Annotated in this window: 55 protein-coding genes and 1 tRNA gene (2 of these 56 cut by a window edge); 28 read left to right on the top strand and 28 right to left on the bottom strand. The window is 61.7% G+C overall.

All coding sequences use genetic code 11. The annotated features are described in order from the left end of the window. The 4 genes from RL_RS22345 to ftsE form a co-directional block, all read right to left on the bottom strand. On the bottom strand, positions 1-499 hold the 5' portion of the coding sequence (locus RL_RS22345) for a lysophospholipid acyltransferase family protein (protein ID WP_041936483.1). 299 nt of this gene lie to the left of the window's left edge; only the first 499 of its 798 coding nucleotides appear in the window; the start codon lies at positions 497-499; its stop codon lies off the left edge, out of view. 158 nt (positions 500-657) lie between these two features. Further along, positions 658-1,374 carry a YdcF family protein gene (locus RL_RS22340; RefSeq protein ID WP_028743996.1) on the bottom strand — a complete coding sequence of 239 codons (717 nt, stop codon included), beginning with the start codon at positions 1,372-1,374 and terminating at the stop codon, positions 658-660. Between the two features lie 67 nt (positions 1,375-1,441). Continuing rightward, on the bottom strand, positions 1,442-2,455 hold the full coding sequence (locus RL_RS22335) for a cell division protein FtsX (protein WP_011653715.1): 1,014 nt from the start codon (positions 2,453-2,455) through the stop codon (positions 1,442-1,444). Then, positions 2,448-3,107 (bottom strand): cell division ATP-binding protein FtsE, encoded by a 660-nt coding sequence (gene ftsE, locus RL_RS22330; RefSeq protein WP_003543317.1) that lies wholly within the window; start codon positions 3,105-3,107, stop codon positions 2,448-2,450. The genes RL_RS22335 and ftsE overlap by 8 nt, the downstream gene beginning before the upstream one ends. Before the next feature lie 206 nt (positions 3,108-3,313). Between ftsE and RL_RS22325 the strand changes: the two genes are divergently transcribed. From RL_RS22325 to RL_RS22315, 3 genes are all read left to right on the top strand, one after another. Further along, positions 3,314-3,973 (top strand): membrane protein, encoded by a 660-nt coding sequence (locus RL_RS22325; protein ID WP_011653714.1) that lies wholly within the window; start codon positions 3,314-3,316, stop codon positions 3,971-3,973. 127 nt (positions 3,974-4,100) lie between these two features. After that, positions 4,101-4,643, top strand: a complete 543-nt coding sequence (gene hpt / locus RL_RS22320; RefSeq protein WP_003567049.1) for a hypoxanthine phosphoribosyltransferase — start codon at positions 4,101-4,103, stop codon at positions 4,641-4,643. 218 nt (positions 4,644-4,861) lie between these two features. Next, a complete protein-coding gene (locus RL_RS22315; protein WP_003543311.1) occupies positions 4,862-5,221 on the top strand; it encodes a response regulator in 360 nt (119 codons plus the stop codon). 145 nt (positions 5,222-5,366) lie between these two features. Here the strand turns inward: RL_RS22315 and RL_RS22310 are convergent, their stop codons facing one another. The 4 genes from RL_RS22310 to argH all read right to left on the bottom strand — a co-directional run bounded on the left by RL_RS22310 (position 5,367) and on the right by argH (position 11,238). Beyond that, entirely contained in the window at positions 5,367-8,018 is a 2,652-nt protein-coding gene (locus RL_RS22310; RefSeq protein WP_011653713.1) for a TIGR02302 family protein, read from the bottom strand. 165 nt (positions 8,019-8,183) lie between these two features. Further along, positions 8,184-9,452 carry a diaminopimelate decarboxylase gene (lysA, locus tag RL_RS22305; protein WP_011653712.1) on the bottom strand — a complete coding sequence of 423 codons (1,269 nt, stop codon included), beginning with the start codon at positions 9,450-9,452 and terminating at the stop codon, positions 8,184-8,186. A gap of 11 nt (positions 9,453-9,463) precedes the next feature. Beyond that, the gene (locus tag RL_RS22300; RefSeq protein ID WP_011653711.1) at positions 9,464-9,676 is read right to left on the bottom strand and encodes an LPS translocon maturation chaperone LptM; all 213 of its coding nucleotides are present in this window, start codon (positions 9,674-9,676) and stop codon (positions 9,464-9,466) included. A 158-nt stretch (positions 9,677-9,834) separates the two neighbouring features. Then, the gene (gene argH / locus RL_RS22295) at positions 9,835-11,238 is read right to left on the bottom strand and encodes an argininosuccinate lyase (RefSeq protein ID WP_041936482.1); all 1,404 of its coding nucleotides are present in this window, start codon (positions 11,236-11,238) and stop codon (positions 9,835-9,837) included. Between the two features lie 40 nt (positions 11,239-11,278). On the opposite strand from argH, the gene RL_RS22290 reads away from it, so the two are divergent. Further along, entirely contained in the window at positions 11,279-11,941 is a 663-nt protein-coding gene (locus tag RL_RS22290; protein WP_011653709.1) for a thiol:disulfide interchange protein TlpA, read from the top strand. A 116-nt stretch (positions 11,942-12,057) separates the two neighbouring features. On the opposite strand, the gene RL_RS22285 is transcribed toward RL_RS22290, so the two are convergent. From RL_RS22285 to RL_RS22255, 7 genes are all read right to left on the bottom strand, one after another. Beyond that, positions 12,058-12,939, bottom strand: a complete 882-nt coding sequence (locus tag RL_RS22285; RefSeq protein ID WP_003543296.1) for a 3-hydroxybutyryl-CoA dehydrogenase — start codon at positions 12,937-12,939, stop codon at positions 12,058-12,060. 148 nt (positions 12,940-13,087) lie between these two features. Further along, positions 13,088-14,017, bottom strand: a complete 930-nt coding sequence (locus tag RL_RS22280) for an electron transfer flavoprotein subunit alpha/FixB family protein (RefSeq protein ID WP_011653708.1) — start codon at positions 14,015-14,017, stop codon at positions 13,088-13,090. A gap of 25 nt (positions 14,018-14,042) precedes the next feature. Further along, positions 14,043-14,792: an electron transfer flavoprotein subunit beta/FixA family protein gene (locus RL_RS22275; protein ID WP_011653707.1), complete on the bottom strand. Its 750-nt coding sequence runs from the start codon at positions 14,790-14,792 to the stop codon at positions 14,043-14,045. A gap of 187 nt (positions 14,793-14,979) precedes the next feature. Beyond that, complete coding sequence (locus RL_RS22270) at positions 14,980-15,765, bottom strand: rhomboid family intramembrane serine protease (protein ID WP_011653706.1); 786 nt, start codon at positions 15,763-15,765, stop codon at positions 14,980-14,982. 33 nt (positions 15,766-15,798) lie between these two features. Further along, complete coding sequence (locus RL_RS22265; RefSeq protein ID WP_011653705.1) at positions 15,799-16,377, bottom strand: cob(I)yrinic acid a,c-diamide adenosyltransferase; 579 nt, start codon at positions 16,375-16,377, stop codon at positions 15,799-15,801. Positions 16,378-16,397: 20 nt separating this feature from the next. Beyond that, positions 16,398-16,601, bottom strand: a complete 204-nt coding sequence (locus tag RL_RS22260) for a twin transmembrane helix small protein (protein ID WP_003543288.1) — start codon at positions 16,599-16,601, stop codon at positions 16,398-16,400. A gap of 18 nt (positions 16,602-16,619) precedes the next feature. After that, entirely contained in the window at positions 16,620-17,453 is an 834-nt protein-coding gene (locus RL_RS22255; RefSeq protein WP_011653704.1) for an SDR family oxidoreductase, read from the bottom strand. A 76-nt stretch (positions 17,454-17,529) separates the two neighbouring features. Between RL_RS22255 and RL_RS22250 the strand changes: the two genes are divergently transcribed. Next, a complete protein-coding gene (locus tag RL_RS22250; protein WP_003543284.1) occupies positions 17,530-18,453 on the top strand; it encodes a YihY/virulence factor BrkB family protein in 924 nt (307 codons plus the stop codon). Here RL_RS22250 and gluQRS read toward each other — a convergent pair. After that, positions 18,418-19,299: a tRNA glutamyl-Q(34) synthetase GluQRS gene (gluQRS, locus tag RL_RS22245; protein ID WP_028744079.1), complete on the bottom strand. Its 882-nt coding sequence runs from the start codon at positions 19,297-19,299 to the stop codon at positions 18,418-18,420. The two genes, RL_RS22250 and gluQRS, sit on opposite strands and share 36 nt — an antisense overlap. On the opposite strand from gluQRS, the gene RL_RS22240 reads away from it, so the two are divergent. Then, positions 19,298-19,990: a DNA-3-methyladenine glycosylase family protein gene (locus RL_RS22240; RefSeq protein ID WP_028744080.1), complete on the top strand. Its 693-nt coding sequence runs from the start codon at positions 19,298-19,300 to the stop codon at positions 19,988-19,990. The two genes, gluQRS and RL_RS22240, sit on opposite strands and share 2 nt — an antisense overlap. 111 nt (positions 19,991-20,101) lie before the next feature. After that, on the top strand, positions 20,102-20,659 hold the full coding sequence (locus RL_RS22235) for an HNH endonuclease (protein ID WP_011653702.1): 558 nt from the start codon (positions 20,102-20,104) through the stop codon (positions 20,657-20,659). Between the two features lie 77 nt (positions 20,660-20,736). Here the strand turns inward: RL_RS22235 and RL_RS22230 are convergent, their stop codons facing one another. Both RL_RS22230 and RL_RS22225 read right to left on the bottom strand, forming a co-directional pair. Continuing rightward, positions 20,737-21,255: a disulfide bond formation protein B gene (locus tag RL_RS22230; RefSeq protein ID WP_011653701.1), complete on the bottom strand. Its 519-nt coding sequence runs from the start codon at positions 21,253-21,255 to the stop codon at positions 20,737-20,739. Between the two features lie 23 nt (positions 21,256-21,278). After that, complete coding sequence (locus RL_RS22225) at positions 21,279-21,869, bottom strand: YqaA family protein (protein WP_003543275.1); 591 nt, start codon at positions 21,867-21,869, stop codon at positions 21,279-21,281. A gap of 197 nt (positions 21,870-22,066) precedes the next feature. Between RL_RS22225 and RL_RS22220 the strand changes: the two genes are divergently transcribed. Beyond that, a complete protein-coding gene (locus RL_RS22220) occupies positions 22,067-22,357 on the top strand; it encodes a hypothetical protein (RefSeq protein ID WP_032993603.1) in 291 nt (96 codons plus the stop codon). Between the two features lie 149 nt (positions 22,358-22,506). On the opposite strand, the gene RL_RS22215 is transcribed toward RL_RS22220, so the two are convergent. Beyond that, positions 22,507-24,255, bottom strand: a complete 1,749-nt coding sequence (locus RL_RS22215) for a cation:proton antiporter (RefSeq protein ID WP_011653699.1) — start codon at positions 24,253-24,255, stop codon at positions 22,507-22,509. Positions 24,256-24,469: 214 nt separating this feature from the next. Between RL_RS22215 and RL_RS22210 the strand changes: the two genes are divergently transcribed. Then, on the top strand, positions 24,470-24,754 hold the full coding sequence (locus tag RL_RS22210; protein WP_003543270.1) for a hypothetical protein: 285 nt from the start codon (positions 24,470-24,472) through the stop codon (positions 24,752-24,754). 169 nt (positions 24,755-24,923) lie between these two features. After that, positions 24,924-25,211: a hypothetical protein gene (locus RL_RS22205; RefSeq protein ID WP_003543268.1), complete on the top strand. Its 288-nt coding sequence runs from the start codon at positions 24,924-24,926 to the stop codon at positions 25,209-25,211. Between the two features lie 194 nt (positions 25,212-25,405). Here RL_RS22205 and RL_RS22200 read toward each other — a convergent pair. Both RL_RS22200 and RL_RS22195 read right to left on the bottom strand, forming a co-directional pair. After that, positions 25,406-25,490 (bottom strand) — tRNA-Leu (locus RL_RS22200). A gap of 124 nt (positions 25,491-25,614) precedes the next feature. Then, positions 25,615-26,910 carry an MFS transporter gene (locus RL_RS22195; protein WP_011653697.1) on the bottom strand — a complete coding sequence of 432 codons (1,296 nt, stop codon included), beginning with the start codon at positions 26,908-26,910 and terminating at the stop codon, positions 25,615-25,617. A gap of 129 nt (positions 26,911-27,039) precedes the next feature. Here RL_RS22195 and RL_RS22190 point away from each other — a divergent pair, with 129 nt between their 5' ends. Further along, positions 27,040-27,618, top strand: a complete 579-nt coding sequence (locus tag RL_RS22190) for a TetR/AcrR family transcriptional regulator (protein WP_011653696.1) — start codon at positions 27,040-27,042, stop codon at positions 27,616-27,618. A gap of 90 nt (positions 27,619-27,708) precedes the next feature. On the opposite strand, the gene RL_RS22185 is transcribed toward RL_RS22190, so the two are convergent. Next, positions 27,709-28,689: an aldo/keto reductase gene (locus tag RL_RS22185; protein WP_011653695.1), complete on the bottom strand. Its 981-nt coding sequence runs from the start codon at positions 28,687-28,689 to the stop codon at positions 27,709-27,711. A gap of 224 nt (positions 28,690-28,913) precedes the next feature. On the opposite strand from RL_RS22185, the gene RL_RS22180 reads away from it, so the two are divergent. Next, on the top strand, positions 28,914-30,545 hold the full coding sequence (locus tag RL_RS22180; RefSeq protein ID WP_011653694.1) for an AMP-binding protein: 1,632 nt from the start codon (positions 28,914-28,916) through the stop codon (positions 30,543-30,545). A gap of 43 nt (positions 30,546-30,588) precedes the next feature. Here RL_RS22180 and RL_RS22175 read toward each other — a convergent pair whose 3' ends face one another. The 3 genes from RL_RS22175 to secA form a co-directional block, all read right to left on the bottom strand. Continuing rightward, positions 30,589-31,866 (bottom strand): GNAT family N-acetyltransferase, encoded by a 1,278-nt coding sequence (locus tag RL_RS22175; protein WP_028744084.1) that lies wholly within the window; start codon positions 31,864-31,866, stop codon positions 30,589-30,591. Then, the gene (locus RL_RS22170) at positions 31,867-33,282 is read right to left on the bottom strand and encodes a lipopolysaccharide biosynthesis protein (protein WP_032993606.1); all 1,416 of its coding nucleotides are present in this window, start codon (positions 33,280-33,282) and stop codon (positions 31,867-31,869) included. A 181-nt stretch (positions 33,283-33,463) separates the two neighbouring features. Beyond that, complete coding sequence (secA, locus tag RL_RS22165; protein WP_011653691.1) at positions 33,464-36,181, bottom strand: preprotein translocase subunit SecA; 2,718 nt, start codon at positions 36,179-36,181, stop codon at positions 33,464-33,466. A 246-nt stretch (positions 36,182-36,427) separates the two neighbouring features. On the opposite strand from secA, the gene RL_RS22160 reads away from it, so the two are divergent. The 6 genes from RL_RS22160 to RL_RS22135 all read left to right on the top strand — a co-directional run bounded on the left by RL_RS22160 (position 36,428) and on the right by RL_RS22135 (position 40,657). Next, positions 36,428-37,309: a peptidylprolyl isomerase gene (locus tag RL_RS22160; protein ID WP_011653690.1), complete on the top strand. Its 882-nt coding sequence runs from the start codon at positions 36,428-36,430 to the stop codon at positions 37,307-37,309. Between the two features lie 223 nt (positions 37,310-37,532). Continuing rightward, positions 37,533-38,774 carry a bifunctional glutamate N-acetyltransferase/amino-acid acetyltransferase ArgJ gene (gene argJ, locus RL_RS22155; protein ID WP_011653689.1) on the top strand — a complete coding sequence of 414 codons (1,242 nt, stop codon included), beginning with the start codon at positions 37,533-37,535 and terminating at the stop codon, positions 38,772-38,774. Continuing rightward, positions 38,755-39,561 carry a GNAT family N-acetyltransferase gene (locus RL_RS22150; RefSeq protein ID WP_011653688.1) on the top strand — a complete coding sequence of 269 codons (807 nt, stop codon included), beginning with the start codon at positions 38,755-38,757 and terminating at the stop codon, positions 39,559-39,561. Before argJ ends, RL_RS22150 begins: the two co-directional genes overlap by 20 nt. After that, positions 39,558-39,971, top strand: a complete 414-nt coding sequence (mutT, locus tag RL_RS22145; protein WP_011653687.1) for an 8-oxo-dGTP diphosphatase MutT — start codon at positions 39,558-39,560, stop codon at positions 39,969-39,971. Before RL_RS22150 ends, mutT begins: the two co-directional genes overlap by 4 nt. Positions 39,972-40,097: 126 nt before the next feature. After that, entirely contained in the window at positions 40,098-40,415 is a 318-nt protein-coding gene (locus RL_RS22140; protein ID WP_003543245.1) for a hypothetical protein, read from the top strand. A 74-nt stretch (positions 40,416-40,489) separates the two neighbouring features. After that, entirely contained in the window at positions 40,490-40,657 is a 168-nt protein-coding gene (locus RL_RS22135; RefSeq protein WP_011653686.1) for a Flp family type IVb pilin, read from the top strand. A 15-nt stretch (positions 40,658-40,672) separates the two neighbouring features. Here the strand turns inward: RL_RS22135 and RL_RS22130 are convergent, their stop codons facing one another. Then, positions 40,673-41,557 (bottom strand): methyltransferase domain-containing protein, encoded by an 885-nt coding sequence (locus tag RL_RS22130; RefSeq protein WP_011653685.1) that lies wholly within the window; start codon positions 41,555-41,557, stop codon positions 40,673-40,675. Positions 41,558-41,634: 77 nt separating this feature from the next. On the opposite strand from RL_RS22130, the gene RL_RS22125 reads away from it, so the two are divergent. Genes RL_RS22125 through RL_RS22110 form a run of 4 tightly spaced genes read left to right on the top strand, consistent with a single transcriptional unit; the run spans position 41,635 to position 43,993 of the window. Further along, entirely contained in the window at positions 41,635-42,411 is a 777-nt protein-coding gene (locus RL_RS22125; protein WP_041936481.1) for a ComF family protein, read from the top strand. Between the two features lie 31 nt (positions 42,412-42,442). Beyond that, a complete protein-coding gene (grxC, locus tag RL_RS22120) occupies positions 42,443-42,700 on the top strand; it encodes a glutaredoxin 3 (protein ID WP_011653683.1) in 258 nt (85 codons plus the stop codon). 10 nt (positions 42,701-42,710) lie between these two features. Then, positions 42,711-43,568, top strand: coding sequence for a carbon-nitrogen hydrolase family protein (locus RL_RS22115; protein WP_011653682.1), 858 nt, complete (start codon positions 42,711-42,713; stop codon positions 43,566-43,568). Continuing rightward, positions 43,565-43,993, top strand: coding sequence for a DUF1178 family protein (locus RL_RS22110; RefSeq protein WP_011653681.1), 429 nt, complete (start codon positions 43,565-43,567; stop codon positions 43,991-43,993). Before RL_RS22115 ends, RL_RS22110 begins: the two co-directional genes overlap by 4 nt. 82 nt (positions 43,994-44,075) lie before the next feature. On the opposite strand, the gene ubiG is transcribed toward RL_RS22110, so the two are convergent. Then, positions 44,076-44,822, bottom strand: a complete 747-nt coding sequence (gene ubiG / locus RL_RS22105) for a bifunctional 2-polyprenyl-6-hydroxyphenol methylase/3-demethylubiquinol 3-O-methyltransferase UbiG (protein ID WP_011653680.1) — start codon at positions 44,820-44,822, stop codon at positions 44,076-44,078. Positions 44,823-45,120: 298 nt separating this feature from the next. Here ubiG and RL_RS22100 point away from each other — a divergent pair, with 298 nt between their 5' ends. From RL_RS22100 to clpB, 6 genes are all read left to right on the top strand, one after another. After that, entirely contained in the window at positions 45,121-46,395 is a 1,275-nt protein-coding gene (locus RL_RS22100; protein WP_011653679.1) for an aspartate kinase, read from the top strand. A gap of 88 nt (positions 46,396-46,483) precedes the next feature. Next, the gene (gene ptsP / locus RL_RS22095) at positions 46,484-48,751 is read left to right on the top strand and encodes a phosphoenolpyruvate--protein phosphotransferase (RefSeq protein WP_011653678.1); all 2,268 of its coding nucleotides are present in this window, start codon (positions 46,484-46,486) and stop codon (positions 48,749-48,751) included. Positions 48,752-48,780: 29 nt separating this feature from the next. After that, positions 48,781-49,860 carry a peptide chain release factor 1 gene (gene prfA, locus RL_RS22090; RefSeq protein WP_011653677.1) on the top strand — a complete coding sequence of 360 codons (1,080 nt, stop codon included), beginning with the start codon at positions 48,781-48,783 and terminating at the stop codon, positions 49,858-49,860. Continuing rightward, complete coding sequence (gene prmC, locus RL_RS22085) at positions 49,857-50,717, top strand: peptide chain release factor N(5)-glutamine methyltransferase (protein ID WP_011653676.1); 861 nt, start codon at positions 49,857-49,859, stop codon at positions 50,715-50,717. Before prfA ends, prmC begins: the two co-directional genes overlap by 4 nt. Positions 50,718-51,059: 342 nt before the next feature. Continuing rightward, on the top strand, positions 51,060-51,827 hold the full coding sequence (locus RL_RS22080; RefSeq protein WP_011653675.1) for a DUF4167 domain-containing protein: 768 nt from the start codon (positions 51,060-51,062) through the stop codon (positions 51,825-51,827). A 252-nt stretch (positions 51,828-52,079) separates the two neighbouring features. Then, positions 52,080-54,680, top strand: coding sequence for an ATP-dependent chaperone ClpB (clpB, locus tag RL_RS22075; RefSeq protein ID WP_011653674.1), 2,601 nt, complete (start codon positions 52,080-52,082; stop codon positions 54,678-54,680). 116 nt (positions 54,681-54,796) lie between these two features. Here clpB and RL_RS22070 read toward each other — a convergent pair whose 3' ends face one another. Continuing rightward, positions 54,797-56,404, bottom strand: partial view of a M23 family metallopeptidase gene (locus tag RL_RS22070; protein WP_011653673.1) — the 3' portion only. The gene runs 333 nt beyond the window's last position; 1,608 of the gene's 1,941 nt are visible here — the last part of the coding sequence; its start codon lies off the right edge, out of view; the stop codon is at positions 54,797-54,799.

The following is a 56,404-nucleotide window of genomic DNA, read 5'->3' as shown; positions in this document are numbered from 1 at the left end:
TGCCGTATTTATAGAGCGGCTCTGCGCCTGGCGGGCGGCGGGTGCCCTCGGGATAGATGATGAGCTGGCGGCCGGTCGACAGTTCTTCCTTCGTGCGCTTCAGCACTTCCACCATCACCTTGCCGCGGGCGCCGCGATCGACCGGGATCATGCGCTGTTTCTTCGCATACCAACCGAAGAGCGGAATCCACATCAGTTCGCGCTTCAGGATATAAACCGGGTCCTTCAGCCAAGGCAGCAGTGCGTAGGTATCCCAGAAGGACTGATGCTTCGGCGCCAGGATGTAACTGCCGTCAGGCAGGTTCTCCAGGCCCTCGATCTCGAAGGTGGTGCCGACGATCACCCGCATCAGCCAGTGGTTGGAGCGCGCCCAGTTCTTCGGGATCGCATAGGCGATCTTGCGCGGCACGAGGAAATAATAAGGCGAGAGCACGATCATCCGGATGATGAGGTTGGCGTAGAAGATCGTGTTGAAGAGAACGGAACGCAGGGCGATCATGAAACTTTCCCGAGGCATGCTCACGCGTCCGGCCTACACGATATTGCCCGCCATAAAAAGCGTTTGGTAGCGCATGACACCGAAAATCGGAATCGATTCTCGGAAAGGATTATGTGCAGATTCAAAAACGATAGAGCGTCCTATCGGACGCTCGGCGTCTAGTTTTGGCCAGACGCACTTGCCGAGCGCAGCCCGGTGTGGCGGCCGAAGCCGGTGATGTTGCGGGCGCCGGTCAAGAGCACTTTCACATATTCGGCCAGCATGACGCGCATCGCATTCGGGTCGGTGAACCAGTTGCGGCTCTTCAAATCCGAGTTGACCACGGGATAAGCGATGAACTCGATGTCGGGATCGACATAGGAGAGCTCGGCGAGGCTTCGCGGCATGTGATAATTGTTGGTGACGATCAGAACGCTGCGGTATCCCTTGGCGTGGATCCAGTTCGAAGCTTCCTCGGCATTGCCGATGGTGTCGATCGCATCATAGCCGATATCGACACAGCAGGAGAAGAGATCGGCCGAGCCCTGCGTCATCTTGCGGATCTGCGCCGGCGTCGTCGTCGGGTGGGCGCCGGAAATGAGCAAGCGCTTGCCGGCACCCTTCTGCAGCAGCTCCACGGCCTGGTCGATGCGCTGGTAACCACCCGTCAGCACCACGATGGCATCCGCCTTCGGCTCGGTCGGGGGCTTCAGCGTCGTCACGGAATCGGCAAAACGCAGAAACCCGCCGAACACCAGGGCGATTGCCAGCAAGCAGGCAAAGCCGCCCCAGCGCAGCAGGCGGCGGATCGGCCCGCGCCGCGGCGGCAAACCTGCCGGGCGATCAAGCTCCGGGTCCTGATGAATCGGGTTGGGTGTCGTGTGTCCCATCGTCATGAATCGTGATTATACGCTGATTGCGGCGCGGAACAGACGCTTTCATGGCACAACGGCACGGTCACGATCAACTTCCGATGCCGTCGGTGCGTGTCGGGTCCGAGCGTAGAGTGTCGATTTCGTAGATCGTCCGCATGACGGTCAGCCGCGCGGTGAAGGTGGTGAGCAGCGCGATGACGATCATCGTTGCGAAGATGCCGGCATAACCGAGCACGCCGACGGAGAAGGTGCCGAAGAGCGCGGTCGCCTGGTCCGTTTCCGGAGTGGCGAGGGTGCGGCTTTGCCAGAAACCGGCGGTAGCGAAGAAGAGAGCGGCAAGTGCGCTGCCGATCGCCGAGCCCTTGAGGCTGATCTTCAGGAAATGTTTCTGGAATTCGGTGGCGACGAAGGAGCTTTCGGCGCCGACGAAATGCAGCACTTCGACAACGTGACGGTTGCCCGACAATGCGCCGCGCGTGGCGAAGACGACGGTGAGCACCATCGCCGTGAAAACCAGGAGCAGGATGCCGGTGCCGATCATCACAGTCGTGTGCGCCATGGACACCAACCGGTCGACCCAGGTGCGGTGATCGTCAAGGGTGGCCTGCGGAATGCTTTCCTTCAGCAGCGCCCGCATCGAATCGAAATCCGGTGGATTGCTCTCGTCGATGGTGATGATGACGAGGCGGGGAACGGGCAGATCCTTGAGATCGAGACCAGGGCCGAGCCAGGGTTCGAGCAGGCGAGCGGTCGCCGCCTCATCGACGATCTGGCCACTCTTGGTGCCGACGAAGGTCAGCGCGAGATCGCGCGCCTGGGTCAGCGCCTTTTCCATGTCGAGATTGTCGTCCGGCTTGATCTGGATGGTAATCTCGCGCGAGATCTGGCTCTCCCAGCTGGCCGCCGTCGAGCGCACCATGCTGACGCCGCCGAGCGTCAGGCAGGCGAGAAAGGCCATGATCGATATCACCACCATCAAGGCGCTGCCCTGGATGTTGGAAGGCGGCAGGATCGGCGCGGTCGGACGCACGCGCAATTCCGGCCGCTTCTGCTGGGTCTTGGCAGACGCCTTCTCGGGGTTTCTGGACGGGGGCTCAGTCATAAATATCGAGATGCCCCTCTGAGAGGATCATGCGGCGGGCTTCCACCTGCTCCATCAGCGCCAGGTCATGCGTGGCGATCACGACTGCCGTGCCGAGGCGGTTCAGCTCGAGGAAAAGGTTGAGCAGGCGCTTGGCCATCGGCGGGTCGACATTGCCTGTGGGTTCGTCTGCCAGCAGCACTTCCGGCCGATCCATCAGCGCCCGGGCGATTGCGGCGCGCTGCTTCTCGCCGCCGGAGAGTACGGGCGGCAGCACGTTGATGCGTTCGCCGAGGCCGACCCATTTCAAAAGTTCCAGGACGTCGGTCTTGTAGGAGCTCTCATCCTTGCCACGCACCCGTAAGGGCAAAGCGACATTCTCATAGGTGGTGAGATGGTCGAGGAGACGGAAATCCTGGAAGACGATGCCGACGCGGCGGCGCAGAAGCGGCAGTTCGGGGCGGGGGATTTCGGAAATGTCGCGCCCGAACATGCGGATCAAGCCGCGCGTCGGCTGCAGCGACATGAAAAGCATCCGCAGCAGCGACGTCTTGCCGGCGCCCGATGGACCCGTCAGGAACTGAAAGGATTTTTTCGGAATGTCGAAGGTCAGGTCCCGGAGGATTTCCGGGCCCATGCCATAGCGCAAACCGACATTCTCGAAGTGGATCAACGGGCAGCTCAGTCTGTTGTGGGTTTCACCGCACGACTTGTTAACCAACACCGTTAACAGCCGGTAAATTTTGCTGGAAAGACGCCCGTTTGATGGCGATCTTTGCGAAGCATTAACCATTAAAATTTACGACTGAGCAGGATTCGTTTCAATGCCAAGATTTCCTCTGGCAGCGAAACCATGTGGACATCTGCGAGGCAGCCACCATGGAAGCATCCTCCTTCAGTCGCCGGACGCCGGGCCAGACCTATGATTTCCTGCCGCCGGAACCCGCCAATCGTCGGTACCGCTCGGCGCGTCCTGCCGATATCTCCGACGCCGAATTCGTCACCCTCGGCAAAGTTCGGCCCAGGGAATTCAATGCAAGTACCTATAACGACAACCGCAAGCGTATGGCTGCGGCAAACGCCGCACAGCCGCCGCTCATGCCGGCAATGGCTGCTTCCGTTCTACGGACCGTGGAATCCTGGCTGCAGCGCGCGTCGATGCGGAGCTTCGCAGCGCTGGTGCTGGCGCTGGTCGTGCTCGTCTTCGGGCTTGCGGGTGGTTTTTCCGGCCTTTCCGGCGAGCGAGCCAGTTCCGGCGCATCGCTGCATTTCACCCATGTCACGGTGACGCCGCGTGATGCGAACGGCATGCGCGTGCTCGTCATCAACGGCATCATCGAAAACGAGAGCGGCACGACGCAGACGGTGCACCCGATCCGTGCCGATCTCGTGACCGATGAGCGGCTGACCGCAAGCATCGTCATCAACCCACCGGCCGACGTGATCTATGGCGGCCAGAGCCGGGGCTTCTCGGCTCGTGTCCAGCATGCCGGCGGAAAAATACCGGAGGTCCGGCTTTCCTTCCTGCCACAGACGTAACAGGACATGGATTGCCGATTTTCGCGTCGCAGGTCGCGCCAATCGCGTTAATTTCATAGCCGGCGAGGCTGTTTCAGGCTCGCATATGTGCTAACGGCTTACCCTTCTTTTCATGGAGCAAGCCCTTATGCCTGTCGTGCGCGGAAAAAACATCGAGCCGCTCTTCACCGCCGAGCAGATCGCCGAGCGCAATCATTCGATGGCGCGGGAGATCGCCAACGGCCCGACCAAGGACCTGCTGGTCATCGCCGTGCTCAAGGGGTCGTTCATCTTCGCCGCCGATCTGATCCGCGCCCTGCATGACAGCGGGCTTGCCCCGGAGGTCGAGTTCATCACGCTGTCGAGTTACGGTATCGGCACGGTTTCTCAGGGCGTGCGCATCGTCAAGGATATCGACAGCGACGTGCATGGGCGCGACGTCCTGCTGATCGACGATATCCTCGAATCCGGCCGGACGCTGCTCTTTGCGAAGGAGCTGCTCTTCGAACGTGGCGCGCGCAACGTCACGATCGCCGTGCTGCTCGACAAGCGCGTCAAGCGCAAGGAAAAGCTGGAGGCCGACTATGTCGGCTTCGAATGCCCCGATTATTTTGTCGTCGGCTATGGCATGGATGTCGCCTACGCCTTTCGCGAACTGCCCTTCGTCGGCGTGGTTACCGGGGACGCCTGAGCTACTGCATAATTCCTTAAATCGGAATCGATTTAAGGATAAAATTATGCAGCAACTAAAAGTGTTACAGCGTCCTTTTCGCGTCTTAAAGACGCGCGGCGCTGTAATGCCTTCAAGACGGGTTGTTAACCATCTCGTCCATCGCTTCACCATCTTTACCGATCGAAAAGGAAAGTCTGGTGATTTCCGTCGCGGGGCTGATACGGAGCGATGCACATATGGCAAGAATTCTGATTACGGAAGACGAGGACTCCCTGCGGTCCTTCGTGGCCCGGGCCCTGCGCCTTGATGGCCACGAGACCGATGAGGCGGCCGATGGGGCCGAGGGCTTGGAGAAGCTCAAAGACGGGGTCTACGATCTGCTGCTTTCAGATATCCGCATGCCCGTGATGGACGGCATTGAACTCGCCCATCAGGCAAAAGACGCTTTTCCAGGTTTGAAAATCCTGCTGATGACCGGCTATGCCGAACAGCGCGAACGGGCCGACGATCTTGCCGAAAAGATCATCGATGTCGTTGCCAAGCCGTTCGCGCTTCCCGATATCCGCAAGGCTGTTGCCCGGGCGCTCGTCGCCTAGGGCGTAATGCCGAAAGGTGTGAGCGGTCGTCGGACGAGATGGTGCTCACCTTCCTCGATTGATATCCGGATTTAGATTTTAGGCCGATCCGGCCTAAAATCATTCTGTTAGAGCGACTGCAATCCATTATGCGGTGGAGTAGGACCTACTGGATGTCCAGCAGCCGCTCGAGATAGCGCCGTTCCATTTCCTGCGGTGGATTGTTGCCGAGTTTTTCGCGGATCGCGTCAAGGATTTCTCGCGCCCGCTGAACGTCGATTTCGTCAGGCACCTTCACGTTATCGCCGAACTCAGGTCCCTGGGTCCGGCGCGGCCGGCCGAGCGGATCGCGGCCGTTCTGGTCGCCCTGACCAACCTGGCCGTTCGGACCTTGACCTTGCTGGCCCTGCTGCGCCTGCATCATCTGGTTCATCATGTCGCGGGCGCCCTGGCGAAGGGCTTCGAGCGCGCGGCCCTGGCCCTCGACGGCCGGCTGGCCGCGGCCCTGGCCGAGTTCACGGCCGGCGCCTTCCATCTCGCGCTGCGCCTGGCCGAAGCCCGGGCCGGGCTTCATGCCCATCTCGCCGAGGCTCTTCTGCAATTCGCCGAGCTGCTTGCCGAGCGCATCCTGCTGGGCGCGTAGCTGTTTCAGCGCCTCGCGCAGCTGCTCGGCCGTCATCTGGTCGGAGGGCTGCTGGCCTTCCCTGCCTTGCTGGCCCTGCTGCTGGTCCTGCGGCTCGCCGTTCTCTCCGGGGTTCATCTCGTCGAGCAGCGGATCGTTCTCGCCCATCTCAGTCTCGCCACGCTGCATGCGGTCCCTGAGCTGCTGGTCGAGCCGGAAGGTCTGTTCCATCAGCTTCTGCTGGTCGCGCAGGATCTCGCCGAGCTTGTCGATCTGTTTGCGGGCTTCGCTGTTTTCCTGCCCCTGCTGGCCGCGCTGCGGGCGGCCCGCCTGCAGGTTGTTCATCATCCGCTGCAATTCCGACAGCATCTGCTGGGCCGCGTCACGATTGCCGGAGCGGGCAAGATTCTCGATCTGGTCCATCATCCGTTCCAGATCCTGCTGACGCAGGATATTCTGCGCATTCTGGTTCGGCTGCATCGGCGCGTTCTGCATGCGCTCTGCAAGCTCGGTCATATAGTCCTGCATCGCCTTGCGCAGCTCGTCCATCAGCTTCTTGATCTCCGCGTCGGGAGCGTTGCGGTCCAGCGCGTCGGCAAGCTTCTGCTGGGCTTCGCGCAGCTTGCGCTCAGCCAGCGAAAGATCGCCGTCCTCCATGCCGAGGGCGATTTCCCAGAGATATTGGGCCGTATCCTTCAGCGCATCCTCGCCCTTTGCGAGCTTCATGCGCGTCAAGGCGGATTCGAGCAGCAGATAGTTGGTGAGCTTGGGGATCGTCTCCTCGGGGCGGATGGTCAGCGCCTCGTTCAGGGCGATCGCCTGCGGCATCTTGCGCGTATCGAGCGCGAAAACCTGTCGCTCCTCGGCGACGGCCGCGGCAAGCGGCTCGTTGAAGGGCCGCGACGGCAGCACCATCTCATGCGGCGGGCTGCGGCCGGTCTGGCCGGCGGCATCCTTGGCGACGAGGGTGATGCGCACGCGCTTGCCGGCAAGCGGATGTTCGGTCAGGTTCCGGCTGGTCACGCCCTTGGCGTCGCGGGCGTTGCGGCGTGGGACATCCAGCCGGTACTCCGGCAGCGGATAGAGCGGCGTTGCGGTCGGATCGGTTTCGACGGGAACGATCTCCGCATGCGCCTCCTGGACGCCGTAATCGTCCTTGACGGTGAAACCGATTTCGAGTGCGCCGTTGACGCTGGGCTTCGGCAGGCCGTCGAAGGCAATCTCCGGCGCCTTGTCGGGGAGCACGTCGAAGTTCCAGCGGCGGCCATTGACCTCAAGTGCTCCGTTCTCCTGGAGCTTCATCATATGCGTCTGCGCGACGAGAGCCTGGCTGGCCGGTGCCGCCGTCGGCTGCTCGCTGGCCGAAGCCGCCGTCTGCTGCGGTTTGGTATCGGCCTGCACGGCGATATCCTGCGCCTCGCCGTTCGCCTTGCGGAACACGACCTTTTCGGCCGTCTTTCCGCCGCTGACCCGGACAGTGAGGCCCGAAAACTGCGGAATGCCGATCGGTGCCTGCTCGCTGCCGTCAGCCGTCAGGTAAATCGGGGCGCGGCCGGTATAGGAAGGCGGCGTCACCCAGGCGTCGATGCGCACCGCCGGATCGCTGACCACCTGCTCGGGTGCTGCCTGCAACGCGTCGCGGATCGAGCCGCCGTTGATCGACAGCGAATAACCGAAGGCAGTGACAAGCAGCAGCGCCGGGACGGCGCGCAGCGCGAAACGGTCATGCGCGGCAATATCAGGCCGCGGCAGTCCGGCATAGAGCGCTGCGATCTTTTCGGCCATGCGCGTCTGGTGCTCGCGCCAGAGCGCCCGGCCGAAGGGCGTATCGAAGGCCGGCTCGTCTTCCTGGACGGTGACCGGCTGATGCGGCAGGCCGTTGCGCTCTTCCAGCATGCGGTCGGCTTCTGCGACTTTCGGCCAGCGCAGGGTGCGGAAGGGGAGAAGCGAAACGAGAAAAGCGGCAGCAAAGGCTATGAGCAGCAGGATGCGCAGCCAGTCCGGCACGCTACGGAAGAGGCCGAACCAGGAGGCGGAGAGATAAAAGGCGATGACGGACAGTACCGGCATCAAAGGCGGCAGCAGTTGCTCGAAAAAGAGCACGATGCGCGCCAGCAGGCGTTTCGTCGTCACCAGCCGGGCAAGCGAGGGACGGAACGCAAATGCACCTTTCTTCTGCCGAGAGGGGCTTGTCATCGGTCCGGTCTCCGCGATCTGGCGTTCAGGAACAGAGGGCGCTTCCGGCGATTGCAGGGCAATACGCTCATGAACGAAAGGATAACACTCTTTGTGGCGAAGGCGAGGGCGAGCGGCCGATAATACCGGCTTTTCACGTTTATTCGCCAAAAAGTGATGGCTTGTTCAGTCGAGCCAGGCCGGAACGGAGTCGAGGCTGATCAGTTCGGCATAGGTTCTGCGCGGGCGAATCGTATGGAAATCGCTGCCCCTCACCAGAACTTCGGGCACCAGCAGGCGGCTGTTATAAGTGCCGGCCTGGACTGCGCCGTAGGCGCCGGCAGTGCTGACGGCCATCAGGTCGCCGGGCTTCGGCATCGCCATCTCGCGGTCGAGCGCCAGATAATCGCCGGTCTCGCAGACGGGACCGACCACGTCGGCGCGGATGCGGGGCGCGTTGGCCGCAGAAATCGTTACCGGTCGGATCTCGTGATAGGCCTCGTAGAGCGTCGGGCGGATGAGATCGTTCATCGCGCCGTCGACGATGACGAAGGTCTTTTCGCCGCCATCCTTCACATAGAGGACTTCTGTCACCAGAATACCGGCATTGCCGACGATCAGGCGGCCGGGTTCGGTGATGATCTTGCAGTCCAGGCCGCGCAGCTGGTTCTTGACGATTGCCGCATAGGCGTCCGGCAGCGGCGGCGGATTGTTATCATCCTTGTAGGGGATGCCGAGGCCGCCGCCGATATCGACGTGGTGGATGGTGTGGCCGTCGGCGCGGAGCGTCGCGACAAGGTCGTGCAGCAGCTTGAAGGCGTCGTCGAAGGGCTGCAGCTCGGTGATCTGGCTGCCGATATGCATGTCGATGCCGGTGACCTCGATGCCCGGCAGCCTAGCGGCATGGGCATAGATGGCGCGAGCGCGCTCCCAGGAGATGCCGAACTTGTTTTCCTTCTTGCCGGTCGAGATCTTGGAATGCGTCTTTGCATCGACATCAGGGTTGATGCGGAAGGAGACCGGCGCTTTCTTGCCCGCGCTGACGGCGCGCTGGTTGAGGATCTCGAGTTCAGGCTCGGATTCGACGTTGAAGCAGTAGATGCCGGCTTCGAGGGCGAAATCCATCTCGGACGGCGTCTTGCCGACACCTGAGAACATGATGCGGTTTGCCGGAATATCGGCGGCAAGCGCGCGGCGCAGCTCGCCCTCGGAGACGACGTCGATGCCGGCGCCGAGGCGGCCCAGCGTCTTCAGCACCGCCTGGTTCGAATTCGCCTTCATCGCATAGCAGACCATGGAGTCCATGTCGGCGAAGGCTTCCGAAAAGACGCGGTAATGGCGTTCCAGCGTGGCGGTGGAATAGACGTAGAAGGGGGTGCCGACCGCCTTGGCGATCTCGGGAACGGGGACGTTCTCCGCATGAAGGACGCCGTCGCGGTACTCGAAATGGTTCACGGGCTTATGCCTTAAAGAAGGGGATCGAGAAGGAAGGGCTTGTCGACGGTTCCCGGCTGTTTCGTCGGCTTGGAAACGTCGCCTTCCTTGGTTGCCGAAGCGCTCGGCGGATCGAGGTCGCCCTTGCGCCCGCATCCGACAACGGCAAGGCCGATGACGGCGAGAACCGCCGTCAGGCGGACGAGGTGCGGCAAGCTCTTCATGGATTTCCTCTTCTGCGGCATGTGATGGGCATCATTCGTACCGAACGATGGACATCATTCATATCGAATGATTGATATCTTCATATCGAAGTTTATTCGCCTTGTGCACCCTGATTGTTGGGCGGTCTTTCCGCGCCCGCAGGAAGGGCGCGGCGGCTTTTCGCCACGCCTGATATCTCTTAGTTGCGGGCGCGCCAGAAGGCGATCTGCCTGCGCACTTCGGACGGCGCGGTGCCGCCGAAGCTCTTGCGGCTGGCGACCGAGGCCTCGACGGTCAGCACGTCGTAGACCTTGTCGGTGATGTCGGCATGGATCGCCTGCAGATCGGAGAGCGGCAGTTCGGCAAGGTCGCAGCCCTTGCTTTCGGCGAGTGCTACGGCGCGGCCGGTGACGTGATGGGCGTCGCGGAAGGGGAGCCCCGCTTCGCGCACCAGCCAGTCGGCAAGATCGGTCGCCGTCGAATAGCCGGAGCCGGCCGCCGCCTTCATGCGCGCGGTGTTGACGGTCATGTCGCGCACCATGCCGGTCATGGCGGCGATTGCCAGTTCCAGGCTCTCGGCAGCGTCGAAGACCTGTTCCTTGTCTTCCTGCATGTCCTTGGAATAGGCGAGCGGCAGGCCCTTCATGATCGTCAGCAGCGCCACCAGCGAGCCGTTGATGCGGCCGGTCTTGGCGCGCACCAGTTCGGCGGCATCCGGGTTCTTCTTCTGCGGCATGATCGACGAGCCGGTCGAGAAGGCGTCGGAGAGGCGCACGAAACCGAATTGCGGGGTCGACCAGATGACGATCTCTTCTGCCAGACGCGACAGATGCATGCCCGCAATCGCTGCGATCGACAGGAATTCGATGGCGAAGTCGCGGTCGGAGACCGTATCGATGGAGTTGCGGGTCGGCTCGCGGAAACCGAGCGCCTTGGCCGTCATGTGGCGGTCGATTGGATAGCCGGTGCCGGCAAGTGCGGCGGCACCGATCGGGCTTTCATCCAGATGCTCGATGGCGTGGCGCACCCGCGAGCGATCGCGGCCGAACATTTCGACATAGGCCATGCAGTGATGGCCGAAGGTAACGGGCTGGGCGGTCTGCAGATGGGTGAAGCCCGGCATGACGCTTTCGGCATGTTCTTCGGCGCGGTCGAGGAAGGCCGCGATCAGGCCGGTCAGCATCTGCTCGGTCTTCTGCAGCTCTTCCTTCACCCAGAGACGGAAGTCGAGCGCCACCTGATCATTGCGCGAGCGGGCGGTGTGCAGGCGGCCGGCGGCCGGTCCGATCAGCGTCGCCAAGCGTGCCTCGACATTCATATGGATGTCTTCGAGCTGACGCGAGAATTCGAAATTGCCGCTTTCGATTTCTGACAGGATCGTGTTTAGCCCGTGAACGATCTTGTCCTTATCTTCGGCGGAAATGATCTCCTGATGGGCGAGCATCGTCGCATGGGCAATCGAACCGCGGATATCCTGCGCGAATAGCTTCTTGTCGAAACCGATCGAGGCATTTATCTCCTCCATGATCGCGTCCGGGCCGGAGGCGAAGCGACCGCCCCACATCTGGTTGGAGGATTTGGTGTCCGTGGTGTCGTCGGCCATGAAGGTGTCCGCCTTGAGGATGCATGTCCAGGAGAATGAAATGACGACAAGAAAACCCCTCGGGCTGCCATCCCTGAAATGGATCGCGATGGCCGCCGTTGCGGGTGTCGTTGCCGGTGCGGCAGCGGTATACGTGAAGGAGACGGGGATTGGCAATGGCGGCCGCGAAACGGCATCAGTCGAATGCAAGCTTGCGAGGGATCGCGTCGCCAGCCTCACGCCGCTGATGAAGGGACAGGTGGCCGCGATGGTCGCCGCCTACGAGCCGCGCAAACTGACCGCGGTCTCCTTCAACGGGCCGGACGGCAAGCCGCTGACGCTCGATCATTTCGCAGGCAAGACCGTGCTTCTCAATCTCTGGGCGACATGGTGCGTTCCCTGCCGCGAGGAGATGCCGGCGTTGAACGCGCTCGAGAAGGAGATGGGCAGCGACAGGTTCCAGGTCGTGCCGGTCAATATCGACAGTGGCGACGACGAGAAGCCGAAGACCTTCCTTGCGGAGATCGGCGTCGATGCGCTGCAGCTCTATCGCGACAATACGATTTCGGTGTTCAACAGCCTGAAGAAAGAGGGCCTCGCCATGGGGCTGCCGGTGACGCTGTTGATCGATGACAAGGGATGCCTGATTTCAGCGATGAACGGGCCGGCTGCCTGGGACAGCGAGGATGCCAAGGCGCTGATCACGGGTGCGATCGGGTCTTAGAGGATGTCGCGCAAAAGTGTGCAGCGGTTTTGCGCTAACGACATGCGTAAAAACAAAGACCTAAAGCGCGACAAGCGAATCTGAGAGATCGCGACGCGCTTTAGAGCCGCGAGCGTTTAACGCGTTGGGACCGGTACTTCACCGCGATAGTCATAGAAGCCGCGGCCGGACTTGCGTCCGAGCCAGCCGGCTTCGACATATTTCACCAAAAGCGGGCAGGGACGATATTTCGAGTCCGCCAGGCCGTCATGCAGCACCTGCATGATCGAGAGGCAGGTGTCGAGGCCGATGAAATCGGCAAGCTGCAGCGGTCCCATCGGATGGTTGGCGCCGAGCTTCATTGCCGTATCGATGGCGTCGACCGTGCCGACGCCTTCATAGAGCGTGTAGATCGCTTCGTTGATCATCGGCAGCAGGATGCGGTTGACGATGAAGGCCGGGAAATCCTCGGCGACGGTGATGGTCTTTTCCAGCGTGCCGACGAATTCCTTTGCGGCGGAAAAGGTCTTCTCGTCAGTCGCGATGCCGCGCACCAGTTCGACCAGCTTCATCACCGGCACCGGGTTCATGAAATGTATGCCCATGAAGCGCTCGGGGCGGTCGGTGGCGGCAGCAAGCCGGGTGATGGAAAGGGAAGAGGTGTTGGTGGCAAGCAGTGCTTCCGGCTTCAGGACCGGACAGACCTGCGTGTAGATCTTGCGCTTGACCGTTTCATCCTCGGTGGCGGCCTCGATGACGAGATCGGAGGGGGCGAGATCATTGACATCGGACGAGCCTGTGATGAGCGACAAGGTCGACTTGCGCTCCTCTTCGGTCATCTTGCCGTTCGTCACCAGGCGGGCCAGGTTGCCGTTGATGGTGGCAAGGCCGGATTCGATGCGGTCCTGCGAGAGATCGTAGATGTGAACCCTGTAACCTGCGGCGGCCGAAACATGCGCGATGCCGCAGCCCATCTGACCGGCACCGATAATACCAATATTCTTCAACACCGCATTCATCTCCAAACCCCCGCACGGCATTCGCCCCCGCGCCGCCGCATTTTTCTAGCAATGCTGCCGGACGAAGGATCGCCCGGCAGCAGTAGTAGCCCGATAAAAGATAATTTTCCAGTCATTCGCAAGTGCGAAAGAAAAGCATTTGGCGCGGTCAGAGCGCCTTTTGCAATTCCGGCAGGGCGTCGAAGAGATCGGCGACCAGTCCGTAGTCGGCGACCTGGAAGATTGGCGCCTCTTCGTCCTTGTTGATGGCGACGATGACCTTCGAATCCTTCATGCCCGCCAGATGCTGGATGGCGCCTGAAATGCCGCAGGCAATGTAGAGCTGCGGCGCCACCACCTTGCCGGTCTGGCCGACCTGCCAGTCGTTCGGCGCATAACCGGCATCGACGGCGGCTCTGGATGCACCGACGGCAGCGCCGAGCTTGTCGGCAAGCGGCAGGATGACCTCCTTGAACTTCTCCGCCGAGCCGAGCGCCCGGCCGCCGGAGATGATGATCTTCGCCGATGTCAGCTCCGGCCGGTCGGAGGCCGACAGCGCATCGCCGACGAAGGTCGAAAGCCCCGGATCGGAAACCGCCGGGATTGCCTCGATGGTGGCCGAACCGCCGTCCGGTGCGGAGGCGAAGGAAGCGGTGCGCACGGTGATGACCTTCTTGGCATCGGTTGCCTGTACCGTCTGGATGGCGTTGCCGGCATAGATCGGCCGCTTGAAGGTGTCAGCAGAGATCACCTCGATGATCTCCGAGACCTGGGCGACATCGAGAAGGGCAGCGACCCGCGGCAGCACATTCTTGCCGACCGAGGTGGCAGCCGAGATGATCGTGTCGTAGCTGCCGGCCAGCGAGACGATCAGGTCGGCCAGTGGTTCGGCCAGATTGTTGGCGAGTTCGTCGCTCTCGGCGAGCAGCACCTTGGAGACGCCGGCAAGCTTGGCGGCGGCATCGGCGGCCGGCTTGGCAGCCTTGCCGGCAACCAGCACATGCACGTCACCGCCAATCTTGGACGCTGCCGTCAGCGCCTTGGCGGTCTGATCGGACAGGCTTGCATTGTCGTGGTCAGCCAGAAGAAGAATGGTCATGATGATGGCTCCTGTTCCAACCTGATTACAGCACGCCGGCTTCGTTTTTGAGCTTGTCGATGAGTTCGGCGACCGACTTGACCTTGACGCCGGCCTTGCGGCCCGACGGCTCCTCGGTCTTCAACACCTTGAGGCGTGGCGTGGTATCGACGCTGAAGTCGCTTGGCGTCTTTTTGTCGAGCGGCTTCTTCTTCGCCTTCATGATATTAGGCAGCGAGGCATAACGCGGTTCGTTCAAGCGCAGATCGGTGGTGACGACCGCCGGCAGCTTGATCTCGATCGTCTGCAGACCGCCATCGACTTCGCGGGTGACCTGAGCCTTGCCGTCACCGATCTCGATCTTCGAAGCGAAGGTTGCCTGGGCAATTCCCATCAATGCCGCCAGCATCTGGCCGGTCTGGTTCGAATCGTCGTCGATCGCCTGCTTGCCGACGATGATCAGCCCCGGCTGTTCGGCATCGGCGACAGCCTTGAGGATCTTGGCGACGGTGAGCGGCTCGATCTGATCGTCGGTCTCGACCAGGATCGCCCGGTCGGCACCCATGGCAAGTGCGGTGCGCAGCGTCTCTTCGGCCTTGGCAGGGCCGATCGAGACGACCACCACTTCCTCGGCCTTGCCGGCCTCCTTCAGCCGCAGCGCCTCTTCCACCGAGATCTCGTCGAACGGGTTCATCGACATCTTCACATTGGCAAGCTCGACACCCGTGCCATCCGGCTTCACCCGGATCTTCACGTTGTAGTCGACAACCCGTTTGACTGGGACGAGTATCTTCATGTGGTCCTTCCTTCAGGAGAAACTGGCTTCGGAGACTTTTTTTAGAAAATGCGCGTTCGGACGCCGCTCCGATTGTCGAATGGCGACATGGATACGCGTTTTTCCTCCAAATTCAACGCTTCCATGACGCCGGCAGGCGATTTGCTTCGGCAATATATGGACGTTTACGTTCACGTCAATATTGTCGTTAGCGGCGGCCCCAGGGAAAACGCTGCGCCGTCCGCCCGTCCGTGCCGGCTGCGATGGCCTGGCCGGCGCCCGGGTCGTTTCTCACGGCGCGGGGCGTGACGATCTCGCGGTCGAAGAGCGGCACACCAGGCCGACGCAGCAGCAGGATCAGGAAAGCCCCGGCAAGGATGCCGCCGACATGCGCGCCCCAGGAAACGTCGCCGTCAGGTGCGATCGCCAGCATGAAGAACTGCTGCCCGATCCACAAAAGCAACGGCACGAAGGCCGGCAGGGGCAACGGCACACGGAAAAACACCAGCACCCAGACCCGGACGCGCGGATGCAGCATGACATAGGCGGCAACGACGCCGGAGACCGCCCCCGATGCGCCGACCAGCGGCGCTTCCGAGGTCATGGTCAGCAGGCCGTGGCAGAGCGCGCCAGCGGCCGCGCAAACGAGGTAGAAGATCAAGAAGCGCAGATGCCCCATCGCATCCTCGACATTGTCGCCGAAGACCCAGAGGAAGATCATGTTGCCGGCCAAATGCCAAAAGCCGGTATGGACGAAGGCATAGGTCAGGTAGGTCAGCGGCTCCGGCACGATTTCGAGCCCCTGCGCCAGCACCGCATGGCCGAAGGCGATTGCCGGGATATAGCCTAGCCCGACGGTGGTCGCCTGGGCTGCCTGTTCGCTCTCCAGGCTGGTCAAAAGCCAGACCGCGATATTCAGTGTCATCAGTGCGAGCGTCACCCACTGAACCTTGATATGTTTCAGCGTATTGGCGTCGTGAAGTGGTATGAACATAAAGGCCCCCCGGCGATCGTGATCGTGGCAAACCTATCTGTTTTTTCCCGGAACCCAAAGTACATCCGCATGGCCCCGGTCATTTGCATGACGTGCGGCGACGAAGAGGAAATCGGAGAGCCGGTTGACATATTTCATCGCCGGCTCGCCGACGATTTCGCCGTCGGTGCGAGCAAGCGCCACCATCAAACGTTCGGCGCGCCGCGCAATCGTGCGGGCAAGATGCAGATGTGCGGCGGCCGGACTGCCGCCTGGCAGGATGAAGGATTTCAGCGGCTCCAGGCCGGCGTTCAACTGGTCGATATCGCGCTCGACGCGGTCGACCTGCGTCTCGGCGATCCGCAGCGGCTCGTAGGCCGGCGGCTCACCAGTGTCAGGGGTGGCGAGATCGGCGCCGAGATCGAAGAGGTCGTTCTGGATCGACATCAGCATGGCGTCGAGTTCAGGCAAGTCGGCCGTGTGCAGACGCGCCAGGCCGATCGCGGAATTGGCCTCGTCGATCGTGCCGTAGGCCTCGACGCGCAGGTCGTCTTTGAGCCGGCGCGGGCCGGACACCAGCCCGGTCGTGCCGTCATCGCCAGTTTTCGTGTAGATCTTGTTGAGCTTGACCACTGTTCCCCCTCGAATCCCGGTCAGGTCGGACGGCCGCCGCCGGTCACCCAGAGCGTCACCATGATCAGGATGACGGCGATCGCCTGCAACAGCACACGAAGCTGCATCAGCTTGTTGGAACGGTTGGGATCGCCGCCCTTCATCATGTTGAAGAGGCCGCGGATCAGGACGAGGGCGACGAGGCCCATGACGATGATCGCGAGGATATAGGTGACCGTGGACATGGCGTTCAGCTTTCTCAGTCAGTCCATCCAGCGCATCAGGCGGTAGAAGAGGTCTGCCGGAAGCAGCCGCTTCAGGAACATGCCCTGCTTAGCTGGAGTCGTTACAGGATAATGTGGCCTCGGATTTTTCGAGTTCAATGCGTGTTTCAACACGGAATAGACCGCTTCCGGGCCGAGTTTATGGCGGTTGACCGGCCCCGATCCGTCAAGTCTCGCCAATTGCCTGATATAATCGACCGCGTGCGGCGAATTTTCGAGGTCGATATGCTCCTTGATCTTTGCGAGCGCATTGGCGGTAAAGCGCGTGGCGATCGGTCCCGGCTCGATCAGGCTCACATGGATGCCGCTGCCCTGCAGCTCCATGCGCAGGGTGATGCTCAGGCCTTCGAGTGCGAATTTGGACGCGGTGTAGGCGCCGCGATAGCGATAGGGGACGACGCCGAGGATCGACGAGCATTGCACGATCCGCCCTTCGCCACGTTTGCGCATCGGCGGAATGACCTGCCGCGTTAGCTCATGCCAGCCGAAGAAATTCGCCTCGAACTGCGCGCGCAGCGTTGCCGTCGACAGATCCTCGACGGCGCCTGGCTGGCCGTAGGCGCCGTTATTGAAGAGTGCGTCGATGCGACCGCCGCTGCGTTCCAGAACCGCGCCGACCAGGTCGGAAATCGTCTCGGTCCTGGCATAGTCCATCAGGAAGGCTTCGATGCCGTCTGCTTCCAGCCCCTTGAGATCGTCCGGCTTGCGCACCGTCGCGAAGACACGCCAGCCATCTGCTTTCAGCGCCCGCGCGCAATGAGCGCCGATACCGGACGAACATCCGGTCACGACGATGGTGCGCTCTCCCGCCATGGAATGATTCCTGTACAAAATGGGACTCGTTTCCCATATTCGGCCAGAGGATACAATCTGGAAAGCCGGAGACGGAATGCCGAAGGTGCTGCGCACGATCTATGACGTGGTCTATGACGCGATCTGTCACATGGTCGAGGACGATGGCTTCGCCATGGCAAGCCATGTGGCGCTGTCGAGCCTGCTTGCGGTTTTCCCCTTCCTGATCTTCGGCACCGCGCTTGCAAGCTTCCTCGGCGCCGATCAATTTTCCTCGACTGCCATCCACCTGATCTTCGACACCTGGCCCGAGGCGATCGCCAAACCGCTCGCCGACCAGGTGCTGCAGGTGCTGACCATTCCCCGCGGCGGGCTGCTGACGATCTCGGTGCTGGCGGCGGCCTATTTCGCCTCGAACGGTGTCGAGGCGCTGCGCATTTCGCTCAATCGCGCCTATCGGGTGCAGGAAACGCGGGCCTGGTATTTCACCCGTCTCGCCAGCCTGGGCTATGTGCTGATCGCGGTCATCATCTTCACGGCGATCAGCATTCTGCTGGTCGCCCTGCCGCTGGCGCTCGATTATTCGAGGAAATGGTTTCCGCTGTTTGCCGATACGCTCGACATCGTCTTCAGCTGGCGCATCTACGGCACGCTGGTGGTTCTGACCGTCGGTCTGCTGGTCATGCATCTCTGGCTGCCGGCCGGCAAGCGGCGGGTCTTCGACGTCATTCCCGGGGTGCTGCTGACGCTGCTTCTCTGGCTCGCCGGTGCGCTGATCTTTGCCTATTATCTGGCGACCTTCGCCAATTATACGGCAACCTACGCCGGTCTCGCCTCCGTCATGATCGTGCTGATCTTCCTCTACATGGTCGGCGTCATCTTCATCATCGGGGCGGAGATCAATGCAGCGCTGATCAAGTTCCGTGTCTTCCGCATGTTCTCCCACACGCTGTCGATCGTCGGCAGAGAGCGTGTCGAAAGGCAATCAGAGCCCGACAAGGCGGCGAATATCCGCCCCTGACATGCCCTGGGCGCGCAATTCGCCAAGTCCGCTGTCGCCCTGGCTTTTCGAGAGCTTGCGGCCATCGGCGCCGAGAATGAGGCGGTGATGGTGATAGACCGGCTGCGGCAGACCGAGCAGCACCTGCAACAGCCGGTGCACCGATGTCGCGTGGAAGAGGTCGAGCCCGCGCACGACATGGGTGACGCCCTGCAGCGCATCGTCGACGACCACGGAAAGATGGTAGCTCGACGGCGCATCCGAGCGCGACAGGATGACGTCGCCCCAGACGTCGGGCTCGGCGGCGATCTCACCTGTCCTGCCATCGCCGGTTTCCGTCCAGAACAGCAGTTCGCCGATCAGGTCGAGCGCTTTGCGCATATCGAGCCGCCAGGCATGTTTCTTCCCCGAGGTCAGCATGTCCCGCCATTCGTCTGCCGGACGCTCGCGGTCATTTGCGGGATAATGCGGGGTGCCGTCGGGATCGCGCGGCCAGGGCTCACCCGCCGCCTCGTAGGCGACGACGCGCGCCTTCACCTCGCCGCGCGTCAGAAAGGCCGGATAGACCAGTCCGCGCTCGATCAGTGCGTGCAACGCCGCCTGATATTCGGGAAAATGTTCCGACTGACGCCGCACCGGGCTTTCCCAGCCGATATCAAGCCATTCGAGATCCCTGAGGATGCCGGCCTCGAACTCGGGCGTGCAGCGCGTCTGGTCGATATCCTCGATGCGCAGCAGCAGGCGCGCTTGTTCGGCCTGTGCCATGTCGCTGTTCAGAAGGGCCGAGAGGGCATGCCCGAGATGCAACGGTCCGTTGGGGCTCGGCGCAAAACGAAAGGCAGGTTTTTGACGCTCACTCGTGGTCATGCTTTCTTCTGCCATGGATTCGGCTTTTGAACCACTGCGAGGCAAAGTGCAGATCATCCGCAACGAAGACGATGTCAGGCAGGGGCTCGAAGCGCTGCTTCGCCTCGATCCGCGTCTTGCGCCGATCGTCGCGGAGGCCGGGGTCATTCCGCTCAGGCTGCGCGAACCCGGTTTTGCCGGTCTTGCCCATATCATCGTATCGCAGATGGTGTCGCGCGCCAGCGCCGAGGCGATCTGGCGGCGCATGCTGCCGGCGGACGGTTCGCTGACGGCCGAAGGTTACGCACTGCTTCACGCCGAGGCGTGGCGCGAATTCGGTCTGTCGCGCGCCAAGGCCGAGACGCTGTCGCGGATTGCCGAAGCGGTCACCTCCGGCCGTCTCGATCTCTCCGGGCTCTGCCTGAAGCCGCCGGGCGAGGCGCTTGGCGAACTCACCGCGCTGAAGGGTGTCGGGCCGTGGACGGCAGAGGTCTATCTGATGTTTTGCGGCGGCCATGCCGATGTTTTCCCGGCCGGCGATGTCGCGCTGCAGAATGCCGTCGGGACCGCATTCGGTCTTGCCGCACGGCCGCAGGCGAAGACGCTTGCTGAGCTTTCGGCAGTCTGGTCGCCGTGGCGCTCGGTAGCGGCACGGCTTTTCTGGGCCTACTACGCCACCAAGATGCGCCGTGACATGGTGCCGATCGGCTGATCGGCAACACTCTTCAAATTGCCTTTATCCTCTGAATTTATTGGACTTCACAATCCTGTAACAACCGGCCTAATATACAGGTGCAGATGCCGAATCGATCAGGAGAGTCCCTTGACGATTGCAGTCTCCCCACAGGCCCTGCCGGCGCTCGTCCTGAACGCTGACTACCGGCCACTGAGTTATTACCCCTTGTCGTTGTGGTCCTGGCAGGACGCGATCAAGGCGGTATTTCTCGACCGTGTGAACATCATTGCAGAATATGAACATTCGGTTTCCTCGCCGAGCTTTTCGATGCGGCTTCCGAGTGTCGTGTGCCTGAAGACTTACGTTCAGCCGTCCCGCAATCCCGCTTTCACCCGGTTCAATGTCTTCCTGCGCGACCGGTTCGAATGCCAGTATTGCGGCGCCCATGACGACCTGACCTTCGACCACGTCACCCCCCGCGCCCATGGCGGCGAGACGACCTGGGAGAATGTCGTGGCAGCCTGCTCGCCCTGCAATCTGCGCAAGGGCAGCAAGCTTCCGAAGCAGGCAGGCATGTTCCCGGCGCAGAAGCCCTACCAGCCGACGGTGCAGGATCTGCACAATAACGGCCGGCTGTTCCCGCCGAACTATCTGCATGAAAGCTGGCTCGATTATCTCTATTGGGATACCGAACTGCAGCCCTGATCGAACGGCCTGCTGCAGCGTTGCGCGTCCTTTCAGAGGCGCAAAGGACGCTGCAGCCCTTCGAATGCTGCATAATTTTATGAGGCGGCCTTGCGAACGCCGACAAAGGCGAAGGCTGCGAGCAGGATTCCGGCAATCACGTTCCAGCCCGCAAAAGACAGGCCGAGCACGCGCAGCGCCGCATCGGTGCAGGACGGGCCCTTGATGGTGTTGAGCTCACCGAGCAGATCGCCGGCATTGGTCGTCATGCTGCTTGCCGTCGTCGAGCAGGTGGCCGGGCCGGGCCAGAAATGCCATTCGACGCCAGCGTGATAGACCCCCATGCCCGCCGTCACCAGCATCAGCATGCCGGCGGCGAGAATGAGCGCGCGGGTGATCCAGTTCGGCAGGCCGACGAGCTCGGAGATTGCGGCCAGGATCGCGATCGGGATGGCGTAATAATAGGGCTGCCGCTGCAACAGGCAGAGCGCACAGGGAATATAGCCGCCGATATACTGGAAGCCGAGCGCCGTGCCGACAGCCGCCGCCATGCCGGTGGCGAGCAATATGGAATAGACAAAGCCGGGGCGGGCGAGCGGCGAGGCAGGGGCAGTCATGGCGGAACTCCGCGAAGTTTGGTCTAGTGAGCGAAAGAGCGGTAGCCGACATATAGCACGATCACCGTAGCGGCACCGATGCCAACGATTTGGCCGAGGCGCTTCTCGATGAAGTCACGGATCGGCTCGCCGTAGCGGCGCAGCAGCCAAGCGAGGAAGAGGAAACGCGCGCCGCGTGCAATAATCGCCGAAACAATGAAAAGGCCCAGATTGACGTGAATGACACCAGACAGAATCGTCACGATCTTGATCGGCGGCAGATGCGCAAGACCTGATGTGACAAGCAGCAGCAGGATCCATTCGTAGGTGACATAGGCCTTCATCTGCTCAAAGGCTTCGAGCTTGCCGTAGAATTCCAGAACCGGACGCGCCACCGTCTCATAGGCGTAAAAGCCGAGCGCCCAGCCGGCGATGCCGCCGAGTACGGAAGCGACGGTCGCGACCAGCGCGTAGCGATAGGAGCGTTCCGGCCTGGCAAGCGCCATCGGCAGGAACAGCACATCGGCGGGGACGAGAAAGACGGAGCTTTCGACGAAGGCGATGACGGCGAGCCAGATTTCGGCCGATTTGCGTGCGGCCAGAGACATGGTCCAGTCGTAAAGTCTGCGGAGCATTCCGTTTCCTTCCTGTTGCAGTGCAAAAGAGCTTTAGGGGCCGTGCGCGGCGCTGTAAATGCTCGCCTGTGTCCTTCGTGCCGCCGCTGTCAAAAAATTTTCGTGATGATGGGTGTCAGCGCCTCTCCCAAGATTTCACGGGATTGCGAATCGGCCATTCTGCGGCAAGCTGATTTAGGGTCGACGTGCAGGGTGGCATGAGAATGTTCAAAGTGATCGAAGGCGGCCGTGGGCAGGCCGTGCAAATGGATGACTGGTCCGAAGAGGGGCACGGACCAAGCAAAGAGGACGTGCGGCGGGAGGCTGCGCGACGGATCAGCGAGAGCGGTTATCATCTGTCCCGAATCCGGGAATTCGCGACCGGCGTGCCGATGCTGGCGTCTCTTAAATACCTGTCGCTGCAGATCGATTTCGCAGCCGAGACATTGTCGCGGCTCGATCCGATCCCGGAGGATTTCCGCTCCGATGGCTATTGGCCGGCGGGCTGAGGCAATCGCGCTAGAGCGGTTCAGCTTTTCAAGGAAACGCAGAATCGCTCTAACTTTTTGTTTTTACGCGATTCCGGACGGAAAACCGCTTCGCACTTTTCCTGGAATTGCTCTAGCGCGATTGCCGCTGACATGCGGTGATGTTTGCGTCAGGACAGATCCATCGACTTTTCCCGCTGCTGCCGCAGGACGTTCATTTCCGTCCGCTGCTGGGCCATTTCGCTGACGGCGGCGCGCAGATGTGGATGGTGCGACATGAACATGTTGAAGTCGCGCCGTTCGAGCACCTCGAACTGGCAGAAATCGACGGCGATGACGTCGGCGGTGCGCCGTCCGCCGGTCAGCAGCGCCATTTCTCCGAAGAAGGCGCCCGGCTCCAGGCGGATCGCGCCGCTGGCGAGCCGCACTTCCACCGCGCCCGAGGAGATGAAATACATGCTATCGCCCCGGTCACCGCGGCGGATGACGCGTTCGCCGGGCGGCGCGGATTTCGCTTTGAAGAGCAGCAGCAGCTCCTCCTGCGCGTCCTCGTCGACCTCGGAGAACAGCGGGAAAGTCTCGATCAGCTGCTGCATCTTCAGTTGATGCTGGCGCTCGCGCTCTTCGCCGAGCGCCCTGATCTTTTCCAGTTCTTTGCCGAGCGCCTTCTGATTGCTCCTGCCGTAACTTTCCCAGAGGGAGGGCCATGTCAAATGGATATACTTCTTCAGGCCGTCGGTTGCGAAGATCACGATCGGGTTGAGTGTGATCGACAGGATCGCGGCAGCGAGGATCAGATCCTGGCCCTCATGCGGCAGGAGCCCGAGTGAGACGCCGAGGCCGGCGAGGATGAAGGAAAATTCGCCGATCTGGGCGAGGCCGCCGGCCAATGTCAGTCCCATGCTGATCGGATATCTGAGCAGGATGACGATGAGGAAGGTGATGATGCCCTTGCCGAGGATGACGAGAGCCAGCGCGCCGATCACGGCCAGCGGCTGGCGCACCAGGATCGAGGGGTCGAAGAGCATGCCGACGGAGACGAAGAACAGCACGGAGAAAGCGTTCTGCAGCGGCAGCGAGTCGGCGGCCGCCCTGTGGCTGAGCTGGGATTCGCTCATGACGACGCCGGCGAAAAATGCGCCGAGTGCAAAGGAAACGCCGAAGATCGCCGCCGAGCCGAAGGCGATGCCGAGAGCGATCGCCAACACCGTCAGCGTAAAGAGTTCGCGCGAGCCGGTGCGGGCGATCATCGTCAGCAGCCAGGGCACGATGCGAGGACCGAGGAAGATCGCCATGGCGGCGAAGGCCACAACCTTCAGCAGCGTCAAGCCGATCGTCAGCGCCAGCGGCAGGTCGCCGAGGCCGTGATTGGTCGTAGTGCTGGCGTTGCCACCCAGAAGCTCTGCAAGCGCCGGCAGCAGCACCAGCGCCAGCACCATCACCAGGTCCTCGACGATCAGCCAGCCGACGGCGACGCGTCCGCTTGCGGCGTTGACGAGATTGCGCTCCTCCAGCGCCTTCAAGAGAACGACCGTGCTTGCCACCGATAGGCTGAGGCCGAGGACGATGCCGGCGCCGAGGCTCCAGCCCCAGAGTTTGCAAAGGCCGATGCCCAAGAGGGTCGCGAGGATAATCCGTCCGATCGCGCCAGGTACGGCGATGCCGCGCACGGCTAGCAGGTCGGAGGCGGAAAAATGCAGGCCGACGCCGAACATCAGAAGAATGACGCCCATCTCGGCGAGCTGGCCGGCAAGGGCGGTATCGGCGACGAAGCCCGGCGTGAACGGCCCCATCAGGATGCCCGCCATCAGGTAGCCGACGAGTGGCGGCAGCCGAAGCCGGTCGGCGCCATAGCCCAGGATCGCCGCGAAAACGAAACTGACGGCGACCGTCGCGATAAGTCCTACTTCCTGATGCACGTCCGCCCTCTCTTGTGATAGCGGCGGCCACTTTGGACGAAGCGCAAGCAAAATTAAACAGTTGATTTGGGAGATGGGCTACTGTTTGAAGCCTTCGTTCTCAGTCCTGGCCAGTGCGGCGCAGACGTCGTCCACGGCACGGTCGGGCCGTCACCGATGTTGGAACCACTTGCGTCTTGTCTCGTTGCCCTTTCATCAAGAAAGGAGAAACGACATGCGGAAGATCATCCTGAACTGTACTGTGGCGGCCCTTGCCGCCTGCTCGTTTGCAGCGCCTGTTCTTGCCGACAGCGTCTATGTCAGGGAGCGTTCCTATGACGACGGCTATCGCCACGAGCGGGTAAGACCCGGCATCACCATCAGCGAACGTGGCGTCACTTTCGGTGCTGTGCGCGAACGTGAGCACCGCCGCTACCGCGATAATGGCTGCGAAACCAGGAGCGTCACCCGACAAACCGACGAAGGCGAGGTCACCAGGACGGTCCGACGCTGCAATTAACGAAAAAATATGCGATAAGGACGAAGCCCGGTTCCGACGAGCCGGGTTTTCGCCTTTTGTGGCAAGAATATCTCAATGCGGTGGTGAAAGTCGTCTGTCGGTGTTATGAGCACGCCTTTGGTAAAAGCGCGTTCCCAGCGCAAACACCGCCCGCACAGGATCTTTTAGTATGATTGAGCTTACGCCGTCCCAGATCGCCGCACTTAAACTCGCCAGGGATGGAGACCTTTATCCTCAGCCAGCCAATAAATGGACGCATGAGAACGCGACTGTGACTTATGCAAAAACCGACCGGTGGAAAGAGCGGCCTCAGAAAATAAAGTCGGTCACTGCCAAGACGTTGGGCGAGTTGAAGGAGCCGGGTTTTCTGGAGAGGCGGCACCTGGATGACGACGCATCAAAAGACGTCTACGGCATCACGATGGCCGGCAAGATGTGGCTGCTAAAGAATAAATAAGCTTCGGTCAGATGCGAAATTCGTTCCGTGGGGTCATCGGCTCTTTGAACCAGGCTAGGCATTTGAGATGATGGTGCAGCTAACCGGAGCATTATAGAACCGGTCCGCCTTCGTTCCTGACGGAACTACGGCGCGACAGCCTCCGCTTAGCTGCTCTCTTCGGCTTGCCGAGCCGAAGCTCACAGAGCGTAGGCTGGTGCCCCATGCCGGAGTCGAACCAGCACTTCTTTCGAAACTCGATTTTGAGTCGAGCGCGTCTACCAATTCCGCCAATGGGGCAACGGATACGAACGGGCGGCTGTCTAACATGCGAGCACCCGCGCGCGCAAGACGGGCAAACGAAGTTATCGGACTGATCCGGTAGAGAGATCCGGCCTCGCTCGAGGCCGGATCCTGTCTGATATCAATGGGCGGTGGCCGGTGCCGGGCTGCTCAGGCCGGACTTCTTCAGCGTGATCGCCAGGATCGAGGCCAGCAGGCAAAAGGCGCCGGCGACGAAGAAGGCGGGCAGGTAGCTCGAAAGCTCCGTGCGCGAGAGGCCGGCGCCATAGGCGGCGGTCGCGGCTCCCAGCTGATGGCCGGCAAAGACCCAGCCGAAGACGAGGCCGACCTTTTCAGGGCCGAAGCGATCGGCGGCGATCTTGACGGTCGGCGGCACGGTGGCAATCCAGTCGAGGCCGTAGAAGACGGCAAAGATGGAGAGGCCGTAAAAGCTGAAATCGCTGAACGGCAGGTAGAGCAGCGAGAGGCCGCGCAGGCCGTAATACCAGAACAGCAGCCAGCGATTATCGAAGCGATCGGACAGCCAGCCGGAACCGATGGTGCCGAAGAAATCGAAGATGCCCATGACAGCCAGCACGCTTGCCGCGGCCACCGGCACGATGCCGAAATCGCCGCAAAGGGTGACGAAATGGGTCTGGATCAGGCCGTTGGTGCTGAGGCCGCAGATGAAGAAGGTGGCAAAGAGGATCCAGAAGGTCGAGGTCTTCGAGATTTCCCTGAGGACGGTGATCGGCGTCATCAGCGCGACGCCAAGCGAGGTGCTTGCCGGCGGCGGCGTTACCTGCGTTTCGCCGAAGGAGGGCAGGTTGAGGTCGGCCGGGCGGTCGCGCATGAAAGCCAGCACGGCAAGGGCTGCGACCATGATCATGGCGCAGACGAAAAACACCGTCGAGCGCCAGCCGTAGCGTTCCGTCAGCTCCGCCATCAGCGGCAGGAAGACGAGCTGGCCTGTCGCCGAGCTTGCCGAGAGCATGCCGACGACGAGGCCGCGGTGCTTGGTAAACCAGCGGGAAGAGACGGTCGCGGCGAGCACCATCGCCGTCAGACCAGTGCCGAAGCCGACGACGATGCCCCAGAGCAGCAGCAACTGCCACAGCGTCATCATGAACAGCGAACCGACGAAGCCCGCGCCAATCAGCGCTAAGGCGAAGACGATGACCTTGCGCACGCCGAAATAATTCATGAAGGCGGCGGCGAACGGACCCATGAAGCCGAACAGGATCAGGCGGATCGCAAGGGCCGAGGAAATCTGCGAGGTCTCCCAGCCGAACTCGTCCTGCAGCGGCTTGATGAGCACGCCAGGTGCGCCCATGGCGCCGGCAGTGACCAGCATGGTGAGGAAGGTCGCGGCAACGACGACCCAGCCATAATGGATGTTGCGCCGGGCAAGGGTGGAGGCGAGGGCTGTGGAAACCATGGGCAAGATTCCGTTTAAATTCAGGTTCTGGAAGATACTGGACCGATTTACATGATGGCCATCATATTTCTTGCGTATTGATGATGGACGTCATATATTTTGTCAAGCGACTATTTCTGGAGACGACAAATGCGGGTCAGCCGCGAAAAATTTGCCGAAAACCGCGAAAAGATCCTGAGCGTTGCCGGCGTGCTTTTCCGCGAAAACGGCTTCGACGGGGTCGGCGTCGCCGACATCATGAAGGCGGCCGGGCTGACGCATGGCGGCTTCTACGGTCATTTCGGTTCGAAGGACGACCTGGCGCTTGAGGTCAGCCGCAAGCTGATCGACAAGGTCGAAACGCGCTGGAAAGAACATATCGCCGAATCGCCGGACCGGCCGCTGGCAGCGCTTCTCGATCACTATATCCACTGGCGCACGGTTGACGATCCGGGCGGCAGCTGTGTCTTCGCAACGCTGATCCAGGAAGTCAGCCGCAGCCGCGGCGCAGTCCGCGCGGTCTTCAGCGACGGGCTGTCCGTGCTGGTCGATACGCTCGCCGATATCGTTCCCGGCGAAACCGAAGAGGAGCGCCGCGCCAATGCGACGACGACACTCTCATCGATGATGGGTGCCGTCATTCTTGCCCGCGCGGTCGAGGACAGGGCGCTTGCCGAGCAGTTTCTGGTGACGATGCGCCGGCAGCTCGATCCTGAAAGCCAGACATAATCTCAGTCGCGAAAGGCCATGGTTTCGATCTCCCTCTCCAGGTGGAGAGGGATCTATCTTGCATGTGCCTGAGGACCGAGAAGCCAGCGGCTACTTGAAGCCGGCGATGGCGTGCGGGATGTAGGGTGCCTCCAGTGCCGCGATTTCCTCGGCGGTAAGCTTGACCGAGAGCGAGGCAACGGCGTCCGTGAGGTGGTTCGGCTTGGACGCGCCGATAATCGGGGCGGTCACCGCACTCTTCTGCAGGATCCAGGCGGTTGCGACCTGGGCGCGGGAGATGTTGCGGGCCTTGGCGATTTCGGCCACGGCCCCGACGATCTTGCGGTCGGCATCGATGGACTGGGTGTAGAGCGTCTTGCCGAATTCGTCGGTTTCGCTGCGTGCCGTCGTCTCGTCCCAGTCGCGGGTCAGGCGGCCACGGGCAAGCGGGCTCCAGGGGATGACGGCGATCTTCTGATCCTCGCAGAGCGGCAGCATTTCGCGCTCTTCCTCACGGTAGAGCAGGTTCAGGTGGTCCTGCATGCTGACGAATTCGGTCCAGCCGTTCAGCCTGGAGACGTAAAGCGCCTTGGCGAATTGCCAGGCATACATGGAGGATGCGCCGATATAACGCGCCTTGCCCGATTTGACGACGTCGTGCAGCGCTTCCAGCGTTTCCTCGATCGGCGTCGTGTAGTCGAAGCGGTGGATCTGGTAGAGATCCACGTAATCGGTGCCGAGGCGACGCAGACTGTTGTCGATCTCGTCGAAGATCGCCTTGCGCGACAGGCCGGCGCCGTTCGGGCCCGGCCGCATGCGGTTGAACACCTTGGTCGCCAGCACGATGTCCTCGCGCTTGGCGAAATCTTTTATGGCCCGGCCGACGATCTCCTCTGATGAACCATTGGAATAGGTGTTGGCGGTGTCGAGGAAATTGATGCCGAGGTCGATCGCCTGCTTGATCATCGTCCGGCTTTCTTCTTCCCGCAGGCTCCAGGCGTGATTGCCGCGGCCGGGATCGCCGAAGGTCATGCAGCCCAAGCAGATCTTCGACACTTCGAGACCGGTCTTGCCAAATTTTTCGTATTCCATGAAACGACTCCGTGATGAATTGGATGACCCCAGGCGGCTTTCCATGATTTAGCGCGAGATGGCCAAAGTCGCAGGGCGGCAAATGAAGAATCTATGCTGCATGCGCACAATGATCCGTGATCGAGACTTCTGAAGCCGCGATCATCGCTGTCGATTCCGGCTGCAGCTTGCACATCCGCGCCGCAAGATGTTAGCTGATGCAGCATTTTTACCGGAATCCGACCATGCAACTGCCGTCCCACGATCGCCATGACGATCTCTATCGCGATTTCTCCTGGCGGATTCCGGAGGATTTCAATATCGGCCGCGCCGTCAGTGACGACTGGGCCGCGAGGGATCCCGAGCGCGTCTGCCTTGAGCATTTCAGCCCGGACGGCGATCACCGCGTGATGACCTATCGCGCGCTCGCCGACCGTTCCTCGGCATTCGCAAATGCGCTCGTTTCACTTGATGTCAAACGCGGCGATCGCGTCGCGCTGCTATTGCCACAATCCTTCGAAACGGTGATCGCACATGTGGCGATCTACAAGGCCGGCGCGATCGCGCTGCCACTGGCGCTGCTCTTCGGCGTCGAGGCGCTGGAATACCGGCTGAAGGCGGCAGGTGCCGCGGCCGTCGTCACCAATGGCTTCGGTCTCGAACGCATCCGGCAGATCCGCGGACGCCTGCCGGCGTTGAAGCATATCGTCAGCATTGATGGGGCGAGTGCCGATGCGACTGCTTTCGCCGAACTGGTGGATGGCCATCCCTCTGTCTTCGACATCGCCAAAACCGGTCCGGATGATCCGGCGCTGATGATCTTCACGTCGGGAACGACGGGGCCACCCAAAGGCGCGTTGCATGGCCACCGCGTCCTGCCCGGCCATATTCCGGGCATGCAGTTCGCCCATGAGGGTTTTCCGCGGCCGGGCGACAAGGTTTGGACGCCGTCCGACTGGGCCTGGGCCGGCGGGTTGCTCAACGCGTTGCTGCCGAGCCTTCTGCTCGGTGTTCCCGTCGTTTCGTCGCCGGCGCAGAAATTCGATGCCGGCATGGCCTATCGCATCATGGCCGAAATGAAGGTGCGCAATGCCTTCATTCCGCCAACGGCGCTAAGGCTAATGAGATCTGTGTCCGATCCGCGCTCGAAATATGATCTGGCGCTGCGCACCATCGGCTCGGCCGGGGAGGCGCTTGGGCGCGAGACCTATGAATGGGCGCGGCATACGCTCGGCATCACCGTCAACGAATTCTACGGCCAGACGGAGTGCAATTTCGTGCTTGCGTCGAGTGCTGCCTATGGCGTCACCAAAGCGGGCGCCATCGGGCGGGCGGTGCCCGGGCATCGCGTCGCGATCGTCAGCGAGACGGGCGACGAGTTGCCCGTCGGCGAACCGGGCCAGATCGCCATCGCCAGTCCCGATCCTGTCATGTTCCTCGGCTACTGGGACGACATGGCCGCGACGGAACGAAAATTCGTCAAAGGCTGGCTGCTCACCGGCGATATCGGCCGGCAGGACGCCGAGGGCTATATTACCTTCGACGGACGCGATGACGACGTCATCACCTCGTCGGGATATCGCATCGGCCCCGCCGAGATCGAGGACTGCCTGATCGGCCATCCCGCCGTGCAGCTTGCCGCCGCCGTCGGCAAACCCGATGCCGTGCGCACCGAGATCGTCAAGGCCTATATCGTGCTTTCACCAGGCCATCATCCGAGCGAGGCGCTGGCTGCCGACATCAGGGAATGGGTGAAGACGCGGCTTTCAATGCACGAATATCCGCGCGAAGTGGAATTCATCGATGCATTGCCGCTGACCACCACCGGCAAGGTGATCCGCCGGCTGCTGCGCGAAAGGGCTGCCAGCGAGGGATAGATCACTTCCGGAGGCAAAACCCCGCGCATTTTGCTGGAGTTGCTTAGCCCCGGCCGGCAAGCGACATGATTTTTTCGCGCAGCATCTTCGCCATATTGCGGGTGCTGCGGTACATGTGGAGCTGGGCGGTGACCTGGCGCATGTCGCGGTCGCTGTTCTGCGTCAGGCCGATCACCAGCGTTCCCATCTCCTCGCGCTCCTGCCAGAAGCGGCTCATGATCGGATGATCCGAGACGGCGCAGGAATCGGAGCGGACGATATTGGCGTCGTCGAGATGCCATTCGGTGAGTTCGCTCATCAGCAGCTTGCCCGGCGAATAGCGGGCATAGTTTTCGTCGTAGGCGGTTTTCCAGGTATAGGCCTCGCCGCCCATCATCAGCACGACGATGGCGGCGATCGCCTTGCCGTTGAGATCGATCGTATGAATACGCACGGCATCGACGGCGGCAAGGTTCGACACCGCCTCGCGGGCGAAGGCCGTGTGATAACGATCGGTGACGAGAGCGCTTCGCCGCTTGCCCTTCCAGCCGCCGGCTTCCATCGCCAGGAACTCCTCGAAGCGGATATGGATTTCGCGCGGTTGCCGGGCGACGGTATAGACCGCTGTTCCCTGTTCCTCCAGCAGCCGCCACTGGCGGCGCATCTCGCGCATATGCGAGGAGGAGATGGTTTTGCCGAGATAGGCCGGCGCCTCTTCCTCGCTCTGCAGCATCGGGCGCAAATAGGGATTGGTGACGGTGACGGGAAGATTGCGGCTGAGCGCCACGGCCTTGACCATGCGCACGAAGATGCCGTTCAGCCTGAGATCCGGCAGAACCAATATGCCGGGCAGATTGAGATCACGCGCGGTCAGCCCCTCGAAGAGGTTGTCTAGGGTTTCGGCGGCATCCTCGCCATCAACGAGCGGCGTGCCAAGCGGACCGAAACTGTTCGACCAGCCGCGGATGATCGACGGGCCGACGGCAAAGCCCGGCTTGTCGACCGAAAACGGCAAGAGGAAGCGCATGCGGCTGCGACCGGCATTGTGGTCGCGGATCAGGGCGAAGTTCACCTGCCGGTCTTCGAGCCGCGGCATGGCGGGGGCGAGGAAACGGCCGGAGAAAAAGACGTTCGGTTCCATTGCCCGGTTGGAAAGGAAATCGAGCTCATCCTGAAGCTCATAGCCGAGCTTGCCCGGATAGAGGCAGAGCTCGCGTCCCGGCCGGCCGATCTCGGCGCGAGCCTCGGCCTGCGGCGCTTCGAAATGTAGTGCCGCGAGATCATGCACCATGCGGTTTGCGGCGCTGTCGGTGCTTTCGGTAACGGGGGGAACACGCACCATCTATCGAACTCTCATTTCTGGCGTTGCGGCGGAGGGGCTGGCGAAGGCGAAAAGAACGATGCCGAGCGTGCGGCGCACGGCGACATGCAGGAGGATTGCCTCGACTGCCATGGCGGAGGCCGTGGCGATCGCTGTGCCTTCGATGCCGTAATGCGGGATCAAAGCGAGGTTGAGGCCGACATTGGCCGTCAGTGCGCCGGCATAGAGCGCGACGCAGAGGTTCTGCTTGCCAGCCATCATCAGCAGCGTTTCGGCCGGGCCGACCAGCGATTTGGCGAGGATGCCGGCGAGTAGGATCGCCATGACCAGATAACCTGATGTGAAGGCGCCGCCGAAGAGCGACAGCAGCAGATGACCGGCCGCAAGCACGACAAGGCCGACCCCGAGCGCCGGCCAGAAGGTCCAGCGGGCGGCGTCGATGGCAGCGGCTGCCAGCAGGGCGTGGTCGCCTTCGGCAATGATCGAGGAAAAGCGCGGGCCGGAGGCCGCCTTGACCGAGAAATTGATGAAATGCACCAGCGCCATTGTCTTGGCGGCGGCGAAGTAGATGGCGACGTCATGCGGCTCGAGGAAGATGCCGACGACGACGACGTCGGAATTGGTGAGCAGGAAGCTCACGCCCTCGATCAGGAAAATCGGGAAGGCGACGCTGAACCAGGCGAGGAAATCGACCTTGCGCGGGCCGTCGTCATAATGCCGGCGAAGGCGGTAGAGCGTTGCGGCATACTGGCCGAGAGCGGTGACGAAGGTCGCAACGAGTGCTGCCTGCATCGCCGTGACGGCCGTGTGTTCGGCGCCGATGGCAATCGCGATCAGCATGAAGAGGATGATCAGGATCGGGCGGACGATATAGACGGGGCTCAGCGCCATCACCGGCCAATGGTTCGCCCGTGACGTGCCTTCGAGAATATCGCCGAGCGCGATCATCGGCATGGCGAGCAGGCCGATGAAGATCGGGACGAGATAATAGACCTGGATCATATCGCCGAAGAAATGCAGCCCAAGCATGCCGGCTGCGAGCACCGCCGTGCCTGATAGCAGCGCAAAGATGCGCGCTGCGCCGGTCAGGCCGCGGATTTCCTCGAAAGCGCCCGCCGCCCTGTATTGCGGCAGGAAGCGGACGATCGCGGTGTGGAAACCGAGGCATGAGAGATCGCCGAAGACGACGACCAGCACCCAGACGAAAACGAAGATACCGTATTCATATTCGCCCATCAGCCGGGCGAGCACGATCTGGGAGACGAAGGCGAGCGCGGCGCTGAGGACACGGATCGAAAAGGCCGTCAGCGCCATGCGCTGGGCGGCCGCCCTCTCACCGCGTTCGGTGAGCACGGCAGCAAGCAAACGCAGCGTGCGACCGCCGATCGGGCGCAGGCCCGCGGGCAGCATCTTCTCCGCTGTTTCTATGACCGCCATGATGAACACGCAAAACTCTGAGGTCAGGCAAATCGCCCCTGAAGTCTTGACAGAACAGGGTTAAGAAACGGTTCCGGATCGGGTCTGCCGTCCAACGCTGAAATTCAGACTTTCCGGCGTTGCCGCAGAAAAGAAAATGCCGCCCGGAGGCGGCATTTTCGCGGATCTTTGCGGGCTTGCCTCAGACCTGTTCGAAGGCGCCGTGGCAGTGCTTGTATTTCTTGCCGGAGCCGCAAGGGCAGGTCTCGTTGCGGCCGACCTTGCCCCAGGTGGCCGGGTCATCCGGGTTGCGGTTTTCAGGAGAAACGATGACTTCCGACGCCTGGTAGATCGCCGGGGCGAAATCGTCCTCGCCGGTGGTCGGATCCAGGTGATGGGCCTGCATCAGCGGCGGTTCAGGCTCGGCAGGGGCCTGCTGCACCAGTTCGACGCGCATCAGCTGGGCGGTGACGGCCTCGCGCAGATTGTTGAGTAGCGCGGTGAAGAGCTCGAAGGCCTCCGACTTGTATTCCTGCAGCGGATCGCGCTGGGCATAGCCGCGGAAGCCGATGACGGAGCGCAGATGGTCGAGGTTGACGATGTGCTCGCGCCAGAGATGATCGAGCGTCTGCATGACGATCGAGCGTTCGACATAATGCATGATGTCGTCGCCGAAACGCTCGGCCTTTTCCGTGAAGGCCGCATTGGCGGCTTCCGTCAGGCGCTCGCGGATGTCGTCCTCGCCGATGCCTTCCTCCTTCACCCAGTCCTCGACCGGCAGGTCGAGGTTGAGGATGTTCAAAGCGCCGGTCTTCAGGCCGGCGGCATCCCATTGTTCGGCATAGGCGCGCTCTGGGATATGCTTTTCGACCATGTCCTCGATCACCTCACGACGCATGTCGGAAACGGTCTCGGAAATATTGGTCGATTCCATCAGTTCGAGGCGCTGCTCGAAGACCACCTTGCGCTGATCGTTGAGAACGTCGTCATACTTCAGGAGGTTCTTGCGGATGTCGAAGTTGCGGGCTTCGACCTTCTTCTGGGCGCGCTCCAGGGCCTTGTTGATCCAGGGATGGACGATCGCCTCGCCCTCCTTGAGGCCGAGCTTGGTCAGCATGCTGTCCATGCGGTCGGAGCCGAAGATGCGCATCAGGTCGTCCTGAAGCGACAGGTAGAACTTCGAGCGGCCAGGGTCGCCCTGACGGCCGGAGCGGCCGCGCAGCTGGTTGTCGATGCGGCGGCTTTCATGGCGTTCGGTGGCGATGACGTAGAGACCGCCGGCGTCGAGCGCCTTCTGCTTGAGTTCCTTGATCTCCTCGATGATCGCCTGGATCCGGGCGTCACGCTCCGGACCGGCTTCGACTTCGCCGAGCTCGCGCTCGATGCGCATGTCGAGGTTGCCGCCGAGCTGGATGTCGGTGCCGCGGCCGGCCATGTTGGTGGCGATGGTGATGGCACCCGGCACGCCGGCCTGGGCGACGATATAGGCTTCCTGCTCGTGGTAGCGGGCGTTCAGCACCTTGAAGTCGTCGAAGCCCTGCTTGCGCAGGCGCTCCGCGAGCAGTTCCGATTTCTCGATCGAGGTGGTGCCGACCAGCACCGGCTGACCGCGCTTGTGGGCGTCGAGGATCTCCTCGATGATCGCCTTGAACTTCTCGTCGAAGGTCCGGTAAACCTCGTCGTCCTCGTCGAGGCGCTTGATCGGCAGGTTGGTCGGGACCTCGATGACATCGAGATTGTAGATATTGGCGAATTCTTCCGCTTCCGTCTGCGCCGTACCGGTCATGCCGGCGAGCTTGTCGTACATGCGGAAGTAGTTCTGGAAGGTGATGGAGGCCAGCGTCTGGTTTTCCGGCTGGATCTGCACCTTTTCCTTGGCTTCGAGCGCCTGGTGCTGGCCTTCCGAATAGCGGCGGCCCGGCATCATGCGGCCGGTGAACTCGTCGATGATGACGACTTCGTCGTTGCGGACGATATAGTCCTTGTCGCGCTGGAAGAGCTTGTGGGCCTTCAGCGCGTTGTTGACATGATGGACGATCGCAACGTTCTCGATGTCGTAGAGCGCGTTGCCCTTCAGGAGGCCGGCCTGGCGGAGCAGGTTTTCCAGCTTCTCGGTGCCCTCTTCGGAGAAGTTGGCCGAGCGCTGCTTCTCGTCGATCTCGTAATCGCTCGGCACCAGCAGCGGAATGTAGGCGTCGATCGTATTATAGAGTTCGGAGCGGTCGTCGAGCGGACCGGAGATGATCAGCGGCGTGCGCGCCTCGTCGACGAGGATCGAGTCCACTTCGTCGACGATTGCGAAGTTGTGGCCGCGCTGGACCATCTGGTTCTTCTCATACTTCATGTTATCGCGCAGATAATCGAAGCCGAGTTCGTTGTTGGTGGCGTAGGTGATGTCGCAGGCATAGGCCGCGTGGCGTTCCTCGTCGGAAAGGCCGTGGACGATGACGCCGGTGGTCATGCCGAGGAAGCCGTAAACGCGGCCCATGGTGGCGGCATCGCGCTGGGCGAGGTAATCGTTGACGGTGACGACGTGCACGCCCTTGCCGGAAAGCGCGTTCAGATAGACCGGCAAGGTGGCGACGAGGGTCTTGCCTTCGCCGGTCTTCATCTCGGCGATCGCATTCGAATGCAGGATCATGCCGCCGACCAGCTGTACGTCAAAAGGTCGCAGGCCGAGAACGCGGCGCGAGGCTTCGCGCACGACGGCAAAGGCCGGGATCAGAATGTCGTCGAGCGTCTTGCCCTCGGCGAGCAGGGCGCGAAACTCCACGGTCTTTGCCGCGAGCTGCTCGTCCGTCAGGGCCTTCGTCTTCTCTTCGATAGAGTTGATGGCAGTGACGTTCGGCTGGTAGGACCGCACGCGGCGGTCGTTGGAAGACCCAAATAACTTGCGGGCTATACCGCCAAAGCTGACCATATGACTGGCCCTTTCTCAATATTCATCCCCGGCGTTTCTTGTCCGCGGCCCAGCCGAAAATCAGGCGCGCGCCTTAAAACGCCCGGAAACTGTTCTGGACGCGAGGTTGCGTGACAGATAAGAGGGGGGTCGAATGATGTCAACGGATTTGGCGGATACAGAAAGGCCACAATCCGGTGTTGATGGCTATTTTGGGCTGGATTCAGGGGATGCTGAAACCGGCAATGTAACTGTGAAGGGTATTTCATGTTGAGCACCAACAAACTTGCCGTTCTGGCGTTTGCAACCTTTGTTGCGCTCCAGGCCCCGGCCTATGCCGATGACGCCGTCATCGCCAAGGTCGGCACCCTGGAGATCCACCAGTCGGAACTCGACCTTGCCGTCGCCAATCTCGACCCCCAGCTGGCGCAGCTTCCCGATGACCAGAAGAAGGTCGCAGCCCTTTCCGCCGCCATCGACGTGAAGCTGCTTGCCGCCGACGCTGCGGCCGAGAAGCTTGATCAGACCGACGAATTCAAGAAGCGCATGCAGTATCTCTCCGACCGCGAGCTGCACAATGCCTATTTCAAGAAGCATGTCGTCGACATCGTGACGCCTGACGAAGTCAAGGCCCGTTACGACAAGGAAGTCGCCGCCCTGCCGAAGCAGGAGGAAGTCCACGCCCGTCATATCCTCGTCAAGACCGAGGACGAAGCCAAGGACATCATCAAGCAGCTCGACGCCGGCAAGGATTTCGCCGAACTCGCCAAGGAAAAGTCCACCGATCCGAACAAGTCGGAAGGCGGCGATCTCGGTTATTTCTCGCGCGGCCGCATGGTCAAGGAATTCGAAGACGCAGCCTTCGCGCTTGAGAAGGGCACCTATTCCAAGACGCCGGTTAAGACCGATTTCGGCTTCCACGTCATCAAGGTCGAAGATAAGCGCGACGCTCCGCCGCCGCCCTTCGAGCAGGTGCAGGATCAGGTTCGTCAGCTCGTCATGCGCGACAAGTATCTTGAGCTTCTGAACAAGGCGAAAGCCTCCGCCAAGATCGAGATCACGGACGAGACGCTACGCAAGGGTTACGACCAGGCCAACAAGCAGCCGGAGCCGGGCAGCGAGCCCGTTGCGCCGGCACCGCAGCAGTAATAATCGCATCCGGGCCCGGTTCTTCCGGGCCCTTCATTAGATCCGGATGATTTGGGCCTGATCGACCTGAATCTGAATCCGGATCTAAATCAAAAAGTAGAGCATGATGCCGAAAACCGCTGACGCTTTTCGGTATCATGCTCTGGCATCGTTTGTTGTCGCATTTCCGGACGGCGAACCGGTTTCCATTTCGCCTGGAAATGCTCATTGGCAGGTCTCATTCATGTCCGGTTCCGTCTCTCCGCTTGCTCCGAAATCCTTCGTCTCGATGCCACCGTTGCGCGGCGTGCGCATGGCGACGGCTTCCGCCGGCATCAAGTACAAGAACCGTACCGACGTGCTGATGATGGTCTTCGACAGACCGGCGACTGTTGCGGGCGTTTTTACCCGCTCGAAGTGCCCGTCGGCGCCGGTCGATTTCTGCCGGGCCAATCTCCCCCATGGCAGCGCCCGCGCCGTCGTCGTCAACTCAGGCAATGCCAATGCTTTCACCGGACTGAAAGGCCGCCAGGCGACCGCGCTGACGGCGAAATCGGCTGCGACTGCCGTCGGCTGCGCCGAAAACGAGGTCTACCTGGCCTCGACCGGCGTTATCGGCGAGCCGCTCGATGCCACCAAATTCGCAGGCGTTCTGGATCAGATGCAGGTCGAAGCGACCGGTGATTTCTGGTTCGAGGCCGCCAAGGCGATCATGACGACCGACACCTATCCGAAGGTTTCCACCCGCAGCGCCGAGATCGGCGGCGTGGCCGTGACGATCAACGGCATCGCCAAGGGCGCCGGCATGATCGCGCCCGATATGGCGACGATGCTCTCCTTCGTCGTCACCGATGCCGACATTGCGCCTGCCGCGCTGCAGGCGCTTCTGTCCGACGGTGTCGGCCCGACCTTCAATTCCATGACCGTCGACAGCGACACTTCCACTTCCGACACACTGATGCTGTTTGCAACGGGCGCCGCAGCCGAGGACGGCCAGGCCCGCATCGAACGCGCCGACGACCCGCGGCTTGCAACCTTCCGGGCCGCACTCAACGAAGTGCTGAAGGATCTGTCGCTGCAGGTGGTGCGGGACGGCGAAGGTGCCACCAAGATGCTCGAAATCACCGTGACGGGTGCCGAGAGCGATGCCGCCGCCAAGCGCATCGCGCTGTCGATCGCCAATTCGCCGTTGGTCAAGACCGCGGCCGCCGGCGAAGACGCCAATTGGGGCCGTATCGTCATGGCTGTCGGCAAATCCGGCGAGATGGCCGACCGCGACAGGCTCGCCATCTGGTTTGGCGATATCAGGGTCGCCGTCAATGGCGAGCGTGATCCCGATTATTCCGAGACGGCTGCCTCGGACGTCATGAAGGCCCAGGATATCCCCGTAAAAGTCGATATCGGGCTCGGTGCCGGCACGGCAACGGTCTGGACCTGCGACCTCACCAAGGAATATGTTGCGATCAATGGCGACTATCGGAGCTGATCGTTCATTGGCGCAGGCATCCATTTCCTCACACAATCTGCCGCTGGTGCGCAGGCTGGAGGCCGTCGGCTTCCGCGCCTGGCCGGCGGCATCCGTGCAATATGACGGCAGCTGGCAGGTGCGGCTGACGGCCGGTCACCCGTCCAACCGGCTGAACTCGATCGTGCCGCTCGATCCCTCGGATCATCGCGACGTCGAAATCCGCCTGGAAAAGGCGAGCCGGAAGTTCGAGGCCTATGGCCGCGCCGCCGTGGTCCGCCAGACGCCGCTTGCCTCGCCGGTGCTGATCGAACTTCTGCGCGCGCAGAACTGGACGCGCTTCGACGATACGGTGGTGATGACCTGCGACCTCGCCGAGGCGGAGCTGCCGGATACGCTCGATCACCTGCCGACCCATGATGTCGGTCGTTTCGTCGACGCCAACCTCGCCGTCGACCAGGCGCCACTGAGGCTGAAGCCGGCGCTTGCCGAGATCATTTCGGCGATCAAGCCGCCATCCGGCCTGTTCATGATCGAGAACGCGGTGGACGGCCCGCTTGCGACCGTGCTCTGCGTCCAGGACAACGACCTCGCCGGCATCATGTCGCTTTCGGTCTCCGAGGCGCGGCGGCGCGAAGGGCTCGGCATCGAAATCCTGACCTCGGCGCTGCGCTGGGCGCGCATGCGCAGCGCCCGTTCGGCCTGGCTGCAGGTGAAGCTGTCCAACCGCCCGGCCATCGCACTTTATGAGCGTCTCGGTTTTCGCGACGCCTATCATTATTGCTATTGGCAAAAGGAGCCGCGATGAGCGAGGCGGGCCGGAAGATATTGCTGGTCGCTGCCTGTGCGCTGATCGATGCCGATGGGCGTATCCTGTTGGCACAGCGCCCCGAGGGAAAGTCGCTTGCCGGGCTCTGGGAGTTTCCCGGCGGCAAGGTCGAGCCGGGCGAGACGCCGGAGGAAACGCTGGTGCGCGAGCTCGAGGAAGAGCTCGGCATCCACACCAAGATCGCCTGCCTCGCGCCGCTTACCTTTGCCAGCCACTCCTACGAGACCTTCCACCTTTTGATGCCGCTTTATATCTGCCGGCGCTATGAGGGCATTCCCCAGGGCCGCGAGGGCCAGGCGCTGAAATGGGTGCGCCCGCAGGCGCTGCGCGATTATCCGATGCCGCCAGCCGACGAGCCGCTCATCCCAATGTTGCAGGATTTACTTTAGCATTATCTGATTATTATTGTGCCACGCCATTTTCGGCTGTGGATATTAATGGATCGTTTAACACCTTCTGCCAAAGATCGGCCTCAATCAAGCATCTGGCGTGCGTGTATTAAAAGGCTTGACGTCATGGACGATGATTTCTGGAAAGCTGTCCGGGAAAAGGAACGGGCCTCGTCTGCCTCGCGCAGGACGGGTGCGCTGAATATCGCCCTCCTGTTCGGCACGGCGGTGGTCGCGCTGACGCTTATCCTGACACCAATGCTTGCGGATTCCTCGAAGAAAAGCGTCTTTGCCAGTGCTCCGGCGGATTTTGATACGATCACGACGGGATCGATCCCCAAGAGCGAAAGCGGCAAGCGCTATACGATCCGCCGCAGCGTCCTCCAGGATACGCCCGGCTCGGTCTGCGTCGTCCAGGGCTATGGCGTCGGCGCCGGTTGCTGAAAAATACCGGCCGTCGCCCGATGGCCGTGGAATTGATCGTTTGCCGTTGGTTTCGCTCAGAGGGTCGCGAAATAATGCGTATTTTGAAAGCATTTCTTGCAGATGACAGAGGTGCGACTGCAATTGAGTATGGCTTGATCGCCGCCCTCATTTGTGGCGCGCTCGTCTCCGGTCTCGGGGTCTTCACCGGCGCCCTGCAAGGCGTCTTCAACGTGATCAATAACAATATGACGGTGAATTGAAGAAGCCGCCGGCCCTCACTGCTTGAGCTTGTGTTCGTCCACCTTCAGTGCATCGGCAAGGCGCGCCTTGGCCGAACCCGGCTTGAGCGGCTTTTGCTGGCTCTCGTGGGCAGCCCATCCCGAGACATAGATGATCGAGAAGGTAGCGCGGATACGTCCGTCGGGATCAGAATAACGTTCGGCGTAGATCTCCGCTGCGCGCAGGAAGAAGGCGCGCGTCAGTGGCATCCGGGCGCGGGCTGCAAGCGGATTGCTCATGCCCATCGCTCTCAGATCCCGCATCAGCGGAAAGAGCGAATCATAGCGCACCGTATAATTCTCCGCATCGATCACCGGCAACGCGAAGCCGGCGCGCTGCATGAGGCTGCCGACATCGCGCACATCCGCGAAGGGAATGACACGCGGGCTTGCGCCGCCTGTCATCTCGACCTCGGCGGCCAGCAGCACGTCGCGCAGTTCCTGCAACGTGCCGGCGCCGGGGATCGCGGCCAGGAAAAGGCCGTCCGGCTTCAGGGCGCGGCGGATCTGGATGAAGACACCCGGCGTATCGTTGGTCAGATGCAGGCTGAGTGGCGCAAGGATGAGATTGGCCGATTGCGGTTCAAGCGGCACGTCCTCGAGCGGCGCCTCGATCAAGATCTGGTGCGGCCCGGCATAGGCCTTCTCGCTTTCAACGCGGATCATCGTGCCGATTTTGCCCGTCGCCAGCGCGGCGCGGGCGGCCGCACCGGTTGCGCCATGCAGTTCGACGGCAGTCTCGAAAGTCCGCTCGACCACGGAAAGCCTTTCGCCCATTTCCTCGGCGGCGATGTCGAGCAGGAAGGCGGCTTTCGGATCGTTGTTGGCAAGCGCGCGATGGCGATGTGCGGCGATCAGGGCTCTGTCGAAGATCGTTTCCATGGCGATGTCCTTAGTCCCGCGCCGTCTGTGCGGCAAGACGATTTTCCTTTCGTGGAGAACGCGCTAGTCTCTGCGGCATGGGGCCAATCGAATTGAAAAGACCGGCAGAATTCTTGCGCACGCATCTCTTGCGACCGTTTTCGGCGCTTGCCGATTTCTTTTATCCACCCGCCTGTTCCGTCTGCGGCATTTCGACCGGCGTCCATCGCGGGCTCTGCGCGAAATGCTGGTCCGGCATCCGCTTCATCGAACGGCCCTATTGCGAGGTGCTCGGCATTCCCTTCTCGCACGATCTCGGCGCCGGCATCCTCAGCGCCGAGGCGATCGCCAACCCGCCGGCCTTCGATCGGCTGCGGTCGGCGGCGACCCACGACCACGCGGTCCGCGATCTCGTTCATGGGCTGAAATATCGCGATCGCACCGATCTGGCGCCGATGATGGCAGCCTGGATGCTGCGCGCTTCCGACGGGACGGTTGAAAGCTGCGATGCGCTGATCCCGGTGCCGCTGCACCGTAGCCGTATGCTCACGCGCAAGTTCAACCAGGCAGCCGAGCTTGCCCGCCATATGGCAAGGCTCTCGGGCAGGCCGCTGCTTGCCGCCACGCTTATACGCGTCAAGCGCACCAGCCAGCAGGTCGGCCTTGGCGCAAAGGCGCGCGAGGACAATGTCAGGGGCGCTTTTGCGATCGCCAAGGGTAGCGAAAACGACATTTTCGGCAAGCGCATCGTCCTTATCGACGACGTCTATACAACAGGGGCGACGGTTGCCGCGGCAAGCCGGACACTGCGCAAGGCGGGTGCGACCGACATAACGGTTTTGACCTTTGCAAGGGCTCTCTCCGAGCCTATATGACAGAAATACCCGGCATCGGTCTGGAGAGATTATGGTACCCGTCACAATCTATACACGGCAGTTCTGCGGCTATTGCACCCGCGCCAAGTCCCTTCTCGAAGAAAAGGGTGTCGAATATGTCGAGCACGACGCGACCTTTTCGCCGGATCTTCGCCAGGAGATGATCGGCAAGTCGAACGGGCGTACCACTTTTCCGCAGATCTTCATCGGCGCCGATCATGTCGGCGGTTGCGACGATCTCTTTGCGCTCGATCGGGCCGGCAAGCTCGATCCGATGCTGGCAGCCTGAGGAAGAACCGATGAGCTTCAAGGCCGCCGCCGTCCAGATGTGCTCCGGGGTCGATCCGGTGAGGAATGCCGCCGCCATGGCGCGGCTGGTGCGCGAGGCCGCTGGCCAGGGCGCGATCTATGTGCAGACGCCCGAAATGACCGGCATGCTGCAGCGCGACCGTGCCGCGGCACGCGCCGTGCTTGCCGACGAGGCGCATGACATCATCGTCAAGACCGGCTCAGATCTCGCCAGGGAACTCGGCATCCACATGCATGTCGGCTCGACGGCGATCGCCCTTGCCGACGGCAAGATCGCCAATCGCGGTTTCCTGTTCGGTCCCGACGGCAGGATTCTTAATCGCTACGACAAGATCCATATGTTCGACGTCGACCTCGACAATGGCGAGAGCTGGCGTGAAAGTGCCGCCTATACGGCAGGCTCGGAGGCCCGCGTCCTGTCGCTGCCCTTTGCCGAAATGGGCTTTGCGATCTGCTATGACGTGCGGTTTCCCGCACTCTTCCGCGCCCAGGCCATGGCCGGCGCCGAGGTGATGACAGTTCCTGCCGCCTTCACCAAGCAGACCGGCGAGGCGCATTGGGAGATCCTGCTCAGGGCACGCGCGATCGAGAACGGGGTTTTCGTCATCGCCGCCGCGCAGGCGGGCCGGCATGAGGATGGGCGCGAGAGTTTCGGCCATTCGATGATCATCGATCCCTGGGGCACGGTGCTGGCGTCGGCCGGCGCCACCGGCGAGGCGGTCATCGTCGCCGAGATCGATCCGAGTGCGGTCAAGGCCGCACATGACAAGATCCCGAACCTCAGGAACGGCCGGGAATTCTCGGTCGAGAAGATTGCGGGGGCAATCGCCGGAGGCGTCGCCGCTTGATCCGCTATTCCCTCACCTGTGACAATGCCCATGAATTCGAAGGCTGGTTTTCGGAAAGTGCCGATTTCGACCGTCAGGTCGAAACCGGTTTCCTGACCTGCCCGGTCTGTCATTCCGCCGCCATTTCCAAGCTGTTGATGGCGCCGTCGGTATCGACCGCGCGTGGGAAAGACAAGATGCAGACGCTGGCGATGGATGCCATGCGCCGCGAGGCCCTGCAAAAACTCAAGGAGGCCGTTGCGGCGGTCAAGGCCAATTCCGAGGACGTCGGCACGCAGTTTCCCGAGGAAGCCCGCAAGATCCATTACGGCGAGGCGGATGCCCGCGGCATCATCGGCCAGGCGACAGTCGATGAGGCGCAGGCGCTCTTGGAAGAGGGCATCGAGATCGCAGCCATTCCCGTCTTGCCGGAAGACGTGAACTGACATGAAGTTCACGCCGCTTGCTGTCCATGATTTCGGCCTGCGTATCGCGCTGAAAATGTAGCCGGCTTGTTGGCGGCGGGTGTTATGTCGGCCGCTTTGCCAGCAGCATATAATTCACGTCCATATCCTTAGACAGGTTCCACTGGTTCGACAGCGGATTGAAGGAGACGCCGGTGCGGTCGGTGATCTCGAGGCCGCTCGCCACCAGCGGCTCTTCCAGTTCTTCCGGGCGCACCAGCTTTTCATACTGATGCGTGCCGCGCGGCAGCCAGCGCAGTATGTTCTCGGCGGCAAAGATGGCAAGCGCTGCCGCCTTCATCGTGCGGTTGATGGTGGCAACGAAGATCAGGCCACCGGGGCGGACCATTTTCGCGCAGGTGGTCATGAAGAATTCGACATCGGCGACGTGTTCGACAACTTCCATGTTCAAGACGATATCGAAGGTCTCGCCAGCCTCAGCGAGCCCTTCAGCGGTGACGGCGCGATAGTCGACCGAAACGCCGGAGGCCTTCGCATGGGTGGAGGCGATGCCAATATTTTTCTCGGACGGATCGGCGCCGACGACGGAGGCGCCCATGCGGGCGACAGGTTCGGACAACAGACCGCCGCCGCAGCCGATATCCAGCACGCGCAGGCCTTCGAGCGGGCGCGCGCTTTTCGGATCACGGCTGAAATTCTCGCAGGCCTTGTCGCGGATATAGGCGAGCCGGACGGGATTGAACTTGTGCAGTGGTTTGAACTTGCCGGTTGGGCTCCACCATTCCGCCGCCATCGCCGAGAAGCGGTCCACTTCGCCCTGGTCGATCGTGCTTTTGGCGCCTTCCGTCATCGTCCACTCCTTCATTCGTGACATGTGAAGTCGGATGATCGGGGACATAAGTCAAGGGGCGCAGATCAGGGGATTGGCGAGCGCGGAGCCGCTCGCCAATAGCTTTTATCGCGTGCGCTTGCCTCCCCCCGCCAAACTCGCTAAGAGACGCCGCAACTTGGGGCCTTTGGGGCCTGGGCTTTTAGAGCGGTTCCAGAAGTTGGGAACCCGGCTCTCTGGCCCAAGCGGTCTGCCCCAGAGCTTTCGTGATGCCGGGTCCGGTTTTCCGCTTTCCCGGCGCCAGTCGTGGTAGAGGCATATGGCACGCATCGTAATGAAATTCGGCGGCACATCCGTCGCTGACCTGGACCGCATCAAGAACGTCGCCCGCCACGTAAAACGCGAAGTCGATGCCGGGCACGAGGTGGCGGTGGTCGTCTCGGCCATGTCCGGCAAGACCAATGAACTGGTCGGCTGGGTCCAGGGCACGCCGAAGGTGATCGGCGCCAATTCTCCATTTTACGATGCGCGGGAATATGATGCGGTGGTCGCATCCGGCGAGCAAGTGACATCCGGGCTGCTGGCGATCGCATTGCAGGCGATGGATATCAATGCGCGTTCCTGGCAGGGATGGCAGATCCCGATCCGCACCGACAATGCGCATGGCGCGGCACGGATCATGGAGATCGACGGCTCCGACATCGTCAAGCGGATGGGCGAGGGGCAAGTCGCCGTCATCTCCGGCTTCCAGGGACTGGGACCCGACAATCGGATCGCGACGCTCGGACGCGGCGGATCGGACACTTCGGCCGTCGCAATCGCGGCAGCTGTCAAGGCGGATCGCTGCGATATCTATACCGATGTCGACGGCGTCTACACGACCGACCCGCGCATCGTGCCGAAGGCGCGCAGGCTGAAAAAGATCGCCTTCGAGGAAATGCTGGAAATGGCCTCGCTCGGCGCCAAGGTGCTGCAGGTGCGCTCGGTCGAGCTCGCCATGGTACACAAGGTGCGCACCTTCGTGCGCTCATCATTCGAAGATCCCGATGCTCCGGGCATGGGCGATCTACTGAACCCGCCCGGAACGCTGATTTGTGACGAGGATGAAATCGTGGAACAGGAAGTAGTCACCGGCATCGCCTATGCCAAGGATGAGGCTCAGATCTCGCTTCGCCGTCTTGCCGACCGGCCGGGCGTCTCCGCGGCGATCTTCGGGCCGCTCGCCGAATCCCATATCAATGTCGACATGATCGTCCAGAATATTTCCGAGGACGGGTCGAAGACCGACATGACCTTCACCGTACCGTCAGGCGACGTCGAGAAGGCGATCAAGGTGCTCGGCGACCATAAGGAGAAGATCGGCTACGATGTCGTGCAGAACGAATCGGGGCTGGTGAAAGTATCGGTCATCGGCATCGGCATGCGCAGCCATGCGGGCGTTGCCGCTACCGCATTTCGTGCACTTGCCGAAAAAGGCATCAACATCAAGGCGATCACCACCTCCGAGATCAAGATTTCCATCCTGATCGACGGTCCCTATGCAGAACTCGCTGTCAGGACTTTGCATTCCTGCTACGGTCTGGATAAGAATTGATTCCCAGCGGGCGGCCTGCCCCTTCAGGTTGAGGAGATGAGGCCGGCCTGTCGGGACTAAGTGCGTTGTTTCGGGAGCTTGAGACGCCATGAGAGACCTTTCCGGCGGTCCGCGCGTGCTGCTCAGGCGGCTGCGCGAGTTGATGGCGGAGCCGCTGGAGCCGCAGGATCGTCTTGACCGGATCGTTCGCCAGATCGCCGGCAACATGGTGGCGGAGGTTTGCTCCGTCTATGTGCTGCGCGCCGACGGCGTCCTCGAACTCTACGCGACCGAAGGCCTCAACCGCGAGGCCGTGCATCTGGCGCAACTGAAGATGGGGCAAGGCCTGGTCGGCACCATCGCGGCCTCGGCCCAGCCATTGAACCTTTCCGACGCGCAGTCGCACCCTGCCTTCCGCTACCTGCCGGAAACGGGCGAAGAAATCTACCATTCCTTCCTCGGCGTGCCGATCCTCAGAACCGGGCGCTCGCTCGGCGTTCTCGTCGTGCAGAACAAGGCAAGCCGCAACTATCGCGAGGAAGAGCTGGAAGCGCTCGAGACGACGGCGATGGTGCTTGCAGAGATGATCGCCACCGGCGAGCTCAAGAAGATCACCAAGCCCGGCCTCGAACTCGACCTGACGCGTTCGGTCACCGTCGACGGCGATACTTATAATGACGGCATCGGCCTCGGTTACGTCGTGCTGCACGAGCCGCGCATCGTCGTCACCAATCTGCTGAACGAGGATGCCGAGAAGGAAATCCGGCGGCTGGCCGAAGCCATGGGCTCGCTCAGGATTTCGATCGACGACATGCTGTCGCGTCGCGACGTGTCGATGGAGGGCGAACACCGCGAGGTGCTCGAAACCTATCGGATGTTTGCGCACGACCAGGGCTGGGTGCGCAAGCTCGAGGAGGCGATCCGCAACGGTCTGACGGCGGAAGCGGCGGTCGAGAAAGTGCAGAGCGACACCAAGGCGCGGATGATGCGGTTGACCGACCCTTATCTGCGCGAACGCATGCACGATTTCGAGGATCTGGCGAACCGTCTGCTCAGACAGTTGACCGGTTATACCGGCCGGACGACCGGCGAAGGTTTCCCCAGCGATGCGATCATCCTGGCGCGCGCCATGGGAGCAGCCGAACTGCTCGATTATCCGCGTTCCAATGTCCGCGGGCTGGTGCTGGAAGAAGGGGCGGTAACGAGCCATGTGGTGATCGTTGCGCGGGCCATGGGCATTCCCGTCATCGGCCAGGCGGCGGGCGTGGTGGCGCTCGCCGAGAACGGCGATGCTGTGATCATCGATGCCGACGAGGGACATGTGCATCTGCGGCCGATGGCCGATCACCGGCGCTCCTACGAGGAAAAGGTTCGCTTCCGCGCCAGACGGCAGGAGCAGTTCCGGGCGCTGCGCGCCGTCGAGCCGGTGACCAAGGATGGGCAGCGGATCGCGCTGATGATGAATGCCGGCCTGCTGGTCGACCTGCCGCAGCTTTCGGAATCGGGTGCCGAGGGCATCGGCCTTTTCCGCACCGAGCTGCAGTTCATGATCGCCTCCACCATGCCGAAGGCGGAAGAGCAGGAGCAGTTCTACCGCAATGTGATAAAACAGGCGGCGGGCCGCAGCGTCACCTTCCGTACGCTCGATATCGGCGGCGACAAGGTCGTGCCGTATTTCCGTGGTCATGAGGAAGAAAATCCCGCCCTCGGCTGGCGCGCCATCCGGTTGTCGCTCGACCGGCCGGGGCTGTTGCGCACCCAGTTGCGCGCCCTGCTGAAGGCATCGGCCGACACCGAGCTGAAGCTGATGGTGCCGATGGTGACCGAGGTTTCCGAGCTGAAGATGGTGCGCGAGCTGTTGCAGAAGGAAGTGCAGCATCTCTCGCGTTTCGGCCACGGGCTGCCGCGCAAGCTGCAATTCGGCGCGATGCTGGAGGTGCCTGCACTGCTTTGGCAGCTCGACGAGTTGATGGAGGCGGTCGATTTCGTCTCGGTCGGTTCGAACGATCTCTTCCAGTTCGCGATGGCGGTCGATCGCGGCAATGCGCGGGTTTCGGACCGCTTCGATCCACTCGGCAAACCGTTCTTGCGCATCCTGCGCGATATCGTACGCGGGGCGGACCGGAACAAGACACCGGTGACGCTCTGCGGCGAACTCGCCAGCAAACCGATCTCGGCGATGGCGCTGCTCGGCATCGGTTTCCGCTCGATCTCGATGTCGCCGGCCTCGATCGGACCAGTGAAGGCGATGCTGCTCGGGCTCGATGTCGGGGCACTGACGAAGGCGATGGACGAGGTGCTGGACGATCACCACGCCTTGACGCCGATGCGCGAGGTGCTTGCCCGCTTCGCCGAGAGCCACAATATTCCCCTTTAGACAGAGATTAAGAAGAATCGGAGTGAAGGGTGGCGAAGCTTCCCGTTGAAAAGATGCGCGAGCTGGAACGCCGCTTCGGCGAAATCGAGGCGCGCATGTCGGCTGGCCCGGCTGCCGATGTCTATGTGAAGCTCGCATCCGAATATTCCGAGCTGCAGCCTGTCGTGACGAAGATCCGCGTTTATGAGAAGGCGGTCACCGAGCTTGCCGACCTCGAAACGCTGCTCGAGGACAGGTCGGTGGACCGCGAGATGCGCGACCTCGCCGAGCTGGAGTTGCCGGAGGTGAAGGAGCAGATCGAGGCGCTCGAGCAGGAGATGCAGATCCTGCTTCTGCCGAAGGACGCAGCCGACGAAAAGAGCGCGATCCTCGAAATCCGCGCCGGCACGGGCGGCTCGGAAGCCGCCCTTTTCGCCGGCGATTTGTTTCGCATGTACGAGCGCTTTGCGGCGGAAAAGGGCTGGAAGGTGGAGGTGCTCTCGGCAAGCGAGGGCGAAGCCGGCGGCTACAAGGAAATCATCGCGACGATCACCGGCAAGGGGGTCTTCGCCAAGCTGAAATTCGAATCCGGCGTGCATCGGGTGCAACGCGTGCCGGAAACCGAGGCGGGTGGGCGTATCCATACGTCGGCCGCAACGGTTGCGGTGCTGCCGGAGGCCGAGGAGATCGACATCGAGATCCGGGCTGAAGACATCCGCATCGACACGATGCGCTCTTCGGGTGCGGGCGGCCAGCACGTCAATACGACGGACTCGGCGGTGCGCATCACCCACCTGCCGAGCGGCATTGTCGTCACCAGTTCGGAAAAATCGCAACACCAAAATCGCGCCAAGGCGATGCAGGTACTGCGCTCCAGGCTCTACGATGCCGAGCGGCAGAGAGCCGACAGCGAGCGCTCTGCCGATCGCAAGAGCCAGGTCGGCTCCGGCGACCGCTCGGAACGTATCCGCACCTATAATTTCCCGCAGGGGCGGGTAACGGACCATCGCATCAATCTGACGCTCTATAAGCTCGACCGGATGATGGAAGGCGAGATCGAGGAGGTCGTCGACGCGCTGATGGCCGATTATCAGGCCAGCCAGCTGGCGCAGCTCGGCGAGCAACAATGAGCTCGACGGTCGCCGATATGCTTGCCGAAGCGCGCCGTCGCTTCACCGAAGCCGGTATCGTCGACCCGGCGACCGATGCGCGGCTGCTTGTCGCGGGCCTTCTGAAATTGTCGCCGACCGAGCTGTTGATGCGATCGGCCGAGCGGCTTTCTCCTGAGCAGGCCAAAGTGATTTTCAAGGCGTTGGAGCGGCGGCTCGGTCACGAGCCGGTGCATCGCATTCTCGGCGAGCGGGAATTCTATGGCCTGCCACTTCGGCTCTCGGCGGAAACGCTGGAACCGCGGCCGGATACCGAAATCCTGGTCGATACGGTTCTCGTCTATCTCAAAGACCTTGCAAAGGTGCAAAACCGTCTCCATATCCTTGACATGGGAACCGGGACCGGGGCGATATGCCTTGCGCTTTTGAGCGAATGTCCTGATGCGTCAGGTGTCGGCAGCGACATATCGGCGGATGCACTTTTGACAGCAAGATCGAATGCAGAAAGAAACGGGTTGCAGGATCGTTTTGAGGCCGTACAGTCGAATTGGTTCGAGGACATCCAGGGATCCTTTCACGCGATTGTCTCAAATCCGCCCTATATTGCTTCCAATGTCATTCACGATCTCGCTCCCGAAGTGACCAAATTTGATCCGGCTGCGGCTCTGGATGGCGGCCCGGATGGGCTTGACGCTTACAAAGCCATAGCCAAGGATGCGGCAAGGTTCATCAGGCCCGATGGGGTCGTCGGACTGGAGATCGGCTACGATCAGCGAAACGACGTGACGGCGATCTTTGAAGCGAAAGGCTTCAGGTGCCTCAAATCCGTGAAAGATTATGGTCAGAACGACAGGGTGCTCGTGTTCGCGCTCGCGTGAAAGACGATAATGCGGCATTGGACGAGACATTATTGTTATTGCGAAGAAAAGGCTTGGATTTCCCGGTGAAGCAATATAGGTTGCGGTCACGTGTTGGGCAGATAGGAATGAACGAGATTCGTTCGGTACTTGGTTTGCCTCGGGGGTCCGCTCTTTTAAACGAGAGTTTCAACGGTTGAACACGACCCAATGCGTGAATCAGTCAAACTGACTTGAGAACCAAGCGGCAGGTCGGCGCAAAGGCGCAGTATGCTCGCGGCACAAAGGTCCTGATCCGGTTTTCCGGTCATGGCGGTTGGTGCCATGTATCCATCACAAACAGAGAATTCAGGTGAACGATCTATGAGGCCAGGACAGCAGAACAAGCGCGGTCGAGGGCGTGGTAACAATAATAACGGCGGCGGTGGCGGCGGTGGAAATAACAATAACAACAATTTCAACCGCAAGGGCGGCAATCCGCTAACCCGAACCTATGACAGCTCCGGCCCCGATGTGAAGATTCGCGGTACTGCGCAGCATATCGCCGAAAAATACGCGCAGCTCGCCCGCGACGCCCAAAGCTCCGGCGACCGCGTGATTGCCGAGAACTATCTCCAGCACGCCGAACATTATAATCGTATCATTGCCAGCGCCCAGGCGCAGATGCAGGAACGCTTCCAGCGCGACGACCGCGGCGAGTACAATGATCGCGACGGTGCGGACCGCGACGGCGACGATATGGACAACAATGACAATGAGAATGACAATGACGGCGACGATGTCGTTATCGTCCAGCCGCCGCAGAGCAGGCCGCACCAGCCGCAGCAGAGCAGACAACACCAGCCGCAGGCACAGCCGAAGCCGGTAGCCGCTCAGGCGCCTGCACCGGCACCCCAGTCCGAGGTCATCGATGGAACCGGCCCGCAGCCGGAGATCGAAGGCATTCCGGCCGAAGTTGCCATGGACGAGGAAGGTGCCGGCGGCCAGCCGCGCGAACGCCAGCCCCGCCGCCGCAGCACCGGCAGCCGGCCCCGTCGCCCGCGTCGCGGCGCTGAGGGCGAAGAAGCGGCCGCTGAAGGCGAGGGTGCCTCTACCGAGGCGCCAGTGCTGGCTGACGTCGCATCGGAATGAGGATTTCGCTTCCCCCTCAGGGAGAGCGTGACGTTCATGCCATCTGCTCGAATTAGTTTGAAAATCCCCGGCCTTGGTGCCGGGGATTTTCATTTTACGGGCTCTTTAAACTCACAGTAGTGGCTACCATATTCTGTTCGAACTGCTTCGCCCGAATCCCTTACGGGCCAAGCGCGGCCTGCCTTTTCAGGGGGTCGATCTCAATCATCGGTCTGCGCCTCGTCAGGGCAGGGCGATCCATGGAGGTAGAATATGAATATCGAGAAATATTCGGAGCGGGTGCGCGGTTTCATCCAGTCCGCCCAGACCTATGCGCTGGCGCAGGGTCACCAGCAATTTACGCCGGAACATGTGCTGAAAGTCCTGCTCGACGACGATCAGGGCATGGCGGCGTCGCTGATCGAGCGCGCCGGCGGCGATGCCAAGGCCGCCCGCCTGGCCAATGACGCGGCTCTCGCCAAATTGCCCAAGATCTCCGGCGGCAACGGCAACATCTATCTGGCACAACCGCTCGCCAAGGTGCTTTCGACCGCCGAAGAAGCGGCGAAGAAGGCCGGCGACAGCTTCGTCACGGTGGAACGCCTGTTGCAGGCGCTGTCGATCGAATCCTCGGCCTCGACCTTTTCGACGCTGAAGAACGCCGGCGTGACGGCCCAGGGCCTCAACCAGGTGATTAACGACATCCGCAAGGGTCGGACGGCGGATTCCTCCAATGCCGAGCAGGGTTTCGACTCGCTGAAGAAGTTCGCACGCGATCTTACCGCTGAAGCCCGGGAGGGCAAGCTCGACCCGGTGATCGGCCGCGACGACGAAATCCGCCGCACGATCCAGGTGCTTTCGCGCCGGACGAAGAACAATCCTGTGCTGATCGGCGAACCCGGCGTCGGCAAGACGGCGATCGTCGAGGGCCTGGCGCTGCGAATCGTCAACGGTGACGTGCCGGAATCGCTCAAGGACAAGAAGCTGATGGCGCTCGACATGGGCGCGCTGATTGCCGGTGCGAAATATCGCGGCGAATTCGAGGAGCGGTTGAAGGCCGTGCTCAACGAGGTCCAGGCGGAAAACGGCGAGATCATCCTGTTCATCGACGAGATGCATACGCTGGTCGGCGCCGGCAAGGCGGATGGGGCGATGGATGCCTCGAACCTCCTGAAGCCGGCTCTTGCCCGCGGTGAGCTGCATTGCGTCGGCGCGACCACGCTCGACGAATACCGCAAACATGTCGAGAAGGATCCGGCCCTTGCCCGCCGCTTCCAACCCGTCGTCGTCGATGAACCGACGGTCGAAGACACAATCTCGATCCTGCGCGGCCTGAAGGAAAAATACGAGCAGCATCACAAGGTGCGCATCGCCGATGCGGCGCTGGTGGCCGCAGCGACACTTTCCAACCGCTATATCACCGACCGTTTCCTGCCCGACAAGGCCATCGACCTGATGGACGAGGCGGCAGCGCGGTTGCGCATGCAGGTGGATTCCAAGCCGGAAGAGCTCGACGAACTCGACCGCCGCATCATGCAGCTGAAGATCGAGCGCGAAGCGCTGAAAAAGGAAACGGACGTCGCGTCCGCCGACCGTCTGAAGCGACTTGAAACCGAAGTGACCGATCTCGAGGAGCAGGCCGATGCGCTGACTGCCCGCTGGCAGGCGGAAAAGCAGAAGCTCGGCCTTGCCGCCGATCTCAAGAAGCAGCTCGACGATGCCCGCAACGAACTGGCGATCGCGCAGCGCAAAGGCGAATTCCAGCGTGCCGGCGAGCTGACCTACGGTGTCATTCCGGATCTCGAAAAGCAGCTCGTCGATGCTGAGAAGCAGGATGGCGACCGCGGCGCGATGGTGCAGGAGGTGGTCATCCCCGACAACATCGCCCATGTCGTGTCCCGCTGGACCGGCATTCCGGTCGACAGGATGCTGGAGGGCGAACGCGACAAGCTGCTTCGGATGGAAGACGAACTGGCGAAATCGGTGATCGGCCAGGGCGATGCGGTGCAGGCCGTGTCGCGCGCCGTCCGCCGCGCGCGTGCCGGCCTGCAGGATCCGAACCGGCCGATCGGTTCGTTCATCTTCCTCGGCCCGACCGGCGTCGGCAAGACGGAACTCACCAAGGCGCTCGCCCGCTTCCTCTTCGACGACGAAACGGCGATGGTGCGCATGGATATGTCGGAATATATGGAGAAGCACTCCGTTGCCCGGCTGATCGGTGCGCCTCCCGGCTATGTCGGTTATGATGAAGGTGGAGCGCTGACGGAGGCGGTGCGCCGCCGGCCCTATCAGGTCGTGCTGTTCGACGAGATCGAAAAGGCGCATCCCGACGTCTTCAATATCCTGCTGCAGGTGCTGGACGACGGGCGTCTGACGGACGGCCAGGGCCGGACGGTCGATTTCCGCAACACGATGATCATCATGACCTCGAATCTCGGCGCCGAATATCTGACGCAGCTGAGGGACGGCGACGACAGCGACACGGTTCGCGAGCAGGTGATGGAGGTGGTGCGCGGGCATTTCCGGCCGGAATTCCTGAACCGCATCGACGAGATCATCCTCTTCCATCGCCTGAAGCGCGAGGAGATGGGGGCGATCGTCGATATCCAGCTGAAGCGGCTGGTGGCTCTGCTGTCCGAGCGCAAGATCGTCATCGACCTCGACGAGGAAGCCCGCCACTGGCTGGCGAACAAGGGTTACGATCCGGTCTACGGCGCAAGGCCGCTGAAGCGGGTGATCCAGAAGTTCGTGCAGGATCCGCTGGCCGAGCAAATCCTGTCCGGCCAGGTGCCGGACGGATCGACGGTGACGGTGACGAATGGTTCGGACCGGCTGCAGTTCACGACGAGGCAGACGGTGAGCGAAGCGGCGTAAGCCGGTTTATCGAATGAATGGGAAATGGCGGCTTCGGGCCGCCATTTTTTGCTTGATGGATTTTTTCGTTTTGGTGATCGGGGCGTCTCTCGGAGGAGAAGCGGCGTAGATGGACGCTACTTGCTCGCCACCTGGTCTGGCGTCTGGTTGTTCAGCAGCGTATCGATGCGCTTGCGCTCGTCCTCGAATTTCGCCAGCACCTCGCCCTGCAGCGATTTGCCACCCGGCAGGCGAATGCGCAGCGGATCGACCTTGGTGCCGTTGACGATCAGCTCGTAATGCAAGTGCGGTCCGGTGGATTCGCCCGTCGTGCCGACCCAGCCGATCACCTGGCCCTGGCGGATCTTGGCACCGGGGACGACGCCCTTGGCAATGGCGCTCTGGTGATTGTAGGAGGATTCATAGCCGTTGGCATGGCGGACGATCGTCTGGTTGCCATAACCACCGGAATCCCAGCCGGCTTTTTCGACCGTGCCGTTGCCGGCGGCGATGATCGCCGTGCCGCGGGGTGCAGCCCAATCGACGCCGGTGTGCATGCGGGCAAAACCGAGGATCGGGTGGCGGCGCATGCCGAAGCCCGATTTGAAGATGCCGTTCGGCACCGGGTTGCGCAGCAGGAACTGGCGGATACTCTTGCCGTTCTCGTCGAAATAATCGACCGTGCCGTCGTCGGAGTCCTGGAAGCGGTAGAAGCGCGTCTGCGTGTCGCCGAAACGGGCGTTGACGTAGAGCAGTTCGGAATCCTCGGTCGCCTGGCCGCCGCTGTCGGCGACGGAGAAGAAGGCCTCGAGACTGTCGGTCGGCCTCAGCTGCGCCTGGAAATCGACATTGCTGGCGAGCAGCTTGATGATCAGCGCCGTCATATCCTTGGTCATGCCGTAGGAAAGGGCAGCACGATAGATGCCGTCATAGACGCGCGGCAGGTTCTGGCCGGGGGGCGGTGCAAAGGAATTATCATCGAAGGCGGTGGCGATGGCATCCAGCATCGGCGGCTCGCTGCCGGGCACGTATCTGCCCTTGTCGTCGACGGCCACAGTGACGAGATGGCGCGTGCCGCGGTAGACGCTGGCTCGGATGATCTTTGCCTGTTCGCCCTTCTGAATGATGCCGATGCGCAGCACATCGCCCTTGTCGAGATCACCAGAACCCAGTTGCTGCGCGATATAGCCGGCAATGCCATCGGCATATTGCTGCGGATAGCCTGAATCCGTCAGCGCCTTGGCGATCGGCGTGTCCACGCGCACCGGCAGGATGTCGTCGGCGAATTCTTCGGTCTGCGGCGTGATCGATTCCGATGCGGAGACCGTCATGTTCTGTTCGAGCACGCGTGCGGACAGACCGGCGGTCAGATCGACATCGGCGTCCTCGTTGGAGAAACGACGCGGATCGACGTAATAAAGGGCTGCGAGCTGCGTGTTGCCGTCGGTCAGCACCGAGCCGTTGGAGCGAACGTTCTCTTCGACCTCCTCGAGCGACAGGCCGGATGCCATCTGCATGCTGGTCTTGCCGGTCGGGAAGGGAATGGTCTTCAGGCTGACTTCGGATTCGACGTCGGAGCCGTAAAGCGCGCCTGTGCGGCTTTGCGGCGCAGGCTGCGGCTCGTCGGCGGAAAAGATCGCCAGGGGATCGAAGTCGGGATAGTCCTCCGTCGCCACATGGTTGGCGGCCAGCGTCATCTTCACATGCGCGAAGGGCTGGCGGCGCACGACTTCCTTTTCGCCGTC

This window comes from Rhizobium johnstonii 3841 (assembly GCF_000009265.1).
Lineage (GTDB): Bacteria > Pseudomonadota > Alphaproteobacteria > Rhizobiales > Rhizobiaceae > Rhizobium > Rhizobium acaciae.
This window is presented reverse-complemented; position numbering and strand designations above follow the sequence as displayed.

Bases quoted from the DNA above. Each gene is read 5' to 3' on its own strand.
- RL_RS22140 (WP_003543245.1), top strand. From the start codon at position 40,098: ATGGACGATGATTTCTGGAAAGCTGTCCGGGAAAAGGAACGGGCCTCG.
- RL_RS22275 (WP_011653707.1), bottom strand. From the start codon at position 14,792: ATGAAGATACTCGTCCCAGTCAAACGGGTTGTCGACTACAACGTGAAG.
- RL_RS22125 (WP_041936481.1), top strand. From the start codon at position 41,635: ATGGGGCCAATCGAATTGAAAAGACCGGCAGAATTCTTGCGCACGCAT.
- gluQRS (WP_028744079.1), bottom strand. From the start codon at position 19,299: ATGACCACGAGTGAGCGTCAAAAACCTGCCTTTCGTTTTGCGCCGAGC.
- RL_RS22130 (WP_011653685.1), bottom strand. From the start codon at position 41,557: ATGGAAACGATCTTCGACAGAGCCCTGATCGCCGCACATCGCCATCGC.
- ptsP (WP_011653678.1), top strand. From the start codon at position 46,484: ATGAGAGACCTTTCCGGCGGTCCGCGCGTGCTGCTCAGGCGGCTGCGC.
- RL_RS22270 (WP_011653706.1), bottom strand. From the start codon at position 15,765: ATGTTCATACCACTTCACGACGCCAATACGCTGAAACATATCAAGGTT.
- mutT (WP_011653687.1), top strand. From the start codon at position 39,558: ATGAGCGAGGCGGGCCGGAAGATATTGCTGGTCGCTGCCTGTGCGCTG.
- RL_RS22325 (WP_011653714.1), top strand. From the start codon at position 3,314: ATGGAAGCATCCTCCTTCAGTCGCCGGACGCCGGGCCAGACCTATGAT.
- argH (WP_041936482.1), bottom strand. From the start codon at position 11,238: ATGGCCGACGACACCACGGACACCAAATCCTCCAACCAGATGTGGGGC.
- RL_RS22225 (WP_003543275.1), bottom strand. From the start codon at position 21,869: ATGCTCCGCAGACTTTACGACTGGACCATGTCTCTGGCCGCACGCAAA.
- RL_RS22260 (WP_003543288.1), bottom strand. From the start codon at position 16,601: ATGTCCACGGTCACCTATATCCTCGCGATCATCGTCATGGGCCTCGTC.
- grxC (WP_011653683.1), top strand. From the start codon at position 42,443: ATGGTACCCGTCACAATCTATACACGGCAGTTCTGCGGCTATTGCACC.
- RL_RS22175 (WP_028744084.1), bottom strand. From the start codon at position 31,866: ATGGTGCGTGTTCCCCCCGTTACCGAAAGCACCGACAGCGCCGCAAAC.
- RL_RS22290 (WP_011653709.1), top strand. From the start codon at position 11,279: ATGACGACAAGAAAACCCCTCGGGCTGCCATCCCTGAAATGGATCGCG.
- RL_RS22185 (WP_011653695.1), bottom strand. From the start codon at position 28,689: ATGGAATACGAAAAATTTGGCAAGACCGGTCTCGAAGTGTCGAAGATC.
- RL_RS22080 (WP_011653675.1), top strand. From the start codon at position 51,060: ATGAGGCCAGGACAGCAGAACAAGCGCGGTCGAGGGCGTGGTAACAAT.
- RL_RS22310 (WP_011653713.1), bottom strand. From the start codon at position 8,018: ATGACAAGCCCCTCTCGGCAGAAGAAAGGTGCATTTGCGTTCCGTCCC.
- RL_RS22285 (WP_003543296.1), bottom strand. From the start codon at position 12,939: ATGAATGCGGTGTTGAAGAATATTGGTATTATCGGTGCCGGTCAGATG.
- RL_RS22300 (WP_011653711.1), bottom strand. From the start codon at position 9,676: ATGCCGCAGAAGAGGAAATCCATGAAGAGCTTGCCGCACCTCGTCCGC.
- RL_RS22280 (WP_011653708.1), bottom strand. From the start codon at position 14,017: ATGACCATTCTTCTTCTGGCTGACCACGACAATGCAAGCCTGTCCGAT.
- RL_RS22170 (WP_032993606.1), bottom strand. From the start codon at position 33,282: ATGGCGGTCATAGAAACAGCGGAGAAGATGCTGCCCGCGGGCCTGCGC.
- RL_RS22250 (WP_003543284.1), top strand. From the start codon at position 17,530: ATGCCGAAGGTGCTGCGCACGATCTATGACGTGGTCTATGACGCGATC.
- RL_RS22205 (WP_003543268.1), top strand. From the start codon at position 24,924: ATGATTGAGCTTACGCCGTCCCAGATCGCCGCACTTAAACTCGCCAGG.
- RL_RS22100 (WP_011653679.1), top strand. From the start codon at position 45,121: ATGGCACGCATCGTAATGAAATTCGGCGGCACATCCGTCGCTGACCTG.
- RL_RS22180 (WP_011653694.1), top strand. From the start codon at position 28,914: ATGCAACTGCCGTCCCACGATCGCCATGACGATCTCTATCGCGATTTC.
- RL_RS22230 (WP_011653701.1), bottom strand. From the start codon at position 21,255: ATGACTGCCCCTGCCTCGCCGCTCGCCCGCCCCGGCTTTGTCTATTCC.
- RL_RS22150 (WP_011653688.1), top strand. From the start codon at position 38,755: ATGGCGACTATCGGAGCTGATCGTTCATTGGCGCAGGCATCCATTTCC.
- RL_RS22195 (WP_011653697.1), bottom strand. From the start codon at position 26,910: ATGGTTTCCACAGCCCTCGCCTCCACCCTTGCCCGGCGCAACATCCAT.
- RL_RS22335 (WP_011653715.1), bottom strand. From the start codon at position 2,455: ATGACTGAGCCCCCGTCCAGAAACCCCGAGAAGGCGTCTGCCAAGACC.
- clpB (WP_011653674.1), top strand. From the start codon at position 52,080: ATGAATATCGAGAAATATTCGGAGCGGGTGCGCGGTTTCATCCAGTCC.
- RL_RS22160 (WP_011653690.1), top strand. From the start codon at position 36,428: ATGTTGAGCACCAACAAACTTGCCGTTCTGGCGTTTGCAACCTTTGTT.
- RL_RS22255 (WP_011653704.1), bottom strand. From the start codon at position 17,453: ATGGCGGGAGAGCGCACCATCGTCGTGACCGGATGTTCGTCCGGTATC.
- argJ (WP_011653689.1), top strand. From the start codon at position 37,533: ATGTCCGGTTCCGTCTCTCCGCTTGCTCCGAAATCCTTCGTCTCGATG.
- RL_RS22115 (WP_011653682.1), top strand. From the start codon at position 42,711: ATGAGCTTCAAGGCCGCCGCCGTCCAGATGTGCTCCGGGGTCGATCCG.
- prmC (WP_011653676.1), top strand. From the start codon at position 49,857: ATGAGCTCGACGGTCGCCGATATGCTTGCCGAAGCGCGCCGTCGCTTC.
- RL_RS22190 (WP_011653696.1), top strand. From the start codon at position 27,040: ATGCGGGTCAGCCGCGAAAAATTTGCCGAAAACCGCGAAAAGATCCTG.
- RL_RS22210 (WP_003543270.1), top strand. From the start codon at position 24,470: ATGCGGAAGATCATCCTGAACTGTACTGTGGCGGCCCTTGCCGCCTGC.
- secA (WP_011653691.1), bottom strand. From the start codon at position 36,181: ATGGTCAGCTTTGGCGGTATAGCCCGCAAGTTATTTGGGTCTTCCAAC.
- hpt (WP_003567049.1), top strand. From the start codon at position 4,101: ATGCCTGTCGTGCGCGGAAAAAACATCGAGCCGCTCTTCACCGCCGAG.
- RL_RS22135 (WP_011653686.1), top strand. From the start codon at position 40,490: ATGCGTATTTTGAAAGCATTTCTTGCAGATGACAGAGGTGCGACTGCA.
- ubiG (WP_011653680.1), bottom strand. From the start codon at position 44,822: ATGACGGAAGGCGCCAAAAGCACGATCGACCAGGGCGAAGTGGACCGC.
- RL_RS22315 (WP_003543311.1), top strand. From the start codon at position 4,862: ATGGCAAGAATTCTGATTACGGAAGACGAGGACTCCCTGCGGTCCTTC.
- RL_RS22340 (WP_028743996.1), bottom strand. From the start codon at position 1,374: ATGACGATGGGACACACGACACCCAACCCGATTCATCAGGACCCGGAG.
- RL_RS22240 (WP_028744080.1), top strand. From the start codon at position 19,298: ATGCTTTCTTCTGCCATGGATTCGGCTTTTGAACCACTGCGAGGCAAA.
- RL_RS22220 (WP_032993603.1), top strand. From the start codon at position 22,067: ATGAGAATGTTCAAAGTGATCGAAGGCGGCCGTGGGCAGGCCGTGCAA.